The following is a 53,299-nucleotide window of genomic DNA, read 5'->3' on the forward strand; positions in this document are numbered from 1 at the left end:
CCACCTGCCAGCAGCAGAAGGTGCACCCGCTCGACTTCATTGCTCTTTCCATCGCCGCCCTGCGCTCCGGCAACGCTGCACCCAAGCTCCTGGCTGCTGCCACCTGAACGGTTACGTCGCGGCAACAAAGGCCCAAAGTCCGCCTTCGCGGACTGCACGCGCGGTCGAGTGCGCCAAGCCGTCCGAGGCGCACCGGGCTGGCTCCCTTCCCCCGCGCAGTTTGCGGGGGAAGGGCTGGGGATGGGGGGCGGCCAGGGAGTGCACCGGAGCAACCGCAGCGCACCGGGCTGGCTCCCCGCGGTCGAAGTTCTCCCCTCTCCCGGCGCAGTTTGCCGGGGGAGGGGCCGGGGGAGGGGCCACCCCGGCGATTCAAGGATCCGTGCCGCTGTCGCGCCCAAGTTGAGAAGTGGCGCCTGGCTAGTTCCTTCGGCCCGCAAAGGGTGTGCTACGGGCGAGCACGGCGCGCCTGGGCCTCAGGATGACAGGCCGTGGTGACGCCACCGCCAAATCCGAAGCGCACGGCACTGGCTCCCTTCCCCCGCGCAGTTTGCGGGGGAAGGGCTGGGGATGGGGGGCACCGAGGCATGCGCCAAACCCAGCCGATCCGGTGTGAAGTTCTCCCCCTCTTCCGCTTGCGGGAGAGGGGGCCGGGGGGAGAGGGCAGCCGGGGACTGCACGTCCGTCCTCGAAACGCACCCAACCCGCAATCGCCCTATCCACCGAACGCATCGCCGAAGTGACCGATACATCGCAGTCCCCCGCCCAAAGCGGGTTCGGCCGGTTCTTCCTCCCCGGCCCCACCGAGGTGCATCCCGACGTGCTCGCGGCCATGACGCGGCCGCTGATCGGCCATCGCGGCGACGAGATGTCGTCGCTGCTGGAGGCGTGCGACCCCGTCCTGCGCTCCCTCTTCCGCACCCACCGCCCGGTGTACGTCGCCAGTTCGTCCGCGACGGGGCTGATGGAGGGCGCCGTGCGGAACGGCGTGCGTAGGCGTGCCCTGTCGCTGGTCAACGGCGCGTTCAGCGAGCGATTCGCCGCGCTGGTCACGGACTGCGGCCGCGAGGGCGAGCGGTACGAAGTGACTCTGGGCGAGGCGAATCAGCCGGACGAGGTCTACCAGCGCCTGCGCGCGGGTGGCTTCGACGCGGTCACCGTGGTGCACTCCGAGACGTCCACGGGCGTCCTGAACCCGCTGACCGAAATCGCCGAGGCCGTACGCCGGGCGGAGGCGGAGACGGGCGAGGAGATCCTGCTGCTCGTCGACGGCGTCACCACCGTGGGCGGGATGCTGGTGCAGGCCGAGGCGTGGGGGCTCGACTTCCTGCTCACCGGCTCGCAGAAGGCGATGGCGCTGCCGCCGGGGCTGGCGTTCGGCACGGCGTCGGAGCGGATGATGGCGCGGGCGGCGACGATCCCCGGCCGCGGCCAGTACTTCGACCTGCTGGAGTACGATGTCTACTGGCGCAAGCACCAGACGCCCAACACGCCGGCCGTCTCGCTGATGTACGCGCTCGCCGAGCAGTGCCGCCGCATCGGCGCCGAGGGCGTGGAGGCGCGGGCGCTGCGGCACTGGCGGATGGCCGAGCGCACGTGGGAGTGGGCCCGGAGCCGCCCCGGCCTGTCGCTGTACGCCGCCGAGGGGCAGCGCTCCCCCACCGTCACCACCATCCGCGTGGACGATGGCGTGCCCGCCTCGCGCATCTGCTCGGAGATGACGGCGCGCGGATGGACGCTGGGCACGGGATACGGCAAGCTGAAGGACCTGACGTTCCGGATCGGCCACATGGGGGATCACACGATGGACGAGCTCGACGCGCTGCTGGCGGTGCTGGAGGAGGTGCTGGGATGACGGACCGGCGTTTTCGCGTCCTGGTGACGGACGAGATCGATCCCGAGGGCGTCGCCCTCCTGCGCGCGCATCCCGACATCGAGGTGGTGGAAAAGCCCACCCGACCCGCCGCCGAGGTGCTGGCGGAGATCGGCGAGTACGACGCGTTCGTGGGCCGCAGCGCCACCCGCGTCACCCGCGAGCTGCTGCAGGCGGGCGACCGCCTGCGGGTGATCGGGCGCGCCGGCGTGGGCGTGGACAACGTGGACCTGCGCACGGCCACGGAACTGGGCGTGGCCGTCATCAACGCGCCCGGCGGCAACACCGTGTCCGTGGCCGAGCTGGCGTTCGGGGTGCTGATCGGCCTGGCGCGCAACATCCCCCAGGCGTCGGAATCCATGCGCCAGGGCCGCTGGGACCGGTCCAAGCTGGGCGGGGTGGAGCTGCGCGGAAAGACGATGGCCATCGTGGGCCTTGGGCGCATCGGAAGCGAGATGGCGCGCCGAGCGCGGGCGTTCGGCATGACGGTGATCGGCTACGACCCGTACGTGGGCCAGAGCCGCTTCGAGGAGCTGGACGTGGAGCGGGTGGAGCGGCTGAACGACGCGCTGGAGCGGGCCGACGTGGTGACGCTGCACGTGCCGCTGACCGGCGAGACGACGGGGATGATCGGCGCGTCGGAGCTGGCCCGGCTGGGGCGCGATGCCTACGTGCTCAACCTGGCCCGCGGCGGTATCGTCGCGGAAGACGCGCTGGCCGAAGCGCTGCACGCGGGGCGCCTGGCCGGGGCGGCGGTGGATGCCTTCGACGTGGAGCCGCTCCCCGCGGACCATCCCCTCCGCAGCGCCCCCAACCTGCTGCTGACGCCGCACCTGGGCGCGTCCACGCGCGACGCCCAGCGCAACGTGGCCGTGGAAGCGTGCGAGGCCGTGCGCGACGCCCTGGTGACGGGCGACCTGAGCGCCGCGATGAACGCCTCGGGGGTGGGCGGCGCCGCCACCCGCGAGCTGCGCCCCCTGCTGGCGCTGGCGGACCGGCTGGGGCGGCTGGGGCGGGCGCTGGTGCCGGGCGCGCTCAACTCGCTGGAGGTGCGGTACACCGGCCCGCGCGAGCACGCGCCGCGGCCGCTCCTGCTTTCCGCGCTGCAGGGCGCGCTGCGCGACGTGGTGGAGCACCGGGCCATCAACCTGGTCAACGCGCAGCACGTGGCCGCCGAGCGGGGGATCGAGACGGCGACGACCATGGTAGGCGGCCGCGGCGAGCTGGGCGAGGAGATCGAGCTGCGGCTGGAGGGTGGCGAGCGCAGCATCCGCGTGGGCGGCGCGCTGCTGGGCGAGACGCACGGGCGCATCGTGCGCATCGGCGCGTTTCGCGTGGACGTAGCGCCGCGCGGCGTGATGATGGTCATCCGCAACCGCGACGTTCCCGGCGTGATCGGGCGGGTGGGCACGCTGTTGGGCGAGGCGGGCGTGAACATCGCCGAGTACCACCAGGCGCGCCTTTCCGTCGGTGGCGAGGCGCTGGCCGCGGTCTCGGTGGACAGCCGCATCCCCGCCGAAGTGGTGGACCGGCTGACGGCCCTGCCGGAGATCCTGGACGTGCGGCAGGTGGAGATGGAGTAAACTTCGGTCACGACGGTAACTACGGTCGAAACGGTCACGACCTGGGCGAGCAGGGGCTCGGGGCAGGCATGGCAGTGACCGTAGTGACCGTAGTTACCCGCCGTTCGGCGCATCTCTTGCCTGAGTGCGCCTGACTGCACGCCGACCAAACCAACGCTCGCCCACGACGCACGCCCATGGGTATCCGGTACTGGCTGAAGAAGCGCATGTCGGAGGCCGTCAACGAAAACGGCGACCTTCCGCTGCACGTGTCCATCCTCCACTCCATCTTTGGCGGAGACGAGCCCACGCCCCGCGCGCTGGGCGAGCACGACCAGAAGACGTATCCGCGCGAGCTGCAGGAGCTTCTGCGCCGGCGGGAGGACGTGGCGCAGGAGGTGATGGACATGGACCTCACCAACCGGTCCGCCCGCGTCGCCGCCATCCCGCGGCTTCGCGAGTTGCTGCGGACGTATCCGCACCCGCTGCTGTACGAGGCGTTGATCAACGCCTACGTCGACGAGGGGCGGTGGGACGAGGCCCGGGGCGCCGCCTTTGCCGCGCGCGAGCGCCGCGTGGAGGTGTCGCGCTCTCCCTACTCGGAGATCCGCGGCGAGACCGACCGCCTCAACGAGTGGACGCCCGAAGAGGTGGACGCCCTTCGCCAGGAGCGCGAGGCCCGCGCCGCCCCGCCGGCCTGACGCACGGCCACACGGCTGGAACCTTTCCGAGCCCCGCCCCACGGCGGGGCTCGGCGTTTCACGACGTTTCCGGAGTGACCTTCGTTACCGTGGTTGCCGTCATGCCAGAATGACGACCGCTCCCGAAACCCTTGCTCGATGGACGGTGCACGGCGTATCGTGAACACGTCCCGTCCCCATCGCCCCGGCACGCGTCGTCCGTTTCCATCGCCCCGCGCCCGCGGGGATGCACGCGCGGCGAAAAAGCACCGCCGGCCCCGCGCCGGCACAATCCACCCTGCTCCGTGAGGAACGCATGCGGCTTACCGCCGGACGTACCCTGCTGTTTCTGGTCGCCCTGCTGTTTTCGTCCGCCCTTCCCGCGTATGCGCAGAACGGCAGCGTAAGCGGCACCGTGCGCGACGTGGCCACCTCCACGCCACTTCGCGGCATCCGTGTAGAAGCCGTCTCCACCAGCGGGCGCGTGGCCGCCAGCGCCGTCACCGCGGAGAACGGCACCTACACCCTTCGCGACTTGGCTCCCGGCAACTACGCGCTGGTCCTTTCCGGCACCGACGTTCCCGTCCGCCGCCTGGACGTGGAGGTGACGGCGGGACGCACCTCGCGCGTGGACGCGCAGCTCGCGTTCGGAAACGTGCGGCTGGACCCGGTGGTGGTCTCGGCCTCCAAGCGGCCCGAGAAGGCGGTGGAAGCGCCGTCGCGGGTGGAGGTGGTGACCGCGCAGGAAATCGAGGACCGGCCGGCGGTCACGCTGATCGACCACTTGCGCGACGTGCCCGGCGTGGACGTGGCGCAGACAGGGCTGCAGTCCACCAACATCGTGGCGCGCGGCTTCAACAACATCTTCAGCGGCTCGCTTCACGCGCTGACCGACAACCGCATCGCGGGTGTGCCCAGCCTGCGCGTGAACTACCTGCACTTCATTCCCAGCACCAACGAGGACGTGGCGCGGATGGAAGTGGTGCTGGGGCCGGGCGCGGCGCTGTATGGGCCCAACACGGCCAATGGCATCCTGCACATCATCACCAAGAGCCCGCTGGACGAGCAGGGAACCACGGTCGCCTTCAGCGGCGGCAGCCAGGAGCTGCGGCAGGGCGAATTCCGCACGGCGCACCTGCTGACCGACGACATCGGCTTCAAGGTCAGCGGCCAGTACCTGCAGGCCGAGGAGTGGCGGTTCATCGACCCCGCCGAAACGGCCGAGCAGCAGAAGTTCGCCAGCGACCTGCCCTTCTACCGCAACGACCTGATGCGGGCGTCGGGCATCGGCCAGGCCGAGGCGGACCAGCGCATCACCCGCATCGGCTCGCGCGACTTCGGCATCGAGCGGTACAGCGGCGAGGCACGGCTGGACTGGCGGGTGACGCCGTCGATGACCGCCGTGCTTTCCGCCGGCTCCAGCGACGCCGCCAGCGGCATCGAGCTCACCGGCCTGGGCGCCGCGCAGGTCGAGGGCTGGCGCAGCAGCTACTACCAGGCGCGCACCACCTGGAACCGGCTGTTCGCGCAGGTCTACCTGAACCAGAGCAACGCCGGCGACACGTACCTGCTTCGCAACGGCGCGCCCATCTCCGACAAGTCGCGGCTGCTGGTGGGGCAGCTGCAGCACGGCTTCAGCATGGGGAACGGACGCCAGAACTTTACCTACGGCGCCGACTACCTGCACACCAACCCGGTGACGGACAGCACCATCAACGGGTGGTACGAAGACGACGACCAGACCACCGAGCTGGGCGCGTACCTGCAGTCGGAGACGGAGCTTACCCCCCGGCTGGACCTGGTGCTGGCGGGCCGCGTCGACACGCACTCCGCCCTGCCCGACGCGGTGTTCTCGCCTCGCGCCGCGCTGGTGTTCAAACCGCGCGACGGACAGGCGCTGCGGCTGAGCTACAACCGCGCCTTCAGCACGCCCAGCTCGCTCAACCAGTTCCTGGACCTGGGGTCGGCGCTGCCCGGAACGGACGCGGGAACTACGGCGCTGCGGCGGCTGGGCTACAGCCTTCGCATTCAGGGCACCGGCTCCGAGGGCTTCAGCTTCCGCGACGCGAACGGCGCATACCAGGTCCGCTCGCCCTTCAACACGGCAAACCCGGGGCAGCTGCTGCCCGCCACCGCCGTGTCGCCCACGTTCTTCCGGGCGGCGGTGCTCGTGGTGGCGCAGCAGGCGGCCGCGGCGGGAACCCCGCTGCCGCAGCCACTGGTGACGTACCTGTCCGGGCTGCAGCCCAGCAACGCGCAAGTGGGGCTCAACTACCTGGACCTTGTCACACGCCAGACGGCCCCGCTTTCCACGCTGGAGCTGGACCGCATCGAGCCCATCCGCGAGTCGCCCAGCACCACGCTGGAGGTGGGCTACACGGGGCTGCTCGGGGACCGCCTGCTGCTCGCGGCCGACGTGTGGTGGAGCCGCAAGGAAGACCTCGTGACGCCGCTGACCATTCAGACGCCGCTCGTCCTTTTGAACCCGCAGCAACTGGGCGCGTACCTGGTCCCGCGGTTCATGGCCGACCTCGGCTACTCGCAGGCGCAGGCCAGCGCGCTTGCGCAGCAGCTGGTGCCCGGGCTGGCGCAGGTGCCGCTGGGCGTCATCTCCTCGCCCGACGTGGACGCACGGAGCGCCCAGGCGTTGGTGACGTACGTGAACGTGGACGAGAACATCGACCTGTGGGGCACCGACATCTCTGCCACCGCGCTGCTGGGCAACGAGTTCGAGCTCACGGGCTCTGTTTCCTGGGTGAACGAGAACGTGTGGAACACGCAGAACGCCGGCGTGGTGACGCTGAACGCGCCGCGATTCAAGGGCGGCCTGGCGCTGGACTACGACAACGACGACACCGGCTTGTTCGGCGAGATCCGCATGCGCTACAACGACGAGTTCCCGGTGAACTCGGGCGTGTACGTGGGCACCGCGTGCCTCAACAAGCCCGGTGACCCCGTGAACCCCCTGCAGGAAGGCTGCGTGGACGCGTACACGCTGTTCGACCTGAACGTGGGCTACCGGCTGCCCATGGTGCAGGGCGCCACGGTGAACCTGCTGGTCAACAACCTGCTCGACGAGGGATACCGGCCGTTCCCCGGCTCGCCCTCGCTGGGCCGCATGCTGATCGCCCGGGTCAAGTACGAGTTCTGATCTGCTTCTGATCGAGGGAAAGGAGGGGGAGCCCGGAACCCGGGCTCCCCCTCCGCGTTACGGCATCATCGGCGGATTCGTGCGATGGCGTATTCCGCGCTTTTCACCCTCGCGCCATCACACGCCTCACGCTGTGCCAATGCATTGCCACACACGGCTGTTGGCGGGAACAGAATCCCGCTTGACACGGGCTGAATATACGGAATCTTTGTAGGATCGAAATCTCCGTTCGTCCCCCCTGCGTACCCCGTTGTTCATTCCATGCGATCACATCGTTTTGTGCTGGCGCCCCTCGCGGTGGCGGCCGTGCTGTCCGGCTGCTCGGGCCCCGGCGGCGGCGACACGTACTTGCTGGGCCTGGCCGCGCCCCTGGAGCGGTCGTTCGGCCAGAACTCGCGGCTAGGCGCGCAACTGGCCGTGGACCAGATCAACGCGGCGGGCGGCATCGATGGCGACAGCCTGAAGCTGTGGGCTTTGGATGACAAGTCCGACGACACGGCGGCCATCGCGGTGGCCGAGCAATTCTACGACAACCCCGCGGTGCTCGCCGTGGTGGGCCACGCCACCTCCGGTCCGCTGATGGATGCCGCGACCGTCTACCAGCGCGGACTGGTAGCGGTGGGCACCAGCGCCACCAGCACCGAAATCGCGGGGCTGGGCGAGTGGATCTTCCGCGTGGCGTCGAGCGATTCGGCCAACGCGGCGGAGTTGGCGCGGTCGGCGGCGGGCGCGGGCAGGCGCGTGGCCATCCTGTACGCCAACGACGACTACGGGCAGAGCCTGGCGGAGGTGTTCGGGCAGGCGCTGGAGAACACGGGGGTGACGCTGGTGGGCCGCTTTCCGTACCTGGAAGACATGAAGGACTTCACCCCGTACATCCGCGCGCTCAAGGCGCGCGGCGCCGAGGTGGTGCTGGTAGCCGGGCTGGAAACGGGCGCGGCCACGCTCATCCAGCAGGCGCACCAACTGGAGTGGATGCCGCGCTTCATCGGTGGGGACGGACTGGAGCCGCTGGCGGAGATGGGCGAGCGGTACAACGGCACACTCGTCGGCGTGCTGTACCACCCCGAGATGTCGCCGCGGGCGCGGACCTTCGCCGAGGCGTTCCGGGCCGCGTACAAGCGCGAGCCCGATTCGTCGGCCGCCACCTCGTACGACGCGGTGCAGCTGATTGCGCGGGCGCTGCGCGAGGGCCGGGCCACCCGCGAGGGGGTTCGCGACTACCTGGCGGGCGTGGGGCGCGAGGGCGGCTCGGCGCGGTACGACGGGGTGGCCGGCCCGGTGGCGTTCGACGCCAACGGCGACCCGGTGGGCAAGCCGGTGGCGCTGGTGCGCATCGAGAACGGCCGCTTCCGCCTTCAGCAGGCCGCGCAGGTCGCGGCCCGGTAAGCAGCGCCGCCCACCGACTTGGGAGTGGGTGAACCGCGGCTGAAACAACGGAAAGCCCCGACACGGACCGCCGGCGCGTCCCGTTCGGGGCTTCACCTGCACCTACACCACACCTGCCGGAGCGTGGGATGTCATCCCGATGGAGCGCCCCCGAGCAACCCTGCCGCCCCACCGTACTTCGCAGCGACTGAGGGATCCGCCACACACTCCGGGCGCGCGACATGGGGTTCCTCACACGAGAACAAGCCAGTCCGCGAAGGCGGACTTCGTGTGGTTGTTACAGCGAATTCATTTGCCCGTGCAAGCCGGGGCGCCGGGATCATGATCGCTGCGCGCCTCGGCTGGGACCCTGTCCAGCGCCGGGGCGTTTCGACGGGCTCCGGCGCATGCCTCGGCTGCCCTCTCCCCCCGGCCCCCTCTCCCGCAAGCGGGAGAGGGGGAGAACTGAACCTGGCCCCGGTCGCGCCACACGTCCGAACTCGGACCATTGCAAGCCAGTCTGCGAAGGCAGACTTCGTGTGGTCGTTGCAGCGAATTCATTCGCCCGACGGAGCCGAGGCCTCTGCACTGTGACCGCTGCCGCGCCCGAGCTTCAAGGCGCCGTCGGCTAGATCCTTCGCCCCGCGAGGACCGGTTTGCGGGCCGGTTCAGTGCGCATGGGGCTCAGGATGACAGGGTATGGCGACGGTTGCGGTGCCAAGCCTGATCCCATCGTGCCCCTGGTTCCCGGCCCGGCTTTTACCGATCCCCGTCCCCGCGGCGGTCGGCGATGGCCTCGATGCGCGAGACGACCGTTTCGCGGTGGTCGGGGCTGCGCAGCACGATCAGGATCGTGTCGTCGCCGCCGATGGTTCCCACGATCTCTGGCCACCCCGCACTGTCGATCGCCACCGCGATGGGCTGCGCGCCCCCCACCAGCGTCTTCAGCACCAGCAGGTTTCCGACACCATCCGCACCCACGTACAGCGCAGGCAGCAGCCGGCTGAGCGTGGGCGTCACGTCCGCCCCCCCGACGGGCACCACGTAGGCGCTGCCGCCCTGGTCGTCGGGCGCCTTGATCAGCCCCAGGTGGCGGATGTCGCGCGAAAGCGTGGCCTGCGCCACCTCGATGCCGCGCGCGGCCAGCAGCTCGCGAAGCGCCTCGTGCGAGGGAACGCGGTGGGTGCGCACCAGTTCCAGGATGGCGGCGTGGCGGGAAAGCTTCAAGGCACGATTCCCATCGTTTGGGCGAGTCGATCAACGGCCGGAATATAGCGCGGCGCGGACGCGGCTTGCCACACGCTTCCCCCGCGGATGTCATTCGTCTCGTTTCTCCGCAAGCACGGAACCGTGACCGGAACCCGACACGGGGCACTTCCCGAAGCAGCCACTCCGTCGTACCTTATCCGCCATCTCGGAATCGTTCAGTTGGCCACTGCCGCGCCGCTCAGGCCCCCGGCAGCCATGGCCATTTGCGCTCACTCCCGCCGCGTACGAGAGGTGTTCATGGCCCGTTTCCGATCGTTCCGCGCCGTCCTGCTGGGCGGCCTGTTCTCCCTTGGCCTCGGCGCGTGCGACACGCCAATGGCCACCGGCCGCATCGCCCCCGAGGGCGGTCCGCAGCTGGCCACGGTGCCGGCCAAGGGCACCGCCTCCACGCTGGACGTCGCCAGCTGGAACATCGAGTGGTTCGGGAGCACCACCAACGGACCCGCGAATGAGACGCTGCAGGCCAGCAACTCGCGCGACATCATCGGCGGCACAGACGCCGACATCTGGGGCGTGGCCGAAATCGTGGACCAGGCCGCGTGGAACAGCCTGGAGTCGCAGCTGACCGGCTACACGGGCTTCCTGGCCAGCGAGTCGCACGTCACCAGCGGGTCCACCTACTACGGTTCGACCGAGCAGAAGGTGGGCATCCTGTACAAGAGCAGCATCGCCACGCTGCTGGGCGCAAAGATCATCCTCACGGCGTACGACGCCGACTTCGCGGGCCGGCCGCCGCTGGAGGTGAAGCTGCGCGTCACGCTGAACGGCGTCACCGAGGACATCGTGGTCATCGTCCTGCACGCCAAGGCCTTCAACGACGACGCCAGCTGGCAGAAGCGCCTGAACGCCAGCAACGCGCTCAAGTCGTATCTGGACACCACGTATCCCACGCAGAAGGTGATCGTGGTGGGCGACTGGAACGACGACGTCGACACCTCCATCACCGCGGGCAAGCCGTCGCCGTACCAGAACTTCGTTGACGATGGGGCGGACTACGCGTTCCCCACGCGGGCGCTTTCGCTGGCCGGAAGCTCGTCGACCGTCAGCTACAGCGACATGATCGACCATCACCTGAACACCAACGAGTTCACGGCGGCCTACGTGTCCAGCTCGGCCGAGGTGTACCGCGTGGATACCTACGTGGCGGACTACGCCAACACCACCAGCGACCACTACCCCGTCCTGAGCCGCTACACGTTCGGCTCCGGCGGCGGCACCACGCCCTCGGTGACGGTGACGGCGCCCAACGGGGGCGAGTCGTACGCGGGCGGCAGCAGCAAGAGCATCACCTGGACGGCTGCAAACGTGGCGAACGTCAAGGTGGAGTACACGCTGGACGGCACCGCGTGGACGACCCTCACGTCCAGCACCGCGGCGTCGGCCGGCAGCTACACGTGGACGGTGCCCAACACCGCGACGACCGCCGCGAAGGTGCGGGTAACCGACGCCTCGTCCGCGACGGTGACGGACGCCAGCGACGCGGCATTCACCATCACCGTCTCGTCCACGCCGGCACAGGTGATCCTGAACGAGATCCTGGCGAACGAAGCCGGTTCCAACGTCGCGGGCGAGTTCGTGGAGCTGGTGAACGTGGGCGGCACGTCCATCAGCATCGCGGGGTGGACGATCTCCGACGCCACGGGCGTGCGCCACACCTTCGCGGCCGGCACCACGCTGGCGGCGGGGAAGGCGATCGTGGTCTACGGCGCCTCGTCCGGGATCCCCGCCGGGTCGACGAACGCGGTGGGCGCGTCGACGGCGCAGCTCAACCTGGCGAACGGCGGCGATTCGGTGATACTGAAGGACGGGTCGGGGGTGACGAAGGCGAGCTACACTTATTCGTCGTCGCTGTCGGGAACGGACGGGGTGTCGATGAACCGCAGCCCCGACGCCAGCGCCACCGGCACTTGGGTGCTGCACACGAGCATTAGCACGCTGCAGTCGTCCGGCGGCAAGCGCGCCAACGGCACGGCGTTCTGAACTGCGGTCACTGCGGTCACTACGGTCGGGACGGTAACTACGGTCGGGACGGTAACTACAGTTGGGACGGTGGGCTGCGGTGCGAGGTTCGGCACCGCGGCCCTCCGCCGCACCACCGCACCGCCACCGAGCACCACACCCTGTCATCCTGAGCCCCAGGCGCACCGAACCGGCCCGCAAACCGGTCCTCGCGGGGCGAAGGATCTAGCCGAGGCCGCTTTGAAGCTCGGGCGCGGCAGCGGTCACGATCGTGGAGGCCTCGGCTTGGTGGGGACTGCTGTCATCCCCGAGGCCTCGGCTCCGTCGGGCGAATGAATTGAATTCGCTGCAACGACCACACGAAATCCGCCTGCGCGGACTGGCATGTTCTCGTGTGGGGAGGACTTTGTGGCGCGCCCCGGAGTGTGTGGCGGATCCCTCGGTCGCTGCGGAGTACGGTGTGGCGGCATGTTGGCCGGGGCCGCTCCGTGGGGATGACAGCGTGCGCTTCGGCAGTTTGGGCGTGCAGGTGAAGCCCCGAACGGGACGCGCCAGCAGCCCGTGTCGGGGCTTTCCGCTAGTCCAGCCGCGGGTTCACTTGCCCGTGGGGCGGGTGCGCTGCGGCAAGACCGGGTGGTTCACGGCGCGTGCTTCGGCAGGTGCGGCCTCTCGCGCGGGCTGGAGAAGCTGCGCAAGGGCGTCGGGATCTGCGTCGCGCCAGTCGTGGCGGAAGCGCGCGGTGTGTTCCGCGGCTTCCCGGCGCCGCCCCAGGCGGCCGAGCACGCGGGCCTGCTCCATCTGCGCGGCGACGGGAAACATGATCCCCCGGCTGATGTCTTCCGTAAGGCTGCCGTACCAGGCCAGCGCCTCGGATTCGCGGCCGGCCCGGGCAAGGAGCTGCGCCCGGAAGTAGCGCTCCGCTACCGTGCTGTAGGAATCGTCCTTCACGAAGAGCCAGGGCACGGGCGGCGGCCACCCCCGCTGCACCAGCACCAGCGCGCCGGGAACGTCGCCCGCGGCCGCTCGCAGCCGGGCGTGCAGCTGGTGGCGAAGGTGGTACGCGAAGCGGCCGGCGCGCGACGTGTCTTCGAGCGCGGCCAGTGAGGCTGCGCGCCGGTGCGCCTCGACGGTGTCGCCCAGGCGCACCGCAAGCACCCCCAGCAGGTATTGGTGCCGAGCGGCGGGATAGCGCCCACGCTCCTCGTCGACCACGCCGCCGGTGCCCTGCGCGCTCGGAACGGCGGTGGCGGCCAGCTGGCGATAGGCACGCAGGGTCTCGTCGCGTGGCAGCGCGGCGGGAGAAAAGGCGGCCAGAAACGCCCAGGTGCGTGCGCCGTACCCCGCATCGATGCGCGCGGCGGAATCGGCCTGGGCGCGGGCATCGCGCCAGCGTCCGCGCGCCATCTGCATGTGCGCGAGGGTGGTGAACCCCACCAGCCGGCTTTGCCGGTCGCGCCCGGGCTCCACCATCAGCCCGGCGATCCGGAGCCCCGCCCCGGGATCGGTAAGGAAGTCGGCCGTGCGCCACGCCGCGCCCCATGGAGGCAGGTCGTTGGTGTCGCGCGGGCGCTGGGCGCGCAGGGCGGCGAGCGCGTCGTCCTGCGCCCGGAGGTCGCCTTCACCGAACGCGGCCATCGTCCGCACCCGTGTGAGTGCCTCGTGCCGGGGGCTGAGCTCCGCGATGGCGCGGACGAGCGAACTCGCCTCCGCCGCTCGCCCCTGCAGCGACGCGACGTGCGCCAGGTGCACCCGCGCGCTCACGTTGCGCGGGTCCAGCGCCAGCACCTGCATCCATGCCCCGCGCGCGCCTTCGATGCTGCGCCCCTGCCACATGGCGCGGTGGTGAAGCACCTCGGCCAGCTCGTTCCACGCCTCGATGTTGTCGGGCCGCGTGGCCGTCAACTCCCGCAGCAGCCCCTCGGCCACGGTGGCGGAGCCGGTGCGGAACGCCACGCGCGCCCGCAGAAGCCGCTGCTCGGCCGGGGGCAGCCGGTCTGCCATCCGCAGCGCGCGCGCGGCGGCGGCGCTCCCGTCGGCCGCCGCCCAGTCCTGCGACACGCTCAACCGGTACCAGGCCACGGCGAAGGTGCTGTCGCCCCGGACCGCCTGGGTGAACCACTCCGCGGCACGGGCGAAATCGCCGTCGCGGAACGCACGGTTCCCCCCCAGGTAGGCCTTGAGCGCGGGAAGCGAGGTGGTGGTCAGGGCCGCCGTGCGGTCCATCCGCTCCGGGGGTGTGTCCATTTCCTGCGCCACGAGGCTGCGGACAAGCGCGTCGACCCCCGCGAAAAGGCTGTCCTCCCGCAGCTCCGGCACCTCTGCCCGCACGAGCCTGCGTCCATCCGGCGCGTACAATGCCGCGCTCAGGTGCAGCCGCCCTCCCGCCTCCACCACGCTTCCCAGCACGAACCGGCCGGCGCCGAACCGCTCCGCGGCGGCCCTCCCCGCATCCAGCCCCGTTGCGTCGTCGCCCCACGTGCGCAGAAACGAGAGCAGGGCGAACGGATCTACCGTGGTCAGCTCGCCGGTGCCGTCCAGGCGCGACGAGAGAAGGTCGGCCATTCCCTCGCCCAGGTAGGCGTTTGCCGGGCCTGTCCTGGCCGCGAAGGGCAGCACGGCCACCCGCGAACCCACCGTGGCCGCATCCAGCGGCCCGGCCCCGCCCGGACGCAGCAGCCACAGGGCGAGAACGGCCGCCACGCTGGCCACGGCGGCCAGCCAGCGCCGCCGCCGGCGCGGGCGGATCCAGGACGGCCCGGCTGCCGGGGCCAGCCCCACGGCCACGTCAGCGGCCGGCGCGAGTATCGCGTCGTCGGGGGATCCCGCCGGCGGGGGTGGCGCGGCGCCGTCCGTCGGTTCGCGAGACAGCACCGCCGATTCGGGAGACGGCGCGGCGACGGGCTCCGGGGCCGGCTCCGGGATCCACGCCGGGGGCGGCACGGCGGCGGCGGGCTCCGCCCGGACCCGCAGCGCGCGCCGCAGCGCCTCGGTCGCGGGGCCCGGCTCCACCTCCAGGTCGCGCATCAGGCGGGCGGCGAAGCGGTCGTACTCCCGAAGGGCGCCGCCCGGATCGCCCGAGTCGGCCAGCAGTTCCATCAGCCGGCGGACCGAAGGCTCGTCCTCGGGGTCGATCTCGCAGGCGCGACGGGCCAGGGCCACGGCGGGCTCCATCTCCCCCCGCCCCCGCGCGGCCTCGGCGGCTCCGCGCGCCGCGGCCAGGGCCATGTGGCGCAGCCGCAGGCGCTCCGCGTCCAGCCACTGCTCCCACGAGGGCGCATCGTCCACGTGAAGCCCCGCCAGCAGGTCGCCCCCGTAGTGCCCCAGCGCGCCCAGCACGTCGCCCGCCGCCAGCGCCGCCTGCATCTGCCGCGCATCGCAGACCGTCTGGTCCACCGCCAGCTCCACCGTGTCGTCGGTGCGCACCGCGAGCACGCCGGGCGCCGCCTTTCGCAAAAAGCTGAGCGCGTTGCGGAGGGCGGCGCGCGCGCGGTCATCCGGCATCTCGGGCCAGAAGGTGGCCAGCAGGATGTCGCGGCGAACGGGGCCGTGAGGGCGCGCGAGGGCCAGGTACGCCAGCAGCGCGGCGCGTTTGGGCTGAGCGAGGAGCGAAGTTACCGGGGCGCCCCCGGGGTCGACCAGGTCGAGCGTGCCGAGGGTGCGAAGGCGGTACACGAGGGGCGGCTTCGGAGGGGCAAACACAAGGTTAGTCCAACATACGAGGACTGGCGCACCGCTCGCAACGCCAAGCGACGCTGGGGTGAGCCAGGATACGCCGCCTTCGTATTCATCCGAAAATGCAGGTTCACCCGTCGTGGCGGTGGTTCGTTCGGCCTCCCGGCTCCGCCGGGTAGACGGCCCGGGGGTCCAGGTACACCGCGGCCGGCCACATGCAGTCCGAGCGCTCGGTAGCCACCGCCCGGCCGCAGCGGCACGTGCGGTTCGGTCCGCGGGCCCCACTCGGTCCGCAGCAACCGCTCCACCGGGCAGGATCCGGGTGTTCGCCGACGCCGACCAGGACGTCGGAGCGGATCGCGTAGCAGCCAGTGAAGTCCACCGCCACACCTTCCATGCTCGTTGGCAGGTGGCCCGGCGAAACCCGCCAGTACGTCCCTTCCGGCACGAGCGGCTCCAGCTTCCCGGATCCGAGCGCCGCAGCGTCCTCCACCCGGTGGACCAGGGTGGTAAGCACCACTCCACATGCGCGGCAAACGAACCGGGCGGAGGGCGGCGCCTGCGGCACCGCCTCGGCATCACGTCTCACACCACACCCCTCTCTCGAAGGCCCGGACGCGGCTCGGGATTACCAGCACTCCCCGGCGCGGCGGCGCAGGAAGTCTCGAACGGCATCGATGTCGATCATCCACTCGGACACCCTTCGCTCCGCCGGGTCAGCGGGCAAGTCGCGGATGTACGTGTAGAGGTCGTCGGGATCGAACGGCTCGGGGAACCCGGACGTGGAGAGGAAATGCTCCTGCACGACGATCCTGTCCCCCTGCCGCCACATCGTCCAGCGGGTCTCGAACGCCGAGGTGAAGAAGGCAGTGCGGTCCGCACCGGCGACCAGGCGGGTCGCAGCTTCACGCCAGTGCCGCTCGTAATCGGCGCGTCCCCACGTCCCGATGAGAGCGACGAATTCCTCGGAGTAGCCCCCGAGCACGATTCGCCCTCGAAGACCCACCGCGCCAGGCCCAAGGAACTCGCGCAGACTTTCGATCTTCGACTGGATGAACGTGATGTCGAACATACCCCCGTGCCACCGTCCTTTCGGCGCATGCCACGCCATGCGCAAGTCGCGTCGAGCAGTTGGGACCTCCCTACCTTTGGCCATTAGTAGCAGCGCCGGTTTGCACGTGCAACCAGCGGGGCTCCGGGTGCGCAGCCCCCGCTCCGGCCGCGGGCGGGCGAGGGCGAACGCGCCGCCAGGTGATGCGGTCCGCCGTCCTGGAACGCTGGACGACGGCTCATATTGCCAGGATACGGCCAGGATACGGTTGAGATACCCCACTGCATTATCTATCCGAGTACACCCTCCTCCCCGGGAGCCCTGATGTACATCAGCTGCAACCATGTAATGCGCAACCGGCCCCAGTTCTGGAACCGCCGCAGCAATGCGCTGCGTAGCCTGTCCCCGCGCCATCACGTTCGCAAAACATTCCGCACCGGATTGTCGTGCATGTCGGCCCTCACGCTCCTGGTTGTTGCCGTGGCCCAGCCCGCGCACGCGCAGGCGTGCGGGACCAAGGACACGCCCGCGCCCACACTCACCGCCGGTCAGACGATCCGTGGGTCGCTCGCCCGCGAGGATGCCACGCTTCCAGGCGACCGGTACAACGGCACGGATCCGTGCACCGGCCGGCCCTTCGACTCCTTCTTCTACGAGGCGGTCGCGGGCGAGCGCCTGACGTTCGTCGTCGAGTCGCGGCGGATCGATCCGTCGATCACCGCGACCACCCAGTGGAGGGGCGGGGGGAGCAAGGACGTGGTGGAGCAGCGAGGACGGCGCGGTCGCACCCTCACCGCCACGGGGACGGTGCCGGCGGCGGGGCGCATCCTGATCCAGGTGGAAAGCAACGTATCCCTGGGCCGCCGCGGGTCCACGGGCGACTACTCCTTCACCCTGCGCTCCGAACGTCCGGCGAACGCCCCGGCACCGCGGCCCGCACCTGATGCGGCGGGCGGCTCGTCCATCCGGTCCGGGCAGACGGTGCAAGGGGAGTTGACGTCGGCTAGCGGCAAGCTGGCGGACGACTCGCACTTCCAGGACTACACCTACCAGGCGCGGCGGGGCGAGAAGCTGGTCGCGGGTCTCACGTCGGACGATTTCGACGCCTTTCTGCACGTCGGCCGGCGGATTGGCGACGGCACGCTGGAGAACGTGGTGAGCGACGATGACGGCGGCGGCGGGACCAACTCCCTGGTGGAGTACGTCGCGGACCAGGACGGCCCCGTCACGATCCGCGTCAACACGCTCTCGGCCGGTGAGACTGGCAGCTACTCGCTGGAGGTTTACTCCACCGGCGGGGACGAGCGGGCGGCAAGCGAGCCGGAGCAGCCCGCCGCCCCGATCCAGGGGCTGCGAGCGGGCCAGGCGGTGCGCGGCGAGTTGGCACGGGGGGATGCGACGATGGACGACGGATCGTGGTACGACCACTACACCTACACCGCCCGCCGCGGCGAGCGGATCGTGGTGCGAATGGAATCCGACGAGTTCGACACCGTGCTGGGAGTGAGCGGGCGCGAAGACGCCGCCGATCTGGTGATGGACGACGACGGCGGCGGCGGCACCAACTCGCGGGTGGAGTACACCGCCACCGCAGACGGGCCGATCCTCATCCGGGCCAACGCGCTCAGCGCGGGTGAAGGCGGCAGCTACACCCTCGTCATCGAGTCCGCGCGCCGGTCCGCGCTCCCCATGGCCGGGCGCACGGAGCGTCTGGCGGCCACCGCGGCCGCCCAGCAGGACGTGGCCACACTCGATGTTTCGCCGGCTCGGTCCTGGTAGCCCCACTCGGCCGAAGCGTGTTCTGCGCTCCGGAGGATCATCCGCGGTCGCCTCACTCGGAGTAGACCGCCACTTCAACCAGGAACAGGACCCGATGAAGATGTTGAGAGGCAGGGCGGTGCGTCTCGCCTGTGCCGTAATGCTCGTAGCCGTGGCAGGCGCGCCTGCTTTCGCGCAGCAGGGCATGGCTGCGGCGGCACCGCTGGCCGGACCGCTCCGTTCGGTGCCGTACTTTACGTCCACGCCCTTGCCGGCGGTGTCGCAGGTGACGCTTTCGCCAAGCCTGGCCGATGCGGGTGCAGCCGGGCCCTCCAAGGTGGGGCAGGCCGTGCTTCTGCTGGGCCTGGGCATCGGGCTGACCGCGGGTGGGCGCGAGCTGGAGTCCTCCATCGGGTTCCCAGGCGCGATCCTCCGCTACACCGGAATCGGCGTAACCGCGCTCGGCGTACTTTCCTTCTGCGGATGTCTCTGATGAACATTCGAACGCACCGCCCGTACACCGTCGCTGCTGCTCTCGTCCTCCTGGCCGGCCCGTCGAGCGCGCAGCACCGCCCTCACTACGACCTGAGTGCCGCGCCCCCGGCAGTTGCGCCAATCCAGGAGCATGCCGTCCGCGCCGCTCCGATCCCAAACGACGAGCTTGCCGGGGCGATGTCGAGAGCGGGGGTGGGCAGCGGCAAGTCGACCTTGGGGAATGCGGCCCTGATCGCCAGCGGCCTTGGCGTCATGTACCTGGCGTACTCCGAGGGGGAGGAAGGCGGAGGCGGATTCGGCACCTTCATCGGCGTGCTCGGGGCGGCCTCCTTCTGGGGCGGGATCATTCGCCAGTTCTTCTACCGGGCGGACTGATCGCAGGAATCGGGAACAGGGGGCAGGCGGTAATCCCGGCTGCACCCCTCCCATCCGCCGAACATGCCGGTGTGCATGCGGCGGTCGAGGCCAGTTGCGGGAGCGCGGCGGGGCATCTCTCCCAGCGTGCTCATTCAGCTTCTCGTGGCGTCGGGCCTCGCAAATCAGTGCTCCGCAATGGATTCACGGCGCGTTCGTCCACGCGCCGTGCCACCACCACCCACCCGGTGCATCCGATGAATGGAGTTCTCACCGCCCTCCACCTGTTCCGGCCACTGTTCCTGTGCCGCGTCCTCGTTCTTCTGGCCGGGGCGCTGGCGCTGGCAGCCCGCCCGGCGCCGGTCGCGGCGCAGCGGCAGCTCGACATCTGTGCAGAGCAGCCCGTGCCGGAGGGGTACGTGGTCGTGGCGGCCTGGCGCGCCCAGCAGTGCCCAGGGTTCCACGCGTCCAACAATCCAAACACGCTGCGCATCCGCGTCCCGGGCGACACGGTGAGCACGTGCAGCGCTTATCCCGCCTCGCTCCCCGAGCACGTAGTGGTGGCCGCCTACCGGGCGCAGCATTGCCCCGGGTTCTACGCCTCCAACGATCCCAACGTCCACGTGCGTCGCGTTCCCGGCGACACGATAACGGCGTGCGCCGCGTTCACGCCCCGGCTGGACGGGTATGTGGTCGTGTCCAGCTACCGAACGCAGATCTGCCCGGGGTTCTACGCCTCCACCAATCCCAACACCATCTCGTTCCGCCGGCTCGAGGGCGGCGGGAGCCGGCGAGCGCCCGGCGCGGACACCGGCGACCCGCTGGGAATGCTGAATCGCGACGAGGTGTACGTCATGCGCGCCCTGCGCCGTGCGGCCGACGAGCTCGGGGTGGGCGCACCCTCGCACCGCGTGTGGACCGGCTCGCTCCGCGCCAGCCAGCAGGGCGAAACGTCGCTGCTGCTGGACGCGGGCGTGCCGTACACGCTGCTGGCCGCGTGCGACCGGGACTGCGACCGTATGGAGGTGGCCGTCTCCGGCGCCGGCGGACGCTGGGCCGACGCGGCCGGCGCAGACGGCGAGGCCGAGATCGAGTTGCCGGCCGGCAGCGGCGCCCCCCAGCGCGTGCAGCTGCGCATGCAGGGGTGCCGGGCCGAACCGTGCCACTTCGCCGTGACGGTGCACCGCGCCGCGCGCAGCGTGCGCCCCCCCGCGCGGCGCCCCACGTCCCGCGACGCCGCCCCGGCGGACGACGATGACGACTCCCCGCCGACGCCCCGGTAGCCCGGTCCCTTGGCGGCTGCTAGCCGGTTCATCAACGCCCGGAACGACCTCGCGCCCATCCCATCCTCATCCGGAGCCGATCCTTGTGTTGCCATGCCATGCCCCTCTGATCCTCGGGCCGCCTTGCACCATGGCCTTGGCCGGCGGTGGCGGGCGTCTCCGGGTCGGCGAGGCGACGGCGGGGGAACGGGTGGGATACGGCTTCGGGTTATCCATTGATCGCGAGCCTTCGCCGCATTCCGACGAGAACGTTTCAACCGAGGACCGACGATCGTGCAGAACTCAGCATCCCGAGTCAAATCGCGCTTCGCCGCCGTCATGCCCTGGGTAGGCGCGCTGGCGATCGCCTTCGCCCTTCCCGCTGCCGCGCAGCCGACCATCCGCGGCCGGCTGGAGGCCGGCGACAAGGAGTTCGCCGGGGGAAGGGTGTCGGACGAGTACCCCGTGCAGGTTCGCGCCGGCAGCCGGCTGACGGTGACCACCGTTGCGACACGGCCCCTGATGACCGCCGTGTTTATGCAGTCGCCCGAGGACGGGCTGCAGACCATGGAGGTGGGCGGCAACCCCGTGGGTGACGAGTTCGAGTGGGTGTACACGCACAACATCACGCGGGACGAGACGGTGATGGTGATCGTGGCCGGCGTGGCGCCCGTCACGCAGACGGGAGGTTCGGGCAGCTACGCGATCCGCATCGAGGCGCCGGGTGGCGGGGTGGTGCAGGCAGGAGCATCCCCTTCGCCGCGCGTGGCGGAAACGGCTCCCCGCCGCTCCGGGCCGGTCCCGGCGGTGATCACGCAGCAGCTCGGCCACTTCGCCGCGGCCGCCCAGGAGGCCGGCTTCCGGCTCGTCAGCCAGACGCCCGTGGGGGGCGCCCTGAACAACGGCACGTACGAGGACGTACCCATCAGCCTCAGTGCGCGTCAGTACTTCATCGTGGGCGTGTGCGACGGCGACTGCACCGACATGGACCTTCGGCTGTTCGCGCCCAACGCCTCCGTCGTCGCGGAGGACGTGGCCGATGACGACAGTCCGATGCTCGCGTTTACCGCGTCTACCGCCGGTGAGCACCGCCTTCGGGTGATGATGCCGGCTTGCAGCAGCGAACCGTGCGCGTACGGCATCGCGATCTACGTGAAATAGCTGCGCTCTTCCCGGGGGCCACGCGACCGAGCCGCTTTCGCAGTTCCGCCGCGCCCCCGCCGGGAGCGCCATCCCACATCCAGGAGCAGCCATGTACGTCGTCTGCACCCACACCGTGCGCGATCCCGAAGAGTTCTGGGACCGGGCGGCGCGGGCGGTGCCCAACCTTCCCGAGGGCATCCGTATCCACAGCATCTTTCCCAACGCCGACGGCTCGGTGGGCGTGTGCCTGTGGGAGGGCGAGTCGCTGGAGCACGTGCGCGCCTTCGTCGACGGCGCCACCAGCGACGTGGCCCACAACGACTACTTCGCCGTGCAGGCGGAGAATGCCCGGGGGCTTCCCGCGTGAGGGCCCTGCGGATGATGGCCGCGCTGCGGCGGTGGCCGCTCCAGCTCGGGTACGGCGTCTACAACATCGTCCACAGCGACGACTCGTGATCCATCGCTTCACCCGCCCCGACGCGGGCCACACACTTCCTTTCCCGTGAACACCGAGCACTCATGAGCCTCCGATCCACGCACCTCCGCGCGATCCTCGCCGCCGTGTCCGCCGCCACTCTGGGCGCTTGCGCCCAGGCGGCCCAGCTGGCCACGAGCGCGGCAGGCGCCGTAAACGCCGCCCGTGCCTGCAGCGGCCCGCAGATGAAGGACGGCGGGCGCGAGAACCTGGGTACGTGCATCAACAGCACGTATGCCGACATCACCCCGCAGATCTCGCCGGACGGGCGCACCCTGTACTTCGACCGCAAGAATTCGCCGGATAACGCGGGCCGCGCGGAAGACACGGACGACATCTGGTTCTCCACCCTGCAGGCCGACGGCAACTGGGGACCGGCGCGCAACCTGGGCGCACCCCTCAACACCGCCGGCCCCAACTCCGTGGCCTCGGTGCTCCCGGACGGCAACACGCTGTTGCTCACGGGCGTGTACCTCGCGGGCGGCGTCACGGGCCAGGGCCTCTCGCTGGCCTCGCGCACCCGCGACGGGTGGGGCGCGCCTGTCGAGGTGCGCATCCCCGGCCTGCAGAACCGCAGCAACTTCGTGAACTACTATCTGTCGCAAGACGGGCAGGCGCTGCTGATGTCCATCCAGAAGGATGGCGGACGCGGCGACCGCGACCTGTGGGTGAGCCGCCGCCAGGGCGACGGCCCATGGGGCGAGCTGGTGAACCTGGGCCCCACCATCAACACCGACACGGCCGACGTATCGCCCTTTCTGGCCTCGGACGGCGTGACGCTCTACTTCTCCAGCAGTGGCCACGGCGGCGAAGGCGGGCGCGACATCTTCGTCACCCGGCGGCTGGACGAGACGTGGACGCGCTGGTCGCGCCCGGAAAACCTGGGATCGAACATCAACACGCCCAGCAACGACGCGGGATTCGTGATCCCCGCCGCGGGCGACTTCGCCTACTTCACCTCCGCGGAGGACTCGTACGGCCGCACCGACATCTTTCGCGCGCGCCTGCCGGAAAGCATGCGCCCCCGGCCGGTGGTGCTGGTGCGCGGCCGCGTGCTCGATGCGCGCACGCGGCAGCCGCTGGACGCGTCGGTGGTCTATGAGGGGCTGGGGAACACCCAGCGCGGCGTGGCGCGCAGCAACCCGTCGACCGGCGAGTACCAGATCGTCCTGCCGGCGGGCGCGCGCTTCGGGTTTCGCGGCGAGGCGCCGCGCTACTATCCCGAGAACGTGAACGTCGACCTGTCCACCGTCACCGCATACGCGGAGCGCACGCAGGACCTGCTGCTGGTGCCGCTGGAGGTGGGAAGCACGGTGCGGCTGAACAACATCTTCTTCGACGTGAACCGCGCCACCCTGCGCCCGGAAAGCGCGCTGGAGCTGGACCGCCTGGCGGACTACCTGCGCGCCAACCCCACGGTGGAGGTGGAGATCGGCGGCCACACCGACAACGTTGGGGCCGACGCCGCCAACCAGACGCTGTCGCAGGCCCGCGCCCGCGCGGTCGCCGAGTACCTGGCCGGCAAGGGCATCGCCGCCCGGCGGGTGCAGTCGCGCGGCTACGGCGAGGCGCAGCCCTCGGCCAGCAACGACACCGACGAGGGCCGCCAGCAGAACCGGCGGGTGGAGTTCAAGGTGATCCGCCTGTAAGCGTACAGACGACAGCGGTCACCATCTGGAGGCCGCGGCTCCGTCGGGGTCACTGTCATCCTGAGCCCCAGGCGCGGCGGGCCGGCCCGCAAGCCGTCCCTCGCGGGGCGCGAGGCTCTTGCCGAGGAAGCCTTGAAGCCAGGGCGCGGCAGCGGTCACGACGTGGAGGGCTCGGCTTGGTGGGGACTGCTGTCATCCCGGGGGCCTCGGCTCCGTCGGGCGAATGAATTCGCTGCAACGACCACACGAAGTCCGCCTGCGCGGACTGGCTTGTTCTCGTGTGGAGAGAGCCGTGTGGCTCGACCGGGATGTGTGGCGCATCCCTCGGTCGCTGCGGAGTACGGTGTGGCGGCAGGTTGGGCGCACGTGCAGGTGAAGCCCCGGGCGGGACGGCGCGAGCGGTCCCGTGTCGGGGCTTTCCGCTGGTCCATGCGGCTCCGCGGCTTTACCGCTCCTACCAGCCGTTCCGCTCCCGCAGCCGGGTGACGTGCGCCACGTGATGCCGCCCATGCCAGGCGTACAGCCCCAGCAGCTGGTCCAGCCGCATGGCGCCCCACTCGGGATGCTGGATCGTTCGGGACCAGTCGCCCTCGCCCATGGTGCGCAAGGTGTTCACCCAGCGGACGTGAACCGCATCCAGCAGCGCGAGCGACACCTCCGGCGGGGTGATCCCTGGCTCGGGCAGCACTGCCCAGGCCGCCTCGTCGTACGTCTTGATCGAGGGGCTCTCTTCCGTCAGCCCCAGCTTCACGCGGATGTACGCGTTCATGTGGCTGTCCGGAAGGTGATGGACCAGGTCTCGCACCGTCCAGCCGCCGTCGCGGTACGGCGTGTCCAGCTGGTCGTCCGATAGCCCGTCCACCGCCTGGCGGAAGCGCGCCGGCGCGTCGGCGATCTGCTGGATCCAATCCGCTCTCTGGTCCGCATCGATCTCCCGCTCCGGGCGGTACCGGCCTACCGGGTACCGTGGATCCGCCGTTTCCGTCGCTGTCGTCATCTTCCCCTCCCCCCGCGAAACGTGGAACTGTACGATCTGCATCCCTCCGCATTCTATTCTGCCGATCCGCACCGGGGAAAGAGGGTTGATGCAGAACATCGTTCAGCGACGATCACCTCGCGGAGAACCGGCGGAATGCAAAAAGGCCGGCGCGCAGCGCCGGCCTTTCATCATCCCTCAAACGCGCGGGCTAGCGGCGATAGCCCGCCAGCAGGTCCCCCAGCTGCAGCTGCACGCCGCGGGCTCCCGAGGTGTTGCGGCCGTTGTAGATGAACGAGAACACCACCGTCTCGCCTCCCGCCGTCGTCACGTAGCCCGACAGCGAGCGGACGGCGCGGATGTAACCCGTCTTGGCGTGAAGGTTTCCCTTTGCCGGAGGGTTGTTGAACATCCGCTGCAGGGTGCCGTTGCGGTCGCCGGCCATGGCCAGCGACTCGTGGAACTGCCGCGACCAGGGCTGCTTGTGGGCAAAGATCAGCGAGCGCACCATGGCCGAGGCGCTGGTGCGGTTCTCGGCCGAGAGGCCGGAGCCGTCCGCCTGCCACAGGTGCCCCCAGGGAACCCCGGCCTTGTCGTGAAAGAAGACGGCCGACGCGGCGCCGCCACCCGCGAAGGTGCCCTGCCCCGTGGCCTTGGCCACGGCCGCCTTCCACACGTGCTCGGCAAAGAAGTTGTCGGACTTTCGGCCCAGCTGGTTGACCATCTCGATGAGCGGAATGCTCATGTGGCGGTGCACCAGCGCGGCGCCGTTGGGCGTGGGGGCGATGCGGATGCCGCCGCGCACCTGGATGCCCTGCTCGCGCAACGCCTGGCGGATGGCGCCCGCGGCCAGGTACGCCGGCTCGTACGCCCCCACGCCGAAGCGGTGAGGCCCGCGCCCGCCCACCGCGCCGCGGATGCGCACGGTGTCCTCGTCCGGCTTGCGCACCGCGTACGCCCGTCCGCCGCCCATCCGCGCCGTGTTGATCACCGGGATCTCGGGAACCTCGGGAATGCGCGCGAAGCCCAGCCCACCGGGCCCCGGGCGCATCTCGATCCACAGCATGTTGCGGTTGAACGGCAGCCCGCTGACCGTGGGTGCGTAGCGCGAGGCGCCGTTGCCGGTATCTAGCGGCCACGCCGGCCCGAAGTTCTGGCGGTCGTGGATGTACGGATCGGCGATCACGCCGCCCTCCACCACGGTGACGCCCTGCCGCTTGAGCGACTCGGCCATCTTGCGCGGGCTGGCCATCACGTCGCGGTCGTACGACGGATAGCCGAACGCCGGGTCGCCCGAACCCTTGAGCACCACGTCCCCGCGCAGCACCCCGTTCTGAACGGGCCCGGTGATCAGCAGGTCGGTGGGAAAACGGTAGTCCGGCCCCAGCAGAGACAGCGCCCAGATGGCGCTGAACACCTTGTTGTTGGAGGCCGGGACCATGGTCTGGTCGGCGTTGACGGCGAACAGCGGCTGGTTGCGGTCGATGGACCACGCCAGGATGGTCCACTCGCTCTTGTTGGGAACGATGGCGTCGGCCTGGGCCTGCAGGGGCCCGGCGGGCGACTGCGTAACGGCACCACCCGCCATGGACGCGGCCGCCGCGCCCAGCCCAAGGGCCAGCGCGGCGGCGGTACGGGACAGCTTCATGGAACGCTTCACCGTCAAGCGGCCCCCGCCGGCGGCGGAACCGCGTCCGCCTCGTCCGGCGTCACCCCGCGGGCCGCCTCGAGCTCCTCCAGGATCAGCTGCTGAAGGCGGAACGACGAGCGGGTGTTTTCTTCCATGTCCATCATCAGCACGAAGATGCCGGCAAGGGCCAGCATGGCGACGGCCACCACGATGGCGCCCACCAGCACCAGCCCCGTTTCTACCGGGCTCTGGCCGTCGTCGCCCAGCGTGGCGAAGAACACCAGCCCGCCCAGCAGCAGCACCAGCACGGCGATGAAGCGGATGGCGTTCAGCAGCACGCGAAGGCTGCCGTAGCGTGCCTCTACGCCGGCCAGGCGGCGGGGCGTGCGGCGCTCCTTGAGCAGGTTTCCGCAGTTGGTGCAGCGGTCGGCCGTGGGATCGTCCATCACGGTGCCGCACCGGGTGCACTGTACCGGTGTGCTGAACAGGTGCAGGGACATCTCTGAGTTCCCGGGGTTCCCGCCGCATTGCAGCGGCGGGGAAGCGGTTGGCGTGCGTTGCTCCGAACCCCCGGACGGGAGCAACGCCCGTGCCACCCCCGGCGGCGCTCAGGCCAGCGCGGTCCGCGGCGCGCCGGCGGCCTGCACCGCGGCCACCAGCCGGCGCATGCGCACGAAGCGCAGCGAGCGGGCGGTGTGGCGGACGATGGAGCGGAAGCGGAGGCAGCCCTGGCACCCCAGGTCGTACCCCGTGGCGTCGAGCACCAGGTAGCGGGCGACGCGGGCGGTGGGGCGTGCTTCCAGGAGGGTCTGGCAGTGGGGACAGCAGGGCCGCTCACCGGCCCGGATCTGCGCGTCGACCTTGCGGCGCGCGCGGGTGTCGAAGCTGCGCCACGACTCTTCGTGGCGAGCGGACGAGCGGGGTTCCCGTCTCATTCGCAGGATCGCTGTGGGGTGATGGGTCGTGCGCCGGCCACGGGGAAAGGGCCGGTAGGGACGGAACATCTGTCTGGGCAGGAACGATGCCAGAGTGGATGCACGAGGTGGCCCCCCTCCCCCGGCACGACCGCCGCAGACTGCGAGGGAGAGGGGAGAACCTGAATCGCGCTCCGGTTGACGCTGGCGCATGCCGCGGCCGCCCCCCTCTCCCGGCCTCTCCCCCATAAACCCCATGGGGGAGAGGCGAATTCGATTGCGCTACGGCTGGCCTCGCGCACCCTACTGGCTCCCTTCCCCCGCGCAGTTTGCGGGGGAAGGGTTGGGGATGGGGGGTCCCGGCCCACGCGCCGAGCCTGCCTGCCCACACCTCACGCCCGATGTGACCTGAACCGCGCTCCGGCCTGCCGGGCTGCACTCGACTACGCGCGCAGTCCGCGAAGGCGGACTTCGGGCCTTTGTTGCCGCGACTTCAGTCGCCCCAGCAGGGCCGAAGGTCCAGAGTTCCGTGCCGCTGCCGCGCGCGGGCGGGAGCCGCGTCAGCGATCGCCCACGTAGGCTTCGGCCTCGATCTCCACCAGCATGTCGGGGTCGATCAGCGCCTTTACCTCCACCATCGTGGCGGCGGGGCGCACGTGGGCGAAGAACTCGCCGTGCGCGCGGCCGACCTCCTCCCACCGCGCGATGTCGGTGACGTACATCCGGGTGCGCACCACGTCCTCCATGCGCGCGCCGGCGGCCTCCAGGGCAGCCGCGATCTTCTCCAGCGTGTAGCGCGTCTGCTCGTACCCGTCGCCGATTCCGACAATCGCGCCATCCGGACCCGTCGCCGTCGTGCCGGACACGTGCACCCACGGCCCGACACGGACCGCGCGCGAATAGCCGACGCGCGCCTCCCAGGGTCCACCGCTGGAAACCAGCATCTTCCCGCCCACCTGCTCGGACGTCATCCCGCCGCTCATCCCACCTCCAGCGTGCCGCGCAACGTGGTGACCGCCCGGCCGCCGAGCACCACACGATCGCCATCCACCCGCACACGCACGGTGCCGCCGCGGGCAGACGCCTGGTATCCCACGAGTCCGGCGCGGCCGAGCTTGCGCGCCCAGTACGGCGCGAGGACGCAGTGCGCCGAGCCAGTCACGGGATCTTCCGGCACGCCTACGCGCGGGCCGAAGAAACGCGACACGAAATCGTAGCCGCCACCGTCCGCACGCGACGTGACGATGATCCCGCGCGCCTCCACCTGCTTCAGCAGCGACTGGTCGGGGTCCAACGTGCGCACAGCGGCTTCGGATTCCAGCTCAACCAGCAGGTCGAACTGGCTGCGTCCTACGTACACCGGCTCCACGCCGAGCGCGCGGGCGAGATGCTCCGGCGCATCGGCGGCCTGTGCCGGCTTGGCGGGGAAATCCATCGAAATCCACTCGCCGTCCTTTCGCGCCGTCAGCAGGCCGCTGCGGGTGTGGAAGCGCGCTGGATCGCCCTCCGCAAGCAAACCGTCCTGCCACAGCAGGTGCGCGCTGGCCAACGTGGCGTGTCCGCACAGATCCACTTCGACCGCGGGGGTGAACCAGCGCAGGTCCCATCCATCGTCCCGGCGGACGAGGAACGCCGTTTCCGACAGGTTCATCTCCATCGCCACGGCCTGCATCCATCCCTCGTCCCGCGGCCGCTCCAGGACGCAGACGGCGGCGGGATTGCCGGTGAACGGGCGGTGGGCGAAGGCGTCTACCTGGACGATGGGCTGCGGCATCTGCGACTCGCGGTGAGGGGGGTCGACGGGCGCGCCAATGTACCCCGCGCCCACCCGGCCGGCAAAGCGCCCGCACCCTTCCCCCGGTCCGCCGCGCGACGTAGACTGGGCAGTCACTCCAGTGACTTCCCCACACGAAACACCCTGCACGGGAGACAGCCGGTGAAGGTGGCGGTGATCGGCGGCGGGCCCGCCGGACTGTACTTCGCGCTGTTGATGAAGAAGGCCGATCCGCGGCACCAGGTCACGGTCCTGGAGCGGAACGCGGCCGACGACACGTTCGGCTGGGGCGTGGTGTTCAGCGACCAGACGCTGGGCTACCTGGCCGAGGCCGACGCGCCCACCCACGCGCGCATCGCCGACGAGTTCGCCCACTGGGACGACATCGACATCCACGTCCGCGGCACCACCAGCACCTCCGGCGGCCACGGCTTCAGCGGCATCGCCCGCAAGACGCTGCTCCGCATCCTTCAGGACCGCGCCGCTGAGGTAGGCGTGGAGCTGCGCTTCGGCACCGACGTGGCGGACGACGCGGCGCTCGTGGGACTGGACCTCGGAGACGTGGACCTCGTCGTCGCGGCCGATGGCGTGAACAGTCGCATCCGCACCAGGTACGCGGACCGCTTCGTCCCCGACCTGGACGTGCGGAAGGCCCCGTTCTGCTGGCTGGGGACGACGAAGCTCTTCGACGCCTTCACCTTCGCGTTCGTCGAGAACGAGCACGGCGTCTTCCAGGCCCATGCCTACCGCTACTCGAGCGAGCAGTCGGCGTTCATCGTGGAGTGCGACGAGCGGTCGTGGGCCAGCGCGGGGTTCGACCGGATCGGCGAGGCGGAGACGGTGGCGGCGTGCGAGCGGATGTTCGCGCCGTGGCTGAACGGGCATCCACTGATGAGCAACGCCCCGCACCTGCGCTCGCCGTGGATCCGCTTCACGCGCGTCTCCAACCAGCGATGGTTCGCCATGGACGGCGAGGTGGCGCCCGTGGTGATGATCGGCGACGCGGCCCACACGGCGCATTTCAGCATCGGCAGCGGGACCAAGCTGGCGATGGAGGACGCCATCGCGCTCGCCCGGCTGCTGAACGAGGGCGCCCGTCCGCTGGATGAGGTGCTGCAGGCGTACCACGATGAGCGGCGGACCGAGGCGCTGCGGCTGCAGAACGCGGCGCGCAACTCCATGGAGTGGTTCGAGAACGTCCGCCGCTACATTCACCTCGACCCGCCACAGTTCGCGTACTCCCTGCTCACGCGTAGCCAGCGGGTGAGCCACGAGAACCTGCGCCTGCGCGACAGCGTCTACCTTTCCGGCGTGGAGCGCTGGTTCGCCTCGCGCGCGGAGGCCGGGCGCGAGCCGGAAAGCTGTCCGCCGCCGATGTTCACGCCCTTCCGCCTGCGAGGAATGCGGCTGGAGAACCGCGTGGTCGTCTCGCCGATGGACATGTATTCCGCGGCGGACGGCGTGCCCAACGACTTTCACCTCGTCCACCTGGGCAGCCGCGCGCTGGGCGGCGCCGGGCTGGTGTTCACCGAGATGACGTGCGTGTCGCCCGAGGCGCGCATCACGCTGGGCTGCACGGGGATGTACGAGCCCGAGCACGCGGATGCTTGGCGGCGGATCGTGCGCTTCGTCCACGAGAGCAGCCGCGCGAAAATCTGCCTGCAGCTGGGCCATTCCGGGCGAAAGGGCGCCACGCGGCTGATGTGGGAGGGGATGGACGAGCCGCTGGAGGAGGGCGGATGGGAAGTGATGGGCCCGTCTTCCCTGCCCTACGGCCCGCGCAACCAGGTGCCGCGCGAGATGGTGCGCGCCGACATGGACGCGGTGATCGAGCAGTTCGTCCGTGCGACGCGGATGGCGGAAGAGGCGGGGTTCGACATGGTGGAGCTTCACTGCGCGCACGGCTACCTGCTTTCCAGCTTTCTGACGCCCGTCAGCAACCGGCGGACGGACGAGTACGGCGGCTCGCTGGAGAACCGGCTACGGTTTCCCGTGGAGGTGTTCCGGGCGATGCGGAACGTGTGGCCGGAAGACCGCCCGCTGTCGGTTCGCGTATCGGCCACGGACTGGGTGGACGACGGGGTGACGCCCGACGACGCGGTGGCGATGGCGGCCGCGTTCGGCGCGGCCGGGGCCGACATCATCCACGTCTCCACAGGGCAGACCACGCCGCTGGGCAAGCCGGTGTACGGGCGGATGTTCCAGACGCCCTACAGCGACCGCATTCGCAACGAGGCCGGCGTGCCCACCATCGCCGTGGGCAACGTGACCGAGCCGGACCAGGTGAACGGCATCGTGGCGGCGGGGCGCGCGGACCTCGTCGCGCTCGGCCGGCCCCACCTGGCGGACCCGCACTGGACCCTCCACGCCGCCGCGCAGCTGGGATGGCAGGACCAGCCGTGGCCGGTTCAGTACGTCACGGGGAAGCAGCAGCTGGAGCGCACCCTCCAGCGCCAGCAGGAGATGCTGGGCACCAGCACCATCTGAGCGATGAGCGGACGATACCTGGAGGGGAAGCTGGCCGTGGTCACCGGCGGGGGCCGCGGCATCGGCGCGGCAATCGCGGACGAGCTGGCGCGGCTGGGCGCGAGCGTGGCGCTGCTGGGGCGCACCCTGGAGGAGTTGGAGGCGAAGGCGCGGCAGATCCACGAGCGTGACGCGGTGCGGGCCCTCGCTTTCCGCTGCGACGTGGCGGACGAGGTTTCCGTCCGCGACGCGTTCGCCGCCGTGCGCGGGCAGCTGGGCGATCCGGCGGTGCTGGTGAACAACGCGGGGCAGTCCGTAGGAATCGCCTTCGCCGAGACCACGCGCGAGGTGTGGGACCGGATGATGGCCGTGAACCTGACGGGCACCTTCCTGTGCACGCGCGAGGTGGTGCCGGCCATGATAGAGGCGCGGGCGGGGCGGATCATCAACGTCGCGTCGACCGCTGGCCTGAAAGGGTACAGCCACACGGCGGCGTACTGTGCCGCCAAGCACGGGGTGGTCGGCCTGACGCGCGCCCTGGCGATGGAGACGGCGAAGCAGGGGATCACGGTAAACGCCGTCTGCCCGGGCTACACCGATACCGACATGGCACGCTCGGCGATCGAGAACCTGGTGCGCGCGGGCCGGTCCGAGGAGGAGGCGCTGAAGGCTATCACCCGCGTGATGCCCATCGGGCGGCTGATCCGGCCGGAAGAGGTGGCGAGCGCGGTGGGGTGGCTCTGCGCGCCCGAGGCCGCGGCGGTGACCGGGCAGTGCATTGGCGTTGCGGGTGGGGAGGTGATGTAGGCGGGGCGTGGTTCGCCTCATGGCGGGTGGAGAGGTGACGTGCGGCTGGGAGGAGCGCGCTTCGGTTGGTGGCGGGTTGAGGCCCCTTGCGGGGTGTGGGGCGGGTCGAGAATTGTGGTGCAGCTTGGGCAGGATTGGAGCGTCTCTGCCATTCCGGCGCAGTCCCCTGGCTGCCCTCTCCCCCCGGCCCCCTCTCCCGCAAGCGGGAGAGGGGGAGCACTGCAACGGCAGATGGAGGCGTTTCGTGTTCGAGCCTAATACGCGGCCGCGGTTGCGTGATCTTTCGCCGCAGATGCTGCAGGCCTCGCGCAGACTCCGTGCGGATGCCACGGCCGCCGAGGAGATATTGTGGCAGGCGCTGCGTGGCGACCGGCTGGACGGCTTCCGGTTCCGCCGGCAGCACGCGATCGGACGGTTCGTTCTTGATTTCTACTGCGCGGCTCGGAGGATCGCGATCGAGATCGACGGCGGCGTGCACGACGACCCGGATCAAGCCGCTCGTGACGAGGCGCGGCCTCAAGCCTTGGGAGCACAGGGCATCGCAGTGTTTCGACTGCGGAACGAGCAGATCCTCAGCGACTTGCCCGGCGCCGTCGAACAGATCCGCAACGCCGTATCCGGGCGACCGGCGCGCTTCAAGTAGACTCGCCGAGTACCCGCCGAAGCGCAATCGAATTCTCCCCTCTCCCGCTTGCGGGAGAGGGGCCGGGGGAGAGGGCAGCCGGGGACTGCACGGCCGTCCTCCAAACGCCCCCGAACTCGCCAGGGTTCTCGCACCAGTCTCTTTGAAGCGCAATCGACTTCGTCCGCACTAACGCACTCACGCACTTAATCGATGAACACAAAACTGCTCGCCGCCGACTTTCGCCCCACCAGCTTCCAGTGGCAGGTGGACGGGCCCGTGGCCACCGTCACCATCAACCGCCCGGAACGCAAGAACCCGCTGACGTTCGAAAGCTACGCGGAAATGCGCGACACCTTCCGCGCACTCAACTTTGCAACCGACGTCAAGGTGGTGATCCTCACCGGTGCAGGCGAGAACTTCTGCTCCGGCGGCGACGTGCACGAAATCATCGGGCCGCTGGTGCGCATGAAGGAGCAGGGGCAGATGGACGAGCTGCTCGCCTTCACCCGCATGACGGGCGACCTGGTGAAGGCCATCCGCGGCTGCCCGCAGCCCATCATCGCCGCCATCGACGGCGCCTGCGTGGGTGCGGGCGCCATCCTGGCGATGGCCAGCGACCTTCGCATCGGCACGGCGCGCAGCAAGGTGGCGTTCCTCTTCACCCGCGTGGGCCTCAGCGGCGCCGACATGGGCGCGTGCGCCATGCTGCCGCGCATCATCGGGCAGGGGCGGGCGAGCGAGCTGCTGTACACGGGCCGGTCGATGAGCGGCGACGAGGCGGAGCGCTGGGGCTTCTACAACCGCATCGTCATGCCCGACGCCCTGATGGACGAGGCGCGCACCCTGGCCCAGTCGCTGGCCGCGGGCCCCACCTTCTCGCACGGGATGACGAAGCGCTGCCTGCACCAGGAGTGGTCGATGGGCGTCGACGAGGCGATCGAGGCCGAGGCGCAGGCGCAGGCCATCTGCATGCAGACGGAAGACTTCGCCCGCGCCTTCCGAGCGTTCGCCGCCAAGGAGCGCCCGGTGTTCCAGGGGAACTGACCGGGGGAGTGCGGGAGTGGGGAACTACACCGAATGGGGCTGGTTGTCGTGCATGCCTTGGGAGCCCCCTCCCCCCGACCCCCATCCCCCGCTGCGCGCCCGCTGCGCAGGGGAGGGGGAGACCTGATCGCGCTTCGGCTGGCCTGTCTGCGCTCGACTACGCGTGCAGTCCGCGAAGGCGGACTTTGGGCCGTTGTTGCCGCGACTTTAGTCGCCCCAGCGGGGCCCGACGCCTCTGCTCCGTGCTTGCCGTGCGCACCCCATCTCGAGCCGGGTGAGGGCCCCCACGGAGCCGAGGCCTCGGCACTGGTGACCGCTGCCGCGCCCGGGCTTGTACGTGGCCACCGCTAGATCCTTCGGCCCGCAAGGCACGGTGTGCGGGCCGGTACGGCGCGCCTGGGCCTCAGGATGACAGATTGCCCGTGCGGCCACTTTCGACTTTCGCACCTTCGCACTTTCGCACTTTCGCACTCACGCACTCACGCACTCACGCACTCGCCCCCCCATGCCCGACCGCACCTTCCTGTCCTGGCCGTTCTTCTCCGACGAGCACCGCGCGCTCGCCGCGGAGCTGGAGGTGTTCGTGCGCCGGGAGGTGGCGTCGCTGCCGCACGTGGAGACCAGCGTGGACGCCGCCTGCCATGCGCTCGTCCGCGTGCTGGGCGAGGGCGGATGGCTGATGCACGCCGTCACCGCCCCGCACGGCGGCGCGCGCGAGCGGCTGGACGTGCGCACGCTCTGCCTGGTGCGCGAAACGCTCGCCCGCGCCTGGGGCCTGGCGGATTTCGCGTTCGCCATGCAGGGGCTGGGCACCGGACCCATCACCCTCTTCGGGTCGGAGGCGCTCCGCGAGCGCTACCTGCCCATGGTCGCCTCCGGCGAGCGGATCGCCGCGTTCGCCCTTTCCGAGCCGGATGCAGGGAGCGACGTGGCCGCGATGACGACCACCGCGCGGCGGGTGGACGGCGGGTTCGTCATCGACGGGGTGAAGACGTGGATCAGCAACGCGGGGATCGCCGACCACTACGTCGTGTTCTGCCGCTTTCCCGAGGCCGGCGAGCGCGGCTACGCGGCGTTCGTCGTCGATGCCGACAACCCCGGGCTGCGCGTCGCCGAGCGGATCGACGTCATCGCGCCCCATCCCCTCGGCCGCATCGAGCTCACCGAGTGCCGGGTAAGTGCGGATGCCCTCGTCGGCGAGGCGGGTGCCGGGATGCGGGTGGCGCTGGGCACGCTGGACGTCTTTCGGCCCACCGTGGGCGCGGCGGCGCTGGGCTTCGCGCGGCGGGCGCTGGACGAGGCGCTGGGGTGGACGCGCGAGCGGCAGGCGTTCGGCAAGGCGCTCAACGAGTTCCAGCTGATCCAGGCGTCGCTCGGCGAGATGGCGCTGGAGGTGGATGCCAGCGCCCTCCTGGTTTACCGTGCGGCGTGGGCCCGCGATTCCGGCGCGGAGCGCATCACCCGCGAAGCCGCGATGGCCAAGCTGTACGCCACCGAGGCCGCCCAGCGAGTGATCGACACCGCCGTGCAGATCTTCGGCGGGCGCGGCGTGGTCAGCGGCGCGCCGGTGGAGACGCTGTACCGCGAGATCCGCGCGCTGCGCATCTACGAAGGCACCAGCGAAATCCAGAAGCTGGTGATCGCCGGCCAGTTGCTGAAGGACCAGGCGGCACGGCCCGTTTGAGCGAGGCACGGTCCGCCGATTGCGCGTGACCGGGTCCAGCATCCGCAGTCCCACTCCATCCCCGGATGGCGACCCATGGCGACGATGGAAACCCACGTCACGACCGAGCCGTCGGCGCACGTGGACACCTTTGCGCGCGACCACCTTCCGCCGCGCCACCTGTGGCCGGAGATGGATTACTCCTCGCTCCCCGAGCTGGCGTATCCTCCCCGCCTGAACTGCGCCGTGGAACTGCTGGACCGTCAGGTGGAGAGCGGGCACGGGGACCGCACCGCCATCCTGTGGAACGGCGGGCGGTGGTCGTACCGCGAGCTGATGGAGAAGTCCAACCGCATCGCCGCCGCCCTTCACGAGCTCGGCCTCGTCCCGGGCAACCGGGTGCTGCTGCGCGGCCCCAACTCGCCGATGATGGCGGCCTGCTGGTTCGGTGTGCTCAAGGCCGGCGGCGTGGTGGTAGCCACCATGCCCCTGCTGAGGCCGCGCGAGCTGGCCCACATCGCCCAGAAGGCGATGGTCCGCTTCGCCCTCTGCGATCACCGGCTGGTGGCGGATCTTGTCGCCGCCCGCGCCCAGGCGCCGGTGCTGGAGCGCGTGCTGGCGTGGGGCGGCGAGGGCGACGATTCGCTGGATGTGCTGATGGAGGGGCAGATGGGCGAGTTCGGCGCGGTGGACACGGCCGCGGACGATGTGGCGCTGATCGCCTTCACCTCCGGCACCACGGGCCAGCCCAAGGGCGCCATGCACTTCCATCGCGACGTGCTGGCCGCCTGCGACTGCTTTCCCAGATACGTGCTGAAGCCTACGCCCGATGACGTGTTCTGTGGATCTCCCCCGCTCGCCTTCACCTTTGGGCTGGGCGGAATCCTGATCTTTCCCCTGCGCGTGGGCGCCACGGCACTGCTGATCGAGCAGCCCACGCCGCCCAACCTGCTGAAGGCCATCCAGGACCACGGCGCCACCATCGTCTCCACCGCGCCCACCGCCTACCGGGCAATGCTGGACCTGCTTCCGCAGTACGACATCCGCTCGCTGACCCAGTGCGTGTCCGCCGGCGAAAACCTGCCGCTGCCCACCTTCGAGGCGTGGGAGGCGGCGACGGGCATCCGCATCATCGACGGCATCGGAAGCACGGAGATGCTCCACATCTTCATCAGCGCCTCGGACGACGACATCCGCCCCGGCTCCACCGGCAAGGTGGTTCCCGGGTACCGCGCACAGATCATCGACCAGGACGGCAACCCGCTGCCCCCCGGCTCCATCGGCCGGCTGGCAGTGCAGGGCCCCACCGGGTGCCGCTACCTGGACGACGAGGAGCGGCAGCGCGGATACGTGTGGGAGGGGTGGAATGTGACCGGTGACGCGTACCGGATGGACGAGGATGGATACTTCTGGTACCAGGCGCGCACGGACGACATGATCGTCTCCGCCGGCTACAACATCGCCGGGCCGGAGGTGGAGGCCGTGCTGCTGGAGCACCCGGCGGTGATGGAATGCGGCGTCGTCGGACTGCCGGACGCGGAGCGCGGGCAGGTGGTGAGCGCGTTCGTCGTCCTGCGCGAGGGGCACCAAGGGGGTGAAGCGATGGTGAAGGAGCTTCAGCAGTGGGCGAAGGACCACATCGCCCCGTACAAGTATCCGCGCCGCGTGACCTTCCTGGACCAGCTTCCGCGCACGCAGACGGGCAAGCTCCAGCGCTTTCGGCTGCGGGAGGGCGCGTGATCCATCGCACGCTTCAGCCGACAGGATGGGCGTCGCCGCGAGGATATTCCAACGGCGTGGAGGCCCAGGGACGGATGGTGTTCGTCGCCGGGCAGATCGGGTGGAACCCGGTGAGCTGCGCGTTCGAGACGGACGACTTCGTGGGACAGGCAGACCAGGCGCTGCGGAACCTGGTCGCCGTGCTGCGCGAGGCCGGGGCCGGGCCGGAGCACGTGACGCGGATGACATGGTACGTGACGGACCGCGCCGCCTACGCCGAGAACACGCGCGCCGTGGGCCGCGTCTACCGCGACGCCTTCGGCCCGCACTTTCCCGCGATGACGCTGGTGATCGTCGCCGGGCTGCTGGAGGAAGAGGCCAAGGTGGAGATCGAGGCGACTGCGGTGGTGTAGTTCCCCCTCCCCCCGGCCCTTCCCCCGGCAAACTACGCCGGGAGAGGGGAGAACTTCGATCGGGGTTCCACTGGCTGCCTCGCATGCCTTGGAAGCCCCCTCCCCCCCGGCCCCCGTCCCCCGCTGCGCAGGGGAGGGGGTGAACTGCACTACGTTCCGGGGCGCGCCCCACGCTTCAATTCACTCCATGGCAAGCCAGTCCACGAAGGTGGACTTCGTGTGTTTGTTGCAGCGAATTCATTCGCCCGCCCCGGGGAATCGAGAATAACCCATTCCGCCGCAAGCGCTTATGGAACGAATGTTCCACAAGTCAGTATCAGTGTGCTCCCTGCACCACCACTCCCCGGGAGACGCATGGCCGGAAAAGTTCGTATACACGCGGCGGCTGCATTGGCCGCCGCCGCCCTGGGCGCCTGCGCGCCCTCCTCGCCCGTTCAGCCCTCGCCCACGCTGGGGCTGGGTGTGGACACGGCGGGCTTCGACCGCTCCGTTCGTCCGCAGGACGACTTCTTCCAGTTCGCGAACGGCGGCTGGCTGGCCCGCACGGAAATTCCGGGCGACCGCGCCAGCACCGGGAGCTTCGTGGAGTTGCGCGACCAGTCTCAGGCCGCCATCCGCGCGATCATCGAAGAGGCGGCCGCGGGGTCGCACCCGGCCGGCTCCACCGCGCGCAAGGTGGGCGACCTGTACGCCAGCTTCATGGACACGGTCCGCATCGAGCAGCTGGGCATCACCCCGCTGAACGGCGAGCTGGCCCATATCCGTGCCATCCGCGACCGCGGGCAGCTGCCGGAGACGTTCGCGCGCCTGGCGCGGCTGGGCGTGTCGCCCCCCTTCGGCACCTTCGTAAGCCAGGACCGCGGCAACTCCAGCCGCTACGTGGTGAGCGTCAGCCAGTCCGGGCTGGGGCTTCCCGACCGCGACTACTACCTGACGCAGAACGAGCGTTTCTCCGCCATCCGCCAGTCGTACACGGCGTACGTGCAGCGGATGCTGGAGCTTGCGGGCACCCCCAACGCGGCCGGCGCCGCCGCGCGCGTGGTGGCATTCGAGACGGAGCTGGCCCGCGTGCAGTGGGAGCGCACCCGCAACCGCGACGCGAACGCCACCTACAATCCCACGGCGGTAACGGCGCTGCAGGCCACCACCCCCGGCTTCCGCTGGGCCGACTACCTGCGGGCCGCGGGGATGAACGGCGTGGACACCGTCGTGGTGCGCCAGCCGGACTACTTTGCCGGAATGGACCGCGTGCTGGCGGCCACGCCCGTGCAGGACATCCAGAGCTACCTGGTGTTCAAGCTGGTCGACAACGCGGCCTCGTTCCTGAGCCGTGACTTCCGCGACGCGCGCTTCGCCTTTCGCGGCGGCGTGCTGAACGGCATCCAGCAGCAGCCCCTGCGCTGGAAGAGTGGCGTGGACGTGGTAGAGGGCTCGCTGGGTGAGGCCGTGGGCGAGTTGTACGTGCAGCGCCACTTTCCCGCCGAGTCCAAGGCGCGGATGGAGCAGCTGGTGAAGAACCTGGTGGAGGCGTACCGCGAGGCCATCGACGGGCTGGAGTGGATGAGCCCGGCCACCCGCGCTCAGGCGCAGGACAAGCTCGCGAACTTCACCGTCAAGATCGGCTATCCCGAGAAGTGGCGCGACTACTCGGCGCTGGAGATCCGCCCGGGCGACCTGATGGGCAACCTGCGCCGCGCCCAGGAGTTCGCCTACAACCGCATGATCAACCGCCTGGGCCAGCCGGTGGACCGCGCGGAGTGGGGGATGACCCCGCAGACGGTGAACGCGTACTACAACCCCACGAACAACGAGATCGTGTTCCCGGCCGCCATACTGCAGCCTCCGTTCTTCGACCCCACGGCCGACGACGCGGTGAACTACGGCGGCATCGGCGGCGTGATCGGGCACGAGATCAGCCACGGCTTCGACGACCAGGGGCGCAAGAGCGACGGCGCGGGCAACCTGCGCGACTGGTGGACGTCCGCGGATGCGTCGGCGTTCGAGCAGCGCGCCGGGATGCTGAGCCAGCAGTACGGCGCGTACGAGCCGCTGGAGGGCGCGCGCGTCAACGGCCAGCTGACGCTGGGCGAGAACATCGGCGACCTGTCGGGGCTGGCGATCGCGCACCGCGCCTATCGCCGCTCGCTGAACGGGGGCCAGGCTCCCGTGATCGGCGGCTTTACCGGCGACCAGCGGTTCTTCCTTGGATGGGCGCAGGTGTGGCGCACCAAGTACCGCGACCAGGCGCTCCGCCAGCAGCTGCTGACGGACCCGCACTCGCCCGGGATGTACCGCACCAACGGCGTGCTGGTGAACCTGCCCGCGTTCTACGAGGCGTTCAACGTAAAGCCAGGCGACCGGATGTACGTGGCTCCCGAGAAGCGCGTGCGGATCTGGTAAGCCGGAACGGTTGACGGATGATGAACGAGCCCCGGACTGCTGATGCGGTCCGGGGCTCGTCTTCTTGCGCTCGGCACCCACCGATGGATCCGTACGGCTGACCTTTCGCTCAATCCGAGGTATGCCTACTCATCAGTTTGGACACGTCCAGCACTTCCTGTCTCTCGCTCCCCAATAAATCCACAGAGAGTCGGATGGCGTTTTCTGAACTTCCGGCGGCACGGGGTACGAGCGAGGCTCCCGCGCGCTCATGATGCGGCGTGCATCGTACCCCGACGTACCGATCCACACCCCGTAAAAGGCACCCCGCTGCACGGTCAGCGGATATTCCGCAGTGGCCGTACCCACGCCGGGAAACCCGATCCTGACGTGAAGCTGCGTGGTGAGCGTGTCGCGCAGATGCACCCGATACCAGGGGGTGCGGCCAAGCGCCGCATCCATCCCTTCCCGTGACGTCACCACGCGCGTTCGCACCCCGTCGAAGAACTCGACGCGCGTCGAGTCCTGCAAGTAGAAGGCAATTGCGGCCTTCCATGGACTCGGTGGTGGTCCTACAGTGTGCGATACGTCATCTGGCCCCGCGGGGTGACGCACTCCACCGCAGGCAGAAGCGGCACACAACAAGCCCGCTCCCAGCAGCCGTGCGCAAGAGAGCCATTTCATCGGAGTCCGCGATAGGCGTTCACGCTCAACATACTAGCTCCGTCCCGCAGCCCGGATCGGTAGGGTTTGTGGGCTCCGTCGGCGCTTCATCCGGGGGTGAAGTCTCGTCCGCAGAAATCGCACGGAACACAGGAACCGTCCCAACGTTCTCGCGCCTGCTGTAGAGGTTTACCAACCAGAGCCGCCGGAAGTCATCACTGAGATTCGCCACGCTATGCCCGCTGGCATCATTCACCCACTGATTGGAGGGCCGTGTGTTGAAGAACGTCATCAGGGTGTCACCCGTCCCGTACGTCTTCTGCATCCTTACTTGATACGGGAAGCGGCGTTCCATACACCAAATAAGGTGGTCAATTCCCGTGTACGGCTTGTAGGTGACACGATCGATAGAGATTTTACACCCTTTGATGGAGGCCACCACGTCGGCGGCTGGTTTCTGTATTCGATCGTGCGACTCTACCCATGCCGGGTCTACGATGTCCCAGAGGAAGGCATGAACGGCGCCTTGAACAATGGACCCGTCGCTCGTGCACTTCTGGCCGCAGTGAAGCAGATGCAATCTGTTCTCTTCCAAGTCTCTCCGCCACGTTGGGAGATCGCTCTCACGTACCACCGCGGCGTACCAATCCGCGAACGCTTCTCCGAATGCGCATCCGAAGTTCGTATACTCGCCCGGCGGGTGCGGGTTGGGACAAGCGGCGTTGTAGAACCGCATCAACCCGTTTGTCGCCGGTGATTCGTACAGATATTTGTCCTGCCAGAGGTGCCCCCACTCGTGGGCCGCCGCCATCACGCCCATCTCCCTCCAGATGTGGTCCCACGTCTGCTCGATGCGCACATGATCGGAGCCCCAGTCGTACCGCGTGCCGTAACTGCTAACGGGGTAGAGACCTGCCTTCATCGTCGTGGGCACGCTGAAGAAGATGCGCTGGTGCCCGTCGTAGTTCTTGTTCAGGTTCGTGAAAAGGTGCGCCTGCTGGTTGTCAGCGGTGATCGGGATGCTTCCACCGCAAGCGCCGAAATACTGCCCCGCTAAGGTGCGATCCGGATTCGACGTAATGTAGCTCTTAACCTCTGCCTTGCGGTTCTCGGTATGAACGGTGACCTCGAGCCGCCGCTCGCTCGTAGGACCGAGACAGTCAATCGTCGGGCTGACGCCACTACCATTCGTGTAGCCACCACTACGTGCGATCTCGGCGTTCGTGGTGGTGTTGAACACCTTCCAGGCTACCCACGCATCCACAAGCGGGCGAACCGTGCCGCCTGTCCCAGCGTCGCTGTAGGTAACCGTCACTGCTGCCGTGGCGTTCGGCGCTGGCCGATTGACAACCATCGAGCTGTCGGGTGGGGGCGGGCAACCGGTGGATGACGCGGTGAAGTCGCCCCCGGCCGGCGATATCGAGCATGTTATCACCACGTCACCGTGGCGGACGCGAGGGGGCCGCTTCTCGGAACTCAAGGGACCGCGAACCCGGCGCGTTCCGGCGGGGAACAGCATGGGATCGAACCGGTCTGTGATCCGCCCGCCGCGCTCGTCGACCCAAAGCCACAGTTCCCGACCCGCTCCGCTGCCAATTAGTTGGCCTTTGGCATCGGTTCGCGGATCATCCGAGTGCTGGAGGACCGTGGCCAGGACATAGTAGTAGCCCGGCTCGGGAAATGTTATTGTCGCGCGTTCGCGGAAACTCTCCCCTGCAGCGAAGCCCTTCCGAACCCGGAATTGTGGAGGCAGATCCTCGCCGACCGGAATGTCAATCAAATCCCAGCTGCTCCGCTCTGCGGCCGCCAGCTCAGGCAAGAATAGCCGAACTTCGGCATCTGCGGTGCCGTGCCTGGCCTGCCCGCGCACGGTAAGATGGATCGGTCGGCCGGGCTTCAGCGCGCCCTCCACGTCCACTTCAATCTCGAAGCGAGGTTCGAGCACGAGATCGGGACCGCCCTCCGCGGGACTCTGAACCTGCGAGAGCAAGGCGGTACTGTCGGGAGCGATCGGTGTTGGCGCATCATCCACACACGCCGCCAGGAACATGGGGAAAAGTGCCGTCAGACGGCTCGCTGGAAACTGGAATCTGGTGCGGCCGAATCGAGCATTGCTTTTCACGTGAAGCCTCCCATGAAGGTTTACAGGTGGAGTACGGGACCGGAATCAAGTGACCGATCCACAACCTGCTGAACACGAATCTGCGCGAACGACTATGCCCATCCGAGACGAGAAGACTTTCACCGACGAGGAATTCATCGCGGCATTCTCGATCATCCTGCCGCCTGACGAAGCCCACAGAGAAGGATTAGCCTGGAACGCCTTCCCCGATCCCAAAGGGTTTGAGTACGCCACCTCGGATGAGCTCCGGGCCTCCGAATTCAAGAGCCATCGCAGCTATGATGGCGACTTGCTGGACCTTCTCTCGCTGGTTTCTGACAGTTGCGCGGAACGGGCGTGGCGCCTCATGGGAATCACGTATGGTGAGGGAGAGCACCGCAGGGCAGAGTTCCGGCGCCGGATCAACGACGCCGTGCGGGCCCGCGATTCGTCGGCCTCCTGACCTGTCGGAAAGCCGGGATCCGTGCGTACGGCCTCACCTCATCAGGTGAACGTGCGCACTGACCGATCCAGTCGCGCCATAACAATGCCTATGATAATGGGGGAACTTGGCGAGTCAAGCGGGTTGTGGTAGGGTCCGAAGATCGGCTCTGGGCAACCCGGCTGTCCGATCTGCGGCAAAGGCTTCAACAACAAGGCAAGCTTCCCCGAGGACGGGTAGATCTGTGGAACGACTCCGCGTTGCCAAACTGCGCGGGGCTTCTTCTGTGCGTATCTTTCATGCGGTCCCGTCGGCATCCTCACCCGATCGTGAGCTCACCGTGAAGAAATTGTGGACGTCGGATTCGCTGGAACTGTGGCAGGCGGCGCTGGATGGGTACGAAGCCGTCGTCGCGGCGCAGGGCGTCGCGCGGCTCGCGGAACTGGATCGCTGGTATCGCTCGGAATTACCCGCCGCCATCGTCTCCCGCCAGCCGAAGCACGCCACGCACGACGAGCTCGTGCGGGCGACGGAGTGGAAGATGGCGCGCGGGGTGTGGCGGGCGCGCAACCTGGTGCTGGTGCGCGGCAACTCCCCTGATGACGTGGTGAAAGCCAGCACCCGAGCGCTGGCTGCGGTCCCGGACGCGCGCATGCCGATCGCCGTGATGGCGGAGCTCGCCGGCGTAGGCCCGGCCACGGCGTCTGCAATCGCCGCGGCGGCGGCTCCCGAGATCTACCCGTTCTTCGACGACCTGGTGGCGGCTCAGGTGCCCCGGCTAGGGGAGACGGCGTTCACCATCCCGTTCTACCTGAAGTACGCCGCGGCCATACGCGATCGGGCCAAACAGCTTGGCTGGACGCCGGTCCAAGTAGAGCAGGCGCTGTGGGCGAACGCGGGCGGGAAGGCGGGAGTGCGGGACAGCAGAACCTAGATCCGGGCGTTTGCTTGGTTACGATGCGGGCCAATACACACGGGTCAATGGCACGAGACTGCGCCCTTCTGAATCAAATCGCTCGTAGTGCTCCACGACCAAGGACGCGAGTTCATCAAGATCGACGAGTGTGATTGGATTGCTGGCACGATCGGCTTCGTATCGAGCCTCGCGCGTGTACCCGCCTGTGCTCACGTACAGACCTTGATCACCCGCCCGCAACCCACCTAGAAAGCTCCGGATTTGCGGGGCGCCGATCGTGTCTCGACGGTGCTTTACCTCTCCGATGATGCGCGGCTGCTGAAAGCCGAGACCGTCAGGGGATGCAATCACGTCTCGCCCGCGATCAGGCCCCCGGCCTGTAACTCTTGCCTTGTATCCCATCGCCCGAAGCAGTGCCGCCACCAGCAGTTCCATCTGCTCCGGCGAGAGTGCACGCAGCCGGTCCTTGATGAACTCGTGAGCGCGATCGAGAACATCGCGCCGGATGACCTGCCACTCCTCTTCGGCTTCCTTGACCTCTTCTTCCCGCGCTTCGGCTCCGGCGTGCCGGGCCTGCTCGATTTCCTGCAGAACCGCTGTGCCGGGCTCGAAGAGTGTAAGCGTGCTTCCGAGCGTGTTTCGCGACCCCAGGCTCAGAGCGTCCCGGCTGACACGGCCCTCCCATTTTACTTTGCGAACGTGATCGTAGTCCGGGATTAGTCCGGGCTTGAACTCGTAGTCGCCTCCATGGTGCCAATCAGGTATTCACGCCGCTGGGGATCGTACGTGACGACGCGGTCTCCGGGCCGGATTCTCTTGCGGAACTTGAAGCACATCGCGGCGGCATTTCCGAGCCAGCCCGGCTTCTCATCCGGATAAGCCTGCGCCAAGCGCTCCCGCATCTGTCCGAGCGTCTGGATCGGAGTGAAATCCCCAGCCTCCCGCCAGCCAATGGCGACGTGGCCGGTGCGCTCGAAATCCTCAACTAGGTAGCCGCCCTCACCTGCCCGAATCATCCAGAATTGAGTCGCCATGATTCGCTTTCGTAAACCAGCTCAGTCGGTAAATAGATCCGCGATACTATGTCAATCTTCGGGTTGAGCCTTCGCGTGCTCCGGAGCAACGTCCGCCCCCTCGTCCGCCGGCACGAACTCGCGGGGGAGCACGAGGGAGAAGGTGCTGCCCTGACCCGGCTCGCTCTTCACCTCAATCGTGCCCCCCAGCATCCGCGCGTACTGGCCAGACAGGTACAGCCCCAGCCCCGTTCCGCCGTGCGTGCGCGCCAGCCCGCTCTCCAGCTGCTCGAAGGGGCGGAAGAGGCGCTCCTGGTCTTCGTGCGGAATGCCGGGGCCGGTGTCGCACACCGAGAGCGCAACGACGCCGTCCATCGAACGAACCTGGATGGACACCTCGCCCTCGTCGGTGAACTTCACCGCGTTGCCCGCCAGGTTGATCAGGATCTGCCGCACCTTGTCAGGATCGGTCTGCACCACCGGGTGAGGGTCGCACCCGTCCAGGCGAAACTCCAGCGCCTTCTGCATCGCCAGCGGCTGGATGACGTCGGCCACCTCGCGCGCCAGCTCGCACAGGTCCACCGGCTCCGTCCTCACCTCCGCGTGCCCCGCCTCCAGCCGCGAGAACGAAAGCACCTCCTCGATCAGCCCGCGCAGGTGCCGCGACGCCGTCTGGATGCGCGACAGCGAGTTCACCTGCGGGGGCGTCACGGGGCCGTGAATGCCCATCTGCAGCAGCTCCACGTGCCCCAGCACCGCGTTCAGCGGGGTGCGCAGCTCGTGGCTCATGGTGGCGATGAAATCGGAGCGCGCACGTGCCGCGGCCTGCGCTGCCTCCAGCAGCTGCGCGTTCTCCACCGCCACCGCCGCGTGGCGCGAAAGGCGATCGAGAAGCATCAGGTCGGCGTCGCTGAAGGGCTCGGCCCCGCGCGCGCGGACGGCGGTGAGCGCACCCAGCGCCCCGGAGCGCCCCAGCAGCGGCGCGCAGATGGCCGACGCCACCTTCTGCACTTCGAGCACGGTGCCCGTGGCGCGCGGATCAGTGGCGATGTCGCGCACCAGCAGCGGCCGGCCCTCGCGCGCCGCGTACCCCACCAGCGTGCTCTCCGCCGGCAGCTCGCGCCCGGCCGCATCCCGAAGCAGCCCCGTGGCGTCGTCGCTGATGCGCAGCATGCCGTCCGGCAGCAGCAGCGCGATTCCGCATCCCTGGCACTCCACCAGCCGCACCACGGCCTCCGTCACCCGCCGCAGCACCTCGCCGGTGTCGTGCGTGGAGGCGAGGGACCGCGCGATCTCCCCCAGCTCCTCCAGTTCCTCCGCGCGGCGGGCCAGCGCCGCGGCCATGTCGTCGAAGTCGCGCCCCAGCTGGGCCACCTCCGCCGGGGCGCCGGCCACCAGCCGTCCAACCCTCGCCTTGCGGTCGCCGCCAGCCAGGGCCATGGCGGTGGCCCGCATGTGCAGCAGCGGCTCGGCCAGGTACGCGGCCAGCAGGCTGCTGGCGCCCAGGGCCAGCACGATCACCCCGATCAGCAGCGAAAGCAGGCGTACGTACGAATCGGCGACGAAGCCCTGGATGGACGAGTAGGGCTGCTCGATCCACACCACCCAGCCCAGCGACGGGATGCGTTCCACCGCGGCCAGCACCCGCGCCGCCTGCTGGGCCGCGGGCGCGCGCGGGCCGGCGCGGGAAAACGTGACCGTTCCACCATCCGGCGCCACCATCACGGCGCGGTAGCCGGCGGAATCGGCCATGTTGTGCGGAACGTCGCCCTGGTGGTAGGGCGCATGGCTGTCGTAGATCACCCGTCCGCGCATGTCGGCCACGTGAAGGCGCTCCTGGCGGCCGGGCGGCGGATCGGGCACGGGCAGCCGGCGCAGGTTCACGGCCCCGGCGACGAACGCGGCCATCGTATCGCCCAGGACGACGGGATGGACGATGACGATCACCGGCTCGCGCGAGGTGGCGCCGTGCAGCACCTCGCTGACCACGGTGCGCCGCGTTTCGCGAACCCGCCGGTAGTACTCGCGATGGCTGTAGTCGGCCCCCACCCGCTTGCGGCCCGTAGGATCGACGAGGGGATGGGCAGCGATGGAACGGCCCCGTGCATCGGCCGCGTAGATGGTGAGGAACCCGGGGAACTCGGTGCCGCTCTCCACAAGGGCCTGCATCTCCGCCGGGCTAACCGAGCCCCGGCGCTCCGCCGATTCGGCCAGGGTGCGCACCTCCTGCGCATGAAGCTGCACGTACTCGCCCAGGCGCGACGCGTAGCCCGAGGCGGACAGCCGCAGCCGCTCGCGGGCTCGTGCCACGTTCAGGTCCCACTCGCGCAGCCCCGTCCACGTGCCGAAGGCCAGCGCCGGCAGGGTGGCGGCGACGGTGACGACGACGGCCAGCGCCGCGCGCAGCGGGGGCCGGCCGCGAATGCCCAGCGCGGCGCGGACGGCGGGGACCAGCAGCAGCGCCTCCACCACCAGCGCGTCGATCAGCCCGTTGAACGGCTGCTTGAGAAAGAGGACCGCGGCCGTGCTGCCGCGCACCCCCAGGATCGCCCAGTAGGTAACGAACAGCAGCGGGACCCCGGCCACGATCCAGTACACGAGGTCGCCCACCAGCGGGCGGCGCTCGCGGCGAGCCAGGTACCCCACGCACAGCGCCTCCATGCAGAAGATCAGCAGCGCGTAGGGGTGGTTCCACAGCCAGAGGGTGCGCACCGAGGCGATGCCCGCCGCCACCAGCCCGTGCCAGGGGCCTAGGGCCACGGCGGCCAGCAGGTACGCCACCCCGCCGAAGATCAGGTCCGTCCCGGGCGAAAGCGGCAGGGGAAGCAGGTTCAGCAGCAGCCCCGCCACCCCCAGCAGGACGGCGGCTGCCCACCGCCTGCGCGCGGAGAACGGGGCCAGGGTGGGCGTGGGCACGTGGGCGCCCCTCACCCGGCGCGCTTGGTCTTTCGACGCAGGAAGTCGCGCATGATGTACTGCCCGAGCGTCATGGTGCTGGTGAAGTAGGCCTTACCGCGGGCGATCTGCGAAACCTGGTTGACGAAGGCCACCAGCGCCGGGTCGCGCGCCAGCATGAAGGTGTTGATCAAAATCCCCGCCTTGCGGCAGGCGCCCACCTCCTGAAAGGTCTCGTTCAGGACGAACGCGTCCAGCCCCATGGAGTTCTTGTAGACGCGCCCGTCGGGCAGGGTGACGGCGGAGGGCTTGCCGTCGGTGATCATGATGATCTGGCGCATGTCCTTGTTCTGCGCCATCAGCAGCCGCCGCGCGAGCTGAAAGCCCGCCGCCGTGTTGGTGTGAAAGGGCCCCACCTGCGCCTGCGCCACCCGGCCGAGGGGGATCTCCTCCGCCGTGTCGCCAAAGGTCACCACCTTCAGCGTGTCGCCCGGAAACTGGGTGCGGATCAGGTGCGTGAGTGCCAGCGCCACCTTCTTGGCGGGAGTAAAGCGGTCCTCGCCGTACAGGATCATCGAGTGGCTGGTGTCCAGCATCAGCACCGTGGCGCAGCTGGAGCGGTACTCGGACTGGTGGACGTGAAGGTCGCCGTACTCCAGGCCGATCGTCCCGTCGTCGCGCAGCCCCTCGCGCGAAAGGGCGCTCTTGAGGGTGGCGGGGATGTCCAGGTTCAGGGTGTCGCCGAACTCGTACGGGCGGCTGGCCACCTCGGCCTCGACGCCGGTGGCGTAGTGGGGCGTCTCGTGCGCGCCCGCGGCGGAGCGGCCCATGGCACCCAGCAGCTGCCGGAGGGTGCGGTAGCCCAGGAAGTCGATTCCCTTGCCCGTGAGCGAGAACTCCACCTGCCGCGACGCCTCGCGCGCGTCGTCGATCTTTCCCTCGCCCTGCATCTCGGTGTAGCCCTCGGGCGCTTGGGGAGGCTCAGCCACGTTCAGGTAGCCCTCCTCCACCATCCGCTGGATCAGCCGGTCCAGCAGCTCGGCGATCTTCTGCTGCACCTCTTCGTCGGGCGCCCCGTCGCCGCGCAGCTCCTGGATCATCTCCGGGGTCAGCTGCCCGCTTTCCAGCAGCGCGCGCAGCAGCGCCTCCTTCAGCGCGTCGAGCGAGCGGTCGTCCTCGTCGCCGCCGAACTCGCCCCACCAGGGGTTCACGTGGTAGCCGCCGGCGAACCCGCTCTGCAGCAGGAAGTCGGAAAGCTGGTCGAGCAGCGCCTGCAGGTTCAGCGCGTCGGCCATGTGGCCGGTGAAGCGGGAGTAGCTGGTGAACCGCATCTGGAGCCTCCGGGGGAACGGCAAGGGACGCCGGGGCAGCACGTTGCGGGCCATCCGCCCAATGGTGGCGGGTGGGGCGCGCGCGGGGTAAGTTACCGATCCGGAGCGGGACGGGAACAGCGGGACGAACCACGGGCGTGTTGGACGACGAGAACCGGGAAGCGCGCGAGGCGGCGGAAGCAGGTTCCGCCGCCTCCTTTCGCGCGCCCGCCGGCGGCAACCCGGGCCCCTCGTCGCCCCTGTCGGGCGCGGCGGCGCCGGGCCCGCGGGCGTTCGGGGCGCTGCGGCACCGCAACTTTCGCGTATTCTACGTGGGCCACCTGCTGTCGCTGACGGGAACGTGGATGCAGTCTACGGCGCAGGGCTGGCTGGTCCTGGATCTGACGGATTCGGAGATGAAGCTGGGGCTGGTGACCGCCGTCTCTTCGCTCCCCACGCTGCTGTTCGGCCTGTACGCCGGCGTGGTGGCCGACCGCTGGGACAAGCGGCGGATCATCGTTTCGGCACAGTGCGCGGCGCTGGCGGGTGCGCTGGCCATCGCCGTGCTGACGGACGCGGGGCGCATCTCGTATCCCACGCTGCTGATGCTGGTGTTCGTGCTGGGCACGGCGTCGGCGTTCGAGGTACCCACGCGGCAGGCGTTCTTCGCCGAGCTGGTGGGGCGGGCAGACCTGGAGAACGCCATCGCGCTCAACTCGTCGGCGTTCAACGCGTCGCGCATCGTGGGCCCGGCCATCGCGGGGCTGCTGATCGGCGGGGCGGGGATCGCGGCGTGCTTCTACGCCAACGCGGTGTCGTACGTGGCGGTGATCGTGGGGCTGATGATGATGCGGCTTCCCCGCGCGCGTCGGCCGGCGTCCACGGTGGGGATCGTCGAGGGCTTGAGCGAGGGGCTGGCATACATCCGCGGCGACCGCGTGGTAAAGACGCTGGTGTGGCTGATCGCGGCGATGTCCATCACCGTGTTTCCCTACGCCATGCTCCTTCCCGTGTTCGCGCGCGATGTGCTGGACGTGGGCGCGCGGGGGCTGGGATGGCTGCTTTCCGCCACGGGCGCGGGGGCGCTGACGGCGGGGATGTTCCTGGCGGCCCGGGGCACGCGCATTCCGCGGGGGCGGCTGATCATGGGTGCGGGCGTGGCGTATACGGTGCTGCTGATGGCGTTCGCGCTGTCGCGGTCGTTCTGGCTGTCGATGGTGCTGCTGGCGTGCGCCGGCTTCATGATCATTCTGAACAACGCCACCCTGAACGGGCTGCTGCAGTCCCGGGTTCCGCACCGGCTGCGCGGGCGGGTGATGAGCGTCTACGTGTTCATGTTCGTGGGGATGACGCCGCTGGGGTCGCTGCAGGCGGGCGCCGTAGCGCGATGGATGGGTGCGCCGTTCGCGCTGGCCGTGGGGTGCGGGGTGCTGCTCGTGGTGCTGGTGTGGGTGGCGGCACGCGTGCCGGAGTTGATGGAGGCGGAGTAGGGAGAGGGAAGTGCGTTAGTGCGAAAGTGCCGCCCCACCCCGGGCTCCTTTCCGCAGGATACGGCTGTGCGGAGAGGGGAGATGTTCGTGGCGGGTGGGGCTGGGTTAGGCGCATGCGGCGGCCGCCCCCCATCCCCAGCCCTTCCCCCGCAAACTGCGCGGGGGAAGGGCGCTAGTTCGGTGCGCTTCGGGGACTATTCCGCGCACGAGGGCCTGTCATCCTGAGGCCCAGGCGCGCGGTACTCGCCCACACCCGCCACCTCGCGGGCCGAAGGATCTAACGTGGGGCACGTAACAGCTTGGGCGCGGCAGCGGGCACCCGTGCAGAGGCCGCGACGTTGGGGCATTTCGAACTTGGCCGGCGCATGCCGCGGCTGCCCTCTCCCCCGGCCCCTCTCCCGCAAGCGGGAGAGGGGAGAATTCGATCGCGCTCCGGCTGGCCCAGCGCGCTCGACTGGCTCCCTTCCCCCGCGCTGTTTGCGGGGGAAGGGTTGGGGATGAGGGGCGCCGGCTCGAGCACCGAGCCCGACCTGACGCACCCTAGCGCGAAGTGTACTCCCTCTCCCACGCTGTTTGTGGGAGAGGTGGACGAGCATAAGCGAGAACGGGTGAGGGCCCCCGCGGAGCCGAGGCCTCTGCTTCCATGACCGCTGCCGCGCCCAAGCTAGTTCGTGGCCCAGGCTAGATCCTTCGGCCCGCGAGGGGTGAGGCACGGGCCGGTCGGGTGTGCCTGGGCCTCAGGATGACAGATCGCCCGCGCATGTCGAGGGTGCCTCCCCCGACTTTCCCACTTTCCCACTTTCGCACTCACGCACTCACGCACTTCCCTTGCTCCCTCCCGACCTCCGCCCCCGCCTGCTGGCCTGGTACGACGCGCACCGGCGCGACCTGCCCTGGCGATCCGCGCCCGGTGAGGCGGCGGACCCGTACCGCGTGTGGCTGTCGGAGGTGATGCTTCAGCAGACGCGCGTGGAGACGGTGCGGCCCTACTTCGAGCGGTGGCTGCAGCGGTTTCCCACCGTTGCGGCGCTGGCGGAAGCGTCGCTGGACGACGTGCTAAAGGCGTGGGAGGGCCTGGGATACTACTCTCGCGCCCGCAACTTTCACCGCGCCGCCGGCCTGGTGCACCAGCAGCATGGCGGACACGTGCCGGGCGATCCCGACGCGTTCCGCGCCCTGCCTGGGGTGGGGCGGTACACGGCCGGCGCCGTCATGTCCATCGCGTTCGGGCGCGAGGAGCCCGTGGTGGATGGAAACGTGCGCCGCGTCTTCGCCCGGCTGATGGACGACGCCGATCCCGCGGACGAGATGCTCTGGTCGATGGCCTCGGCTCTCGTCCGCGGCCCGCGCCCGGGCGACGTCAACCAGTCGGTGATGGAGTTGGGCGCCACGGTCTGCGTGCCCCGGAACCCGCGGTGCGGCGACTGCCCGGTGCGCGAATTCTGCGGCGCCTTTGCCGCGGGCACGCAAAACGAGCGGCCCGCCCGCAAGAAGGCGAAGCCGCTCCCGCACGAGGATACCGCCGTTCCCGTCATCGAGCGTGACGGCCGGGTGCTGCTGGTGCGCCGGCCCGTGGCTGCGCGGCTGGGCGGCATGTGGGCCTTTCCCGCGGCCATCCGCGCCGATGGCGAGTCCGTCTCGGCAGCGGCGGAGCGCGCCGGCCTCGAGGGGCTAGGCATCGAGATCCGCGCAGGCGAGCCGGTCTGCGTCGTCGAGCACACCTTCACGCACGTCCGCGCAACCTATCACGCCATCCGCTGCTCTCATGTCGACGGTGATCCGCGCGCCCTGCTGTACGACGAGGTCGCCTGGATCCCCTGGGAGCGCGTAGCGGACTATGCGCTGCCCGTCGCCCAGCGGCGCATCGCGGCGCTCGCCGACGAATCGACGCTGTTCAAGCGGCCCCCGGCGTGAGCGGGTACACCCGCTGCTCGAAGCGCGGAAAGCCCCAACCCGCGCCGCTGCCGCGTGCCCCGTCCCGAGCTTCGCCTGCACACGCACCGCACCCGCCGAAGCGCGATCGAATTCTCCCCTCTCCCGCTTGCGGGAGAGGGGCCGGGGGAGAGGGCAGCCGAGGCATGCGCCGGCTCAAGTCGAAACGCCACACAGCCGAGCGAGCCAGGCCTCGGCACTGGTGACCGCTGCCGCGCCCCAAGTGAGAGGCGTCCGCGGTTAGATCCTTCGGCCCGCGAAGCACGGTGAGTAGGCGAGTGCCGTGCGCGTGGGCCTCAGGATGACAGGCGATGGTGTGGCGGGAATCGGGGACGCGCACCAGACTGGCTCCCTTCCCCCGCGCAGTTTGCGGGGGATGGGCTGGGGTTGGGGGGCAGCCGAGGCATGC

The 53,299-nt window shown here is 69.6% G+C and carries 40 protein-coding genes; 26 read left to right on the forward strand and 14 right to left on the reverse strand.

The window, feature by feature from the left end:
* The first annotated feature begins 736 nt into the window (after positions 1-736).
* From VF632_RS19190 to VF632_RS19210, 5 genes are all read left to right on the forward strand, one after another.
* Positions 737-1,852, forward strand: a complete 1,116-nt coding sequence (locus VF632_RS19190; RefSeq protein WP_331024550.1) for an alanine--glyoxylate aminotransferase family protein — start codon at positions 737-739, stop codon at positions 1,850-1,852.
* Positions 1,849-3,453 carry a phosphoglycerate dehydrogenase gene (serA, locus tag VF632_RS19195; protein WP_331024551.1) on the forward strand — a complete coding sequence of 535 codons (1,605 nt, stop codon included), beginning with the start codon at positions 1,849-1,851 and terminating at the stop codon, positions 3,451-3,453. Before VF632_RS19190 ends, serA begins: the two co-directional genes overlap by 4 nt.
* A 176-nt stretch (positions 3,454-3,629) precedes the next feature.
* Complete coding sequence (locus VF632_RS19200; protein ID WP_331024552.1) at positions 3,630-4,133, forward strand: hypothetical protein; 504 nt, start codon at positions 3,630-3,632, stop codon at positions 4,131-4,133.
* Positions 4,134-4,428: 295 nt separating this feature from the next.
* Complete coding sequence (locus VF632_RS19205; protein WP_331024553.1) at positions 4,429-7,263, forward strand: TonB-dependent receptor; 2,835 nt, start codon at positions 4,429-4,431, stop codon at positions 7,261-7,263.
* Positions 7,264-7,524: 261 nt separating this feature from the next.
* Positions 7,525-8,652 (forward strand): ABC transporter substrate-binding protein, encoded by a 1,128-nt coding sequence (locus tag VF632_RS19210; RefSeq protein WP_331024554.1) that lies wholly within the window; start codon positions 7,525-7,527, stop codon positions 8,650-8,652.
* 738 nt (positions 8,653-9,390) lie between these two features.
* Here VF632_RS19210 and VF632_RS19215 read toward each other — a convergent pair.
* Positions 9,391-9,858 (reverse strand): hypothetical protein, encoded by a 468-nt coding sequence (locus VF632_RS19215; protein WP_331024555.1) that lies wholly within the window; start codon positions 9,856-9,858, stop codon positions 9,391-9,393.
* A gap of 279 nt (positions 9,859-10,137) precedes the next feature.
* On the opposite strand from VF632_RS19215, the gene VF632_RS19220 reads away from it, so the two are divergent.
* Positions 10,138-11,880 carry a lamin tail domain-containing protein gene (locus VF632_RS19220; RefSeq protein ID WP_331024556.1) on the forward strand — a complete coding sequence of 581 codons (1,743 nt, stop codon included), beginning with the start codon at positions 10,138-10,140 and terminating at the stop codon, positions 11,878-11,880.
* 573 nt (positions 11,881-12,453) lie between these two features.
* Here VF632_RS19220 and VF632_RS19225 read toward each other — a convergent pair.
* Both VF632_RS19225 and VF632_RS19230 read right to left on the reverse strand, forming a co-directional pair.
* Positions 12,454-15,531, reverse strand: coding sequence for a BTAD domain-containing putative transcriptional regulator (locus tag VF632_RS19225; RefSeq protein ID WP_331024557.1), 3,078 nt, complete (start codon positions 15,529-15,531; stop codon positions 12,454-12,456).
* A 628-nt stretch (positions 15,532-16,159) separates the two neighbouring features.
* A complete protein-coding gene (locus VF632_RS19230) occupies positions 16,160-16,603 on the reverse strand; it encodes a hypothetical protein (RefSeq protein ID WP_331024558.1) in 444 nt (147 codons plus the stop codon).
* A gap of 429 nt (positions 16,604-17,032) precedes the next feature.
* Here VF632_RS19230 and VF632_RS19235 point away from each other — a divergent pair, with 429 nt between their 5' ends.
* The 7 genes from VF632_RS19235 to VF632_RS19265 all read left to right on the forward strand — a co-directional run bounded on the left by VF632_RS19235 (position 17,033) and on the right by VF632_RS19265 (position 23,718).
* The gene (locus VF632_RS19235) at positions 17,033-18,361 is read left to right on the forward strand and encodes a hypothetical protein (protein ID WP_331024559.1); all 1,329 of its coding nucleotides are present in this window, start codon (positions 17,033-17,035) and stop codon (positions 18,359-18,361) included.
* 94 nt (positions 18,362-18,455) lie between these two features.
* Positions 18,456-18,833 carry a hypothetical protein gene (locus VF632_RS19240; protein ID WP_331024560.1) on the forward strand — a complete coding sequence of 126 codons (378 nt, stop codon included), beginning with the start codon at positions 18,456-18,458 and terminating at the stop codon, positions 18,831-18,833.
* Positions 18,833-19,210: a hypothetical protein gene (locus tag VF632_RS19245; protein WP_331024561.1), complete on the forward strand. Its 378-nt coding sequence runs from the start codon at positions 18,833-18,835 to the stop codon at positions 19,208-19,210. Before VF632_RS19240 ends, VF632_RS19245 begins: the two co-directional genes overlap by 1 nt.
* Before the next feature lie 236 nt (positions 19,211-19,446).
* The gene (locus VF632_RS19250) at positions 19,447-20,472 is read left to right on the forward strand and encodes a hypothetical protein (protein WP_331024562.1); all 1,026 of its coding nucleotides are present in this window, start codon (positions 19,447-19,449) and stop codon (positions 20,470-20,472) included.
* Positions 20,473-20,745: 273 nt separating this feature from the next.
* Positions 20,746-21,612, forward strand: coding sequence for a hypothetical protein (locus tag VF632_RS19255; protein ID WP_331024563.1), 867 nt, complete (start codon positions 20,746-20,748; stop codon positions 21,610-21,612).
* 91 nt (positions 21,613-21,703) lie between these two features.
* Complete coding sequence (locus tag VF632_RS19260) at positions 21,704-21,961, forward strand: hypothetical protein (RefSeq protein ID WP_331024564.1); 258 nt, start codon at positions 21,704-21,706, stop codon at positions 21,959-21,961.
* Between the two features lie 152 nt (positions 21,962-22,113).
* On the forward strand, positions 22,114-23,718 hold the full coding sequence (locus VF632_RS19265; protein ID WP_331024565.1) for an OmpA family protein: 1,605 nt from the start codon (positions 22,114-22,116) through the stop codon (positions 23,716-23,718).
* A gap of 454 nt (positions 23,719-24,172) precedes the next feature.
* On the opposite strand, the gene VF632_RS19270 is transcribed toward VF632_RS19265, so the two are convergent.
* The 6 genes from VF632_RS19270 to VF632_RS19295 form a co-directional block, all read right to left on the reverse strand.
* The gene (locus VF632_RS19270; protein ID WP_331024566.1) at positions 24,173-24,715 is read right to left on the reverse strand and encodes a YfiT family bacillithiol transferase; all 543 of its coding nucleotides are present in this window, start codon (positions 24,713-24,715) and stop codon (positions 24,173-24,175) included.
* Positions 24,716-24,905: 190 nt separating this feature from the next.
* Positions 24,906-26,342: a D-alanyl-D-alanine carboxypeptidase/D-alanyl-D-alanine endopeptidase gene (gene dacB / locus VF632_RS19275; RefSeq protein ID WP_331024567.1), complete on the reverse strand. Its 1,437-nt coding sequence runs from the start codon at positions 26,340-26,342 to the stop codon at positions 24,906-24,908.
* A 14-nt stretch (positions 26,343-26,356) separates the two neighbouring features.
* Positions 26,357-26,824 (reverse strand): hypothetical protein, encoded by a 468-nt coding sequence (locus tag VF632_RS19280; RefSeq protein ID WP_331024568.1) that lies wholly within the window; start codon positions 26,822-26,824, stop codon positions 26,357-26,359.
* A 108-nt stretch (positions 26,825-26,932) separates the two neighbouring features.
* Entirely contained in the window at positions 26,933-27,259 is a 327-nt protein-coding gene (locus VF632_RS19285; RefSeq protein WP_331024569.1) for a hypothetical protein, read from the reverse strand.
* Positions 27,260-27,798: 539 nt separating this feature from the next.
* Positions 27,799-28,221, reverse strand: coding sequence for a RidA family protein (locus tag VF632_RS19290; RefSeq protein ID WP_331024570.1), 423 nt, complete (start codon positions 28,219-28,221; stop codon positions 27,799-27,801).
* Entirely contained in the window at positions 28,218-29,012 is a 795-nt protein-coding gene (locus VF632_RS19295; RefSeq protein ID WP_349264018.1) for a PhzF family phenazine biosynthesis protein, read from the reverse strand. The genes VF632_RS19290 and VF632_RS19295 overlap by 4 nt, the downstream gene beginning before the upstream one ends.
* Before the next feature lie 162 nt (positions 29,013-29,174).
* Between VF632_RS19295 and VF632_RS19300 the strand changes: the two genes are divergently transcribed.
* The 8 genes from VF632_RS19300 to VF632_RS19335 all read left to right on the forward strand — a co-directional run bounded on the left by VF632_RS19300 (position 29,175) and on the right by VF632_RS19335 (position 40,149).
* A complete protein-coding gene (locus VF632_RS19300) occupies positions 29,175-31,499 on the forward strand; it encodes a bifunctional salicylyl-CoA 5-hydroxylase/oxidoreductase (RefSeq protein ID WP_331024572.1) in 2,325 nt (774 codons plus the stop codon).
* A gap of 3 nt (positions 31,500-31,502) precedes the next feature.
* Positions 31,503-32,285, forward strand: a complete 783-nt coding sequence (locus VF632_RS19305) for an SDR family NAD(P)-dependent oxidoreductase (protein WP_331024573.1) — start codon at positions 31,503-31,505, stop codon at positions 32,283-32,285.
* Between the two features lie 271 nt (positions 32,286-32,556).
* Positions 32,557-32,928, forward strand: a complete 372-nt coding sequence (locus tag VF632_RS19310; protein ID WP_331024574.1) for an endonuclease domain-containing protein — start codon at positions 32,557-32,559, stop codon at positions 32,926-32,928.
* A gap of 192 nt (positions 32,929-33,120) precedes the next feature.
* Positions 33,121-33,954 carry an enoyl-CoA hydratase family protein gene (locus VF632_RS19315; RefSeq protein WP_331024575.1) on the forward strand — a complete coding sequence of 278 codons (834 nt, stop codon included), beginning with the start codon at positions 33,121-33,123 and terminating at the stop codon, positions 33,952-33,954.
* 505 nt (positions 33,955-34,459) lie between these two features.
* Entirely contained in the window at positions 34,460-35,638 is a 1,179-nt protein-coding gene (locus tag VF632_RS19320; RefSeq protein WP_331024576.1) for an acyl-CoA dehydrogenase family protein, read from the forward strand.
* A 75-nt stretch (positions 35,639-35,713) separates the two neighbouring features.
* Positions 35,714-37,357 (forward strand): benzoate-CoA ligase family protein, encoded by a 1,644-nt coding sequence (locus VF632_RS19325; RefSeq protein ID WP_331024577.1) that lies wholly within the window; start codon positions 35,714-35,716, stop codon positions 37,355-37,357.
* Entirely contained in the window at positions 37,357-37,749 is a 393-nt protein-coding gene (locus tag VF632_RS19330; protein ID WP_349264020.1) for a RidA family protein, read from the forward strand. Before VF632_RS19325 ends, VF632_RS19330 begins: the two co-directional genes overlap by 1 nt.
* A gap of 354 nt (positions 37,750-38,103) precedes the next feature.
* Positions 38,104-40,149: a M13 family metallopeptidase gene (locus tag VF632_RS19335; protein WP_331024579.1), complete on the forward strand. Its 2,046-nt coding sequence runs from the start codon at positions 38,104-38,106 to the stop codon at positions 40,147-40,149.
* A gap of 688 nt (positions 40,150-40,837) precedes the next feature.
* Here VF632_RS19335 and VF632_RS19340 read toward each other — a convergent pair.
* Positions 40,838-42,841: a hypothetical protein gene (locus tag VF632_RS19340; RefSeq protein ID WP_331024580.1), complete on the reverse strand. Its 2,004-nt coding sequence runs from the start codon at positions 42,839-42,841 to the stop codon at positions 40,838-40,840.
* Positions 42,842-43,007: 166 nt separating this feature from the next.
* On the opposite strand from VF632_RS19340, the gene VF632_RS19345 reads away from it, so the two are divergent.
* Together VF632_RS19345 and VF632_RS19350 are read left to right on the forward strand one after the other, a co-directional pair.
* Positions 43,008-43,355, forward strand: a complete 348-nt coding sequence (locus tag VF632_RS19345; RefSeq protein WP_331024581.1) for a hypothetical protein — start codon at positions 43,008-43,010, stop codon at positions 43,353-43,355.
* 319 nt (positions 43,356-43,674) lie between these two features.
* Positions 43,675-44,268, forward strand: a complete 594-nt coding sequence (locus VF632_RS19350) for a hypothetical protein (protein ID WP_331024582.1) — start codon at positions 43,675-43,677, stop codon at positions 44,266-44,268.
* Between the two features lie 18 nt (positions 44,269-44,286).
* Here VF632_RS19350 and VF632_RS19355 read toward each other — a convergent pair whose 3' ends face one another.
* Positions 44,287-44,685, reverse strand: a complete 399-nt coding sequence (locus tag VF632_RS19355; protein ID WP_349264017.1) for a restriction endonuclease — start codon at positions 44,683-44,685, stop codon at positions 44,287-44,289.
* A 42-nt stretch (positions 44,686-44,727) separates the two neighbouring features.
* On the opposite strand from VF632_RS19355, the gene VF632_RS19360 reads away from it, so the two are divergent.
* On the forward strand, positions 44,728-44,970 hold the full coding sequence (locus VF632_RS19360; RefSeq protein WP_331024583.1) for a hypothetical protein: 243 nt from the start codon (positions 44,728-44,730) through the stop codon (positions 44,968-44,970).
* Here VF632_RS19360 and VF632_RS19365 read toward each other — a convergent pair.
* Genes VF632_RS19365 through VF632_RS19375 form a run of 3 tightly spaced genes read right to left on the reverse strand, consistent with a single transcriptional unit; the run spans position 44,967 to position 49,489 of the window.
* Entirely contained in the window at positions 44,967-45,284 is a 318-nt protein-coding gene (locus VF632_RS19365; RefSeq protein ID WP_331024584.1) for a hypothetical protein, read from the reverse strand. The genes VF632_RS19360 and VF632_RS19365 overlap by 4 nt on opposite strands.
* A gap of 51 nt (positions 45,285-45,335) precedes the next feature.
* Positions 45,336-48,179, reverse strand: coding sequence for a sensor histidine kinase (locus VF632_RS19370; protein WP_331024585.1), 2,844 nt, complete (start codon positions 48,177-48,179; stop codon positions 45,336-45,338).
* Between the two features lie 11 nt (positions 48,180-48,190).
* Positions 48,191-49,489, reverse strand: coding sequence for a vWA domain-containing protein (locus tag VF632_RS19375; RefSeq protein WP_331024586.1), 1,299 nt, complete (start codon positions 49,487-49,489; stop codon positions 48,191-48,193).
* 137 nt (positions 49,490-49,626) lie between these two features.
* Between VF632_RS19375 and VF632_RS19380 the strand changes: the two genes are divergently transcribed.
* Complete coding sequence (locus VF632_RS19380) at positions 49,627-50,958, forward strand: MFS transporter (RefSeq protein ID WP_331024587.1); 1,332 nt, start codon at positions 49,627-49,629, stop codon at positions 50,956-50,958.
* An 828-nt stretch (positions 50,959-51,786) separates the two neighbouring features.
* The gene (gene mutY, locus VF632_RS19385; protein ID WP_331024588.1) at positions 51,787-52,872 is read left to right on the forward strand and encodes an A/G-specific adenine glycosylase; all 1,086 of its coding nucleotides are present in this window, start codon (positions 51,787-51,789) and stop codon (positions 52,870-52,872) included.
* The last annotated feature ends 427 nt before the right edge of the window (positions 52,873-53,299 follow it).

The sequence above is a fragment of the Longimicrobium sp. genome (assembly GCF_036388275.1).
Taxonomy (GTDB): Bacteria; Gemmatimonadota; Gemmatimonadetes; order Longimicrobiales; family Longimicrobiaceae; genus Longimicrobium.

Coding starts and splice junctions, on each gene's coding strand:
- VF632_RS19305 (WP_331024573.1), top strand. CDS start 31,503: ATGAGCGGACGATACCTGGAGGGGAAGCTGGCCGTGGTCACCGGCGGG.
- VF632_RS19260 (WP_331024564.1), top strand. CDS start 21,704: ATGTACGTCGTCTGCACCCACACCGTGCGCGATCCCGAAGAGTTCTGG.
- VF632_RS19340 (WP_331024580.1), bottom strand. CDS start 42,841: ATGTTCCTGGCGGCGTGTGTGGATGATGCGCCAACACCGATCGCTCCC.
- VF632_RS19250 (WP_331024562.1), top strand. CDS start 19,447: ATGAATGGAGTTCTCACCGCCCTCCACCTGTTCCGGCCACTGTTCCTG.
- VF632_RS19235 (WP_331024559.1), top strand. CDS start 17,033: ATGTCGGCCCTCACGCTCCTGGTTGTTGCCGTGGCCCAGCCCGCGCAC.
- VF632_RS19320 (WP_331024576.1), top strand. CDS start 34,460: ATGCCCGACCGCACCTTCCTGTCCTGGCCGTTCTTCTCCGACGAGCAC.
- VF632_RS19290 (WP_331024570.1), bottom strand. CDS start 28,221: ATGAGCGGCGGGATGACGTCCGAGCAGGTGGGCGGGAAGATGCTGGTT.
- VF632_RS19280 (WP_331024568.1), bottom strand. CDS start 26,824: ATGTCCCTGCACCTGTTCAGCACACCGGTACAGTGCACCCGGTGCGGC.
- dacB (WP_331024567.1), bottom strand. CDS start 26,342: ATGAAGCTGTCCCGTACCGCCGCCGCGCTGGCCCTTGGGCTGGGCGCG.
- VF632_RS19315 (WP_331024575.1), top strand. CDS start 33,121: ATGAACACAAAACTGCTCGCCGCCGACTTTCGCCCCACCAGCTTCCAG.
- VF632_RS19375 (WP_331024586.1), bottom strand. CDS start 49,489: ATGCGGTTCACCAGCTACTCCCGCTTCACCGGCCACATGGCCGACGCG.
- VF632_RS19355 (WP_349264017.1), bottom strand. CDS start 44,685: ATGGAACTGCTGGTGGCGGCACTGCTTCGGGCGATGGGATACAAGGCA.
- VF632_RS19265 (WP_331024565.1), top strand. CDS start 22,114: ATGAGCCTCCGATCCACGCACCTCCGCGCGATCCTCGCCGCCGTGTCC.
- VF632_RS19205 (WP_331024553.1), top strand. CDS start 4,429: ATGCGGCTTACCGCCGGACGTACCCTGCTGTTTCTGGTCGCCCTGCTG.
- VF632_RS19325 (WP_331024577.1), top strand. CDS start 35,714: ATGGCGACGATGGAAACCCACGTCACGACCGAGCCGTCGGCGCACGTG.
- VF632_RS19295 (WP_349264018.1), bottom strand. CDS start 29,012: ATGCCGCAGCCCATCGTCCAGGTAGACGCCTTCGCCCACCGCCCGTTC.
- VF632_RS19240 (WP_331024560.1), top strand. CDS start 18,456: ATGAAGATGTTGAGAGGCAGGGCGGTGCGTCTCGCCTGTGCCGTAATG.
- VF632_RS19245 (WP_331024561.1), top strand. CDS start 18,833: ATGAACATTCGAACGCACCGCCCGTACACCGTCGCTGCTGCTCTCGTC.
- VF632_RS19230 (WP_331024558.1), bottom strand. CDS start 16,603: ATGTTCGACATCACGTTCATCCAGTCGAAGATCGAAAGTCTGCGCGAG.
- VF632_RS19285 (WP_331024569.1), bottom strand. CDS start 27,259: ATGAGACGGGAACCCCGCTCGTCCGCTCGCCACGAAGAGTCGTGGCGC.
- VF632_RS19345 (WP_331024581.1), top strand. CDS start 43,008: ATGCCCATCCGAGACGAGAAGACTTTCACCGACGAGGAATTCATCGCG.
- VF632_RS19210 (WP_331024554.1), top strand. CDS start 7,525: ATGCGATCACATCGTTTTGTGCTGGCGCCCCTCGCGGTGGCGGCCGTG.
- VF632_RS19220 (WP_331024556.1), top strand. CDS start 10,138: ATGGCCCGTTTCCGATCGTTCCGCGCCGTCCTGCTGGGCGGCCTGTTC.
- VF632_RS19335 (WP_331024579.1), top strand. CDS start 38,104: ATGGCCGGAAAAGTTCGTATACACGCGGCGGCTGCATTGGCCGCCGCC.
- VF632_RS19200 (WP_331024552.1), top strand. CDS start 3,630: ATGGGTATCCGGTACTGGCTGAAGAAGCGCATGTCGGAGGCCGTCAAC.
- VF632_RS19365 (WP_331024584.1), bottom strand. CDS start 45,284: ATGGCGACTCAATTCTGGATGATTCGGGCAGGTGAGGGCGGCTACCTA.
- VF632_RS19270 (WP_331024566.1), bottom strand. CDS start 24,715: ATGACGACAGCGACGGAAACGGCGGATCCACGGTACCCGGTAGGCCGG.
- serA (WP_331024551.1), top strand. CDS start 1,849: ATGACGGACCGGCGTTTTCGCGTCCTGGTGACGGACGAGATCGATCCC.